This window comes from Faecalibacterium sp. Marseille-Q4137, assembly GCF_017377535.1.
Classification (GTDB): Bacteria; Bacillota; Clostridia; order Oscillospirales; family Ruminococcaceae; genus Faecalibacterium; species Faecalibacterium duncaniae.
Window position 1 is genome coordinate 56260 of the sequence record NZ_JAFREK010000003.1, and the last position, 54021, is coordinate 110280.

At 57.1% G+C, this 54021-nt stretch carries 72 protein-coding genes and 1 riboswitch (1 of these 73 only partly in view); of the genes, 53 read left to right on the forward strand and 19 right to left on the reverse strand.

From position 1 onward, the window contains the following. Window positions 1-42: 42 nt before the first annotated feature. The 7 genes from thiI to J3353_RS02085 all read left to right on the forward strand — a co-directional run bounded on the left by thiI (window position 43) and on the right by J3353_RS02085 (window position 8431). The gene (gene thiI, locus J3353_RS02055) at window positions 43-1242 is read left to right on the forward strand and encodes a tRNA uracil 4-sulfurtransferase ThiI (RefSeq protein ID WP_207684004.1); all 1200 of its coding nucleotides are present in this window, start codon (window positions 43-45) and stop codon (window positions 1240-1242) included. A 5-nt stretch (window positions 1243-1247) separates the two neighbouring features. Then, window positions 1248-2567, forward strand: a complete 1320-nt coding sequence (locus tag J3353_RS02060) for a competence/damage-inducible protein A (protein ID WP_207684005.1) — start codon at window positions 1248-1250, stop codon at window positions 2565-2567. 19 nt (window positions 2568-2586) lie between these two features. Then, window positions 2587-3486 (forward strand): CinA family protein, encoded by a 900-nt coding sequence (locus J3353_RS02065; RefSeq protein ID WP_207684006.1) that lies wholly within the window; start codon window positions 2587-2589, stop codon window positions 3484-3486. 202 nt (window positions 3487-3688) lie between these two features. Then, window positions 3689-6529 (forward strand): preprotein translocase subunit SecA, encoded by a 2841-nt coding sequence (secA, locus tag J3353_RS02070; protein ID WP_207684007.1) that lies wholly within the window; start codon window positions 3689-3691, stop codon window positions 6527-6529. Between the two features lie 63 nt (window positions 6530-6592). After that, complete coding sequence (locus tag J3353_RS02075; RefSeq protein ID WP_097770846.1) at window positions 6593-6847, forward strand: type II toxin-antitoxin system HicA family toxin; 255 nt, start codon at window positions 6593-6595, stop codon at window positions 6845-6847. Beyond that, a complete protein-coding gene (locus tag J3353_RS02080) occupies window positions 6844-7182 on the forward strand; it encodes a type II toxin-antitoxin system HicB family antitoxin (RefSeq protein WP_097770847.1) in 339 nt (112 codons plus the stop codon). Before J3353_RS02075 ends, J3353_RS02080 begins: the two co-directional genes overlap by 4 nt. 28 nt (window positions 7183-7210) lie before the next feature. Then, window positions 7211-8431, forward strand: a complete 1221-nt coding sequence (locus J3353_RS02085; protein WP_207684008.1) for a M20 family metallopeptidase — start codon at window positions 7211-7213, stop codon at window positions 8429-8431. A gap of 120 nt (window positions 8432-8551) precedes the next feature. Here J3353_RS02085 and J3353_RS02090 read toward each other — a convergent pair whose 3' ends face one another. The 4 genes from J3353_RS02090 to J3353_RS02105 all read right to left on the reverse strand — a co-directional run bounded on the left by J3353_RS02090 (window position 8552) and on the right by J3353_RS02105 (window position 11533). After that, a complete protein-coding gene (locus tag J3353_RS02090) occupies window positions 8552-9079 on the reverse strand; it encodes a QueT transporter family protein (protein ID WP_035394114.1) in 528 nt (175 codons plus the stop codon). A gap of 7 nt (window positions 9080-9086) precedes the next feature. Continuing rightward, a riboswitch (PreQ1-III riboswitch) is annotated at window positions 9087-9187 on the reverse strand. 114 nt (window positions 9188-9301) lie between these two features. Then, window positions 9302-10189 carry a DegV family protein gene (locus tag J3353_RS02095; RefSeq protein ID WP_207684009.1) on the reverse strand — a complete coding sequence of 296 codons (888 nt, stop codon included), beginning with the start codon at window positions 10187-10189 and terminating at the stop codon, window positions 9302-9304. After that, window positions 10180-10686, reverse strand: a complete 507-nt coding sequence (locus tag J3353_RS02100; protein WP_035394116.1) for a tRNA (cytidine(34)-2'-O)-methyltransferase — start codon at window positions 10684-10686, stop codon at window positions 10180-10182. Before J3353_RS02100 ends, J3353_RS02095 begins: the two co-directional genes overlap by 10 nt. Window positions 10687-10696: 10 nt before the next feature. Then, window positions 10697-11533: a bifunctional hydroxymethylpyrimidine kinase/phosphomethylpyrimidine kinase gene (locus J3353_RS02105; protein WP_223453672.1), complete on the reverse strand. Its 837-nt coding sequence runs from the start codon at window positions 11531-11533 to the stop codon at window positions 10697-10699. Window positions 11534-11699: 166 nt separating this feature from the next. Between J3353_RS02105 and J3353_RS02110 the strand changes: the two genes are divergently transcribed. Further along, window positions 11700-11912: a hypothetical protein gene (locus J3353_RS02110; RefSeq protein WP_005932932.1), complete on the forward strand. Its 213-nt coding sequence runs from the start codon at window positions 11700-11702 to the stop codon at window positions 11910-11912. Window positions 11913-11961: 49 nt separating this feature from the next. On the opposite strand, the gene J3353_RS02115 is transcribed toward J3353_RS02110, so the two are convergent. The 3 genes from J3353_RS02115 to mtaB all read right to left on the reverse strand — a co-directional run bounded on the left by J3353_RS02115 (window position 11962) and on the right by mtaB (window position 15783). Continuing rightward, on the reverse strand, window positions 11962-12438 hold the full coding sequence (locus J3353_RS02115) for a pilin (protein WP_117505748.1): 477 nt from the start codon (window positions 12436-12438) through the stop codon (window positions 11962-11964). Between the two features lie 266 nt (window positions 12439-12704). Continuing rightward, a complete protein-coding gene (locus J3353_RS02120; protein ID WP_207684010.1) occupies window positions 12705-14258 on the reverse strand; it encodes a 4Fe-4S dicluster domain-containing protein in 1554 nt (517 codons plus the stop codon). Window positions 14259-14487: 229 nt separating this feature from the next. Then, the gene (gene mtaB, locus J3353_RS02125; protein WP_207684011.1) at window positions 14488-15783 is read right to left on the reverse strand and encodes a tRNA (N(6)-L-threonylcarbamoyladenosine(37)-C(2))-methylthiotransferase MtaB; all 1296 of its coding nucleotides are present in this window, start codon (window positions 15781-15783) and stop codon (window positions 14488-14490) included. Between the two features lie 281 nt (window positions 15784-16064). Between mtaB and J3353_RS02130 the strand changes: the two genes are divergently transcribed. The 38 genes from J3353_RS02130 (at window position 16065) to J3353_RS02315 (ending at window position 38856) form a co-directional block, all read left to right on the forward strand. Then, on the forward strand, window positions 16065-17303 hold the full coding sequence (locus J3353_RS02130; protein WP_207684012.1) for a D-alanyl-D-alanine carboxypeptidase family protein: 1239 nt from the start codon (window positions 16065-16067) through the stop codon (window positions 17301-17303). Between the two features lie 220 nt (window positions 17304-17523). Then, complete coding sequence (locus tag J3353_RS02135) at window positions 17524-18855, forward strand: glucose-6-phosphate isomerase (protein ID WP_156059688.1); 1332 nt, start codon at window positions 17524-17526, stop codon at window positions 18853-18855. A gap of 59 nt (window positions 18856-18914) precedes the next feature. Then, the gene (locus J3353_RS02140; RefSeq protein ID WP_035394124.1) at window positions 18915-19319 is read left to right on the forward strand and encodes a hypothetical protein; all 405 of its coding nucleotides are present in this window, start codon (window positions 18915-18917) and stop codon (window positions 19317-19319) included. A gap of 134 nt (window positions 19320-19453) precedes the next feature. Continuing rightward, window positions 19454-19954: a DUF177 domain-containing protein gene (locus J3353_RS02145; RefSeq protein WP_097770854.1), complete on the forward strand. Its 501-nt coding sequence runs from the start codon at window positions 19454-19456 to the stop codon at window positions 19952-19954. A gap of 26 nt (window positions 19955-19980) precedes the next feature. Beyond that, window positions 19981-20160, forward strand: a complete 180-nt coding sequence (gene rpmF / locus J3353_RS02150; RefSeq protein ID WP_005920250.1) for a 50S ribosomal protein L32 — start codon at window positions 19981-19983, stop codon at window positions 20158-20160. 91 nt (window positions 20161-20251) lie between these two features. After that, window positions 20252-21583: a DUF512 domain-containing protein gene (locus tag J3353_RS02155; RefSeq protein WP_207684013.1), complete on the forward strand. Its 1332-nt coding sequence runs from the start codon at window positions 20252-20254 to the stop codon at window positions 21581-21583. A gap of 18 nt (window positions 21584-21601) precedes the next feature. Further along, the gene (der, locus tag J3353_RS02160; RefSeq protein WP_117476275.1) at window positions 21602-22945 is read left to right on the forward strand and encodes a ribosome biogenesis GTPase Der; all 1344 of its coding nucleotides are present in this window, start codon (window positions 21602-21604) and stop codon (window positions 22943-22945) included. Window positions 22946-22963: 18 nt separating this feature from the next. Then, window positions 22964-23623: a glycerol-3-phosphate 1-O-acyltransferase PlsY gene (gene plsY / locus J3353_RS02165; protein ID WP_207684014.1), complete on the forward strand. Its 660-nt coding sequence runs from the start codon at window positions 22964-22966 to the stop codon at window positions 23621-23623. A gap of 216 nt (window positions 23624-23839) precedes the next feature. After that, window positions 23840-24103 carry a helix-turn-helix domain-containing protein gene (locus J3353_RS02170; protein WP_120020040.1) on the forward strand — a complete coding sequence of 88 codons (264 nt, stop codon included), beginning with the start codon at window positions 23840-23842 and terminating at the stop codon, window positions 24101-24103. Further along, entirely contained in the window at window positions 24090-24398 is a 309-nt protein-coding gene (locus J3353_RS02175) for a hypothetical protein (protein ID WP_207684073.1), read from the forward strand. Before J3353_RS02170 ends, J3353_RS02175 begins: the two co-directional genes overlap by 14 nt. 64 nt (window positions 24399-24462) lie before the next feature. After that, window positions 24463-24777 carry a hypothetical protein gene (locus J3353_RS02180; RefSeq protein WP_207684015.1) on the forward strand — a complete coding sequence of 105 codons (315 nt, stop codon included), beginning with the start codon at window positions 24463-24465 and terminating at the stop codon, window positions 24775-24777. Between the two features lie 248 nt (window positions 24778-25025). Next, window positions 25026-26219 (forward strand): hypothetical protein, encoded by a 1194-nt coding sequence (locus tag J3353_RS02185; RefSeq protein WP_207684016.1) that lies wholly within the window; start codon window positions 25026-25028, stop codon window positions 26217-26219. 48 nt (window positions 26220-26267) lie between these two features. Further along, the gene (locus J3353_RS02190) at window positions 26268-26444 is read left to right on the forward strand and encodes a hypothetical protein (RefSeq protein WP_207684017.1); all 177 of its coding nucleotides are present in this window, start codon (window positions 26268-26270) and stop codon (window positions 26442-26444) included. A 292-nt stretch (window positions 26445-26736) separates the two neighbouring features. Continuing rightward, the gene (locus J3353_RS02195; protein WP_207684018.1) at window positions 26737-27138 is read left to right on the forward strand and encodes a hypothetical protein; all 402 of its coding nucleotides are present in this window, start codon (window positions 26737-26739) and stop codon (window positions 27136-27138) included. A 612-nt stretch (window positions 27139-27750) separates the two neighbouring features. Then, window positions 27751-27930, forward strand: a complete 180-nt coding sequence (locus J3353_RS02200; protein ID WP_120020044.1) for a hypothetical protein — start codon at window positions 27751-27753, stop codon at window positions 27928-27930. A 12-nt stretch (window positions 27931-27942) separates the two neighbouring features. Beyond that, window positions 27943-28143 (forward strand): hypothetical protein, encoded by a 201-nt coding sequence (locus J3353_RS02205; protein ID WP_207684019.1) that lies wholly within the window; start codon window positions 27943-27945, stop codon window positions 28141-28143. After that, window positions 28140-28676, forward strand: coding sequence for a 3D domain-containing protein (locus tag J3353_RS02210; protein ID WP_207684020.1), 537 nt, complete (start codon window positions 28140-28142; stop codon window positions 28674-28676). Before J3353_RS02205 ends, J3353_RS02210 begins: the two co-directional genes overlap by 4 nt. Continuing rightward, entirely contained in the window at window positions 28673-28960 is a 288-nt protein-coding gene (locus J3353_RS02215) for a hypothetical protein (protein WP_207684021.1), read from the forward strand. Before J3353_RS02210 ends, J3353_RS02215 begins: the two co-directional genes overlap by 4 nt. A 180-nt stretch (window positions 28961-29140) precedes the next feature. Further along, entirely contained in the window at window positions 29141-29623 is a 483-nt protein-coding gene (locus J3353_RS02220) for a DNA cytosine methyltransferase (RefSeq protein WP_242700818.1), read from the forward strand. Between the two features lie 11 nt (window positions 29624-29634). Then, the gene (locus J3353_RS02225; protein WP_207684022.1) at window positions 29635-29886 is read left to right on the forward strand and encodes a hypothetical protein; all 252 of its coding nucleotides are present in this window, start codon (window positions 29635-29637) and stop codon (window positions 29884-29886) included. Between the two features lie 12 nt (window positions 29887-29898). Continuing rightward, window positions 29899-30273, forward strand: coding sequence for a hypothetical protein (locus J3353_RS02230; RefSeq protein ID WP_242700819.1), 375 nt, complete (start codon window positions 29899-29901; stop codon window positions 30271-30273). Beyond that, window positions 30254-31174, forward strand: a complete 921-nt coding sequence (locus J3353_RS02235; protein WP_207684023.1) for a hypothetical protein — start codon at window positions 30254-30256, stop codon at window positions 31172-31174. The genes J3353_RS02230 and J3353_RS02235 overlap by 20 nt, the downstream gene beginning before the upstream one ends. A gap of 1 nt (window position 31175) precedes the next feature. After that, window positions 31176-31445: a hypothetical protein gene (locus tag J3353_RS02240; RefSeq protein WP_207684024.1), complete on the forward strand. Its 270-nt coding sequence runs from the start codon at window positions 31176-31178 to the stop codon at window positions 31443-31445. A 94-nt stretch (window positions 31446-31539) separates the two neighbouring features. Continuing rightward, on the forward strand, window positions 31540-32451 hold the full coding sequence (locus J3353_RS02245; protein WP_207684025.1) for an SPFH domain-containing protein: 912 nt from the start codon (window positions 31540-31542) through the stop codon (window positions 32449-32451). A gap of 110 nt (window positions 32452-32561) precedes the next feature. After that, window positions 32562-32771: a hypothetical protein gene (locus J3353_RS02250; protein ID WP_156074301.1), complete on the forward strand. Its 210-nt coding sequence runs from the start codon at window positions 32562-32564 to the stop codon at window positions 32769-32771. Beyond that, on the forward strand, window positions 32768-32950 hold the full coding sequence (locus tag J3353_RS02255; protein ID WP_207684026.1) for a hypothetical protein: 183 nt from the start codon (window positions 32768-32770) through the stop codon (window positions 32948-32950). The genes J3353_RS02250 and J3353_RS02255 overlap by 4 nt, the downstream gene beginning before the upstream one ends. 2 nt (window positions 32951-32952) lie before the next feature. Continuing rightward, entirely contained in the window at window positions 32953-33603 is a 651-nt protein-coding gene (locus J3353_RS02260) for a hypothetical protein (RefSeq protein ID WP_207684027.1), read from the forward strand. Continuing rightward, the gene (locus J3353_RS02265) at window positions 33590-33835 is read left to right on the forward strand and encodes a hypothetical protein (RefSeq protein ID WP_207684028.1); all 246 of its coding nucleotides are present in this window, start codon (window positions 33590-33592) and stop codon (window positions 33833-33835) included. Before J3353_RS02260 ends, J3353_RS02265 begins: the two co-directional genes overlap by 14 nt. Then, window positions 33832-34179, forward strand: a complete 348-nt coding sequence (locus J3353_RS02270; RefSeq protein WP_207684029.1) for a hypothetical protein — start codon at window positions 33832-33834, stop codon at window positions 34177-34179. The genes J3353_RS02265 and J3353_RS02270 overlap by 4 nt, the downstream gene beginning before the upstream one ends. A 176-nt stretch (window positions 34180-34355) precedes the next feature. Then, window positions 34356-34784 (forward strand): hypothetical protein, encoded by a 429-nt coding sequence (locus J3353_RS02275; RefSeq protein WP_207684030.1) that lies wholly within the window; start codon window positions 34356-34358, stop codon window positions 34782-34784. Then, window positions 34693-35178, forward strand: coding sequence for a hypothetical protein (locus J3353_RS02280; protein ID WP_207684031.1), 486 nt, complete (start codon window positions 34693-34695; stop codon window positions 35176-35178). Before J3353_RS02275 ends, J3353_RS02280 begins: the two co-directional genes overlap by 92 nt. After that, window positions 35171-35377 (forward strand): hypothetical protein, encoded by a 207-nt coding sequence (locus J3353_RS02285; RefSeq protein WP_207684032.1) that lies wholly within the window; start codon window positions 35171-35173, stop codon window positions 35375-35377. The genes J3353_RS02280 and J3353_RS02285 overlap by 8 nt, the downstream gene beginning before the upstream one ends. 1 nt (window position 35378) lies before the next feature. Continuing rightward, window positions 35379-35768: a hypothetical protein gene (locus J3353_RS02290; protein ID WP_156060131.1), complete on the forward strand. Its 390-nt coding sequence runs from the start codon at window positions 35379-35381 to the stop codon at window positions 35766-35768. Window positions 35769-35900: 132 nt separating this feature from the next. After that, window positions 35901-36038, forward strand: a complete 138-nt coding sequence (locus J3353_RS02295) for a hypothetical protein (RefSeq protein ID WP_156060132.1) — start codon at window positions 35901-35903, stop codon at window positions 36036-36038. A 320-nt stretch (window positions 36039-36358) separates the two neighbouring features. Continuing rightward, window positions 36359-37189: a hypothetical protein gene (locus J3353_RS02300; protein ID WP_120020065.1), complete on the forward strand. Its 831-nt coding sequence runs from the start codon at window positions 36359-36361 to the stop codon at window positions 37187-37189. Further along, complete coding sequence (locus J3353_RS02305) at window positions 37186-37698, forward strand: DUF1064 domain-containing protein (RefSeq protein ID WP_207684033.1); 513 nt, start codon at window positions 37186-37188, stop codon at window positions 37696-37698. The genes J3353_RS02300 and J3353_RS02305 overlap by 4 nt, the downstream gene beginning before the upstream one ends. A 5-nt stretch (window positions 37699-37703) precedes the next feature. Further along, window positions 37704-38327, forward strand: coding sequence for a hypothetical protein (locus tag J3353_RS02310; protein ID WP_242700820.1), 624 nt, complete (start codon window positions 37704-37706; stop codon window positions 38325-38327). Window positions 38328-38355: 28 nt separating this feature from the next. Further along, on the forward strand, window positions 38356-38856 hold the full coding sequence (locus J3353_RS02315; protein WP_156074323.1) for a hypothetical protein: 501 nt from the start codon (window positions 38356-38358) through the stop codon (window positions 38854-38856). A 253-nt stretch (window positions 38857-39109) separates the two neighbouring features. Here the strand turns inward: J3353_RS02315 and J3353_RS02320 are convergent, their stop codons facing one another. The 12 genes from J3353_RS02320 to J3353_RS02375 form a co-directional block, all read right to left on the reverse strand. Further along, entirely contained in the window at window positions 39110-39880 is a 771-nt protein-coding gene (locus J3353_RS02320; RefSeq protein ID WP_207684034.1) for a hypothetical protein, read from the reverse strand. Between the two features lie 169 nt (window positions 39881-40049). Further along, a complete protein-coding gene (locus J3353_RS02325; protein WP_207684035.1) occupies window positions 40050-40316 on the reverse strand; it encodes a hypothetical protein in 267 nt (88 codons plus the stop codon). Next, window positions 40313-40693: a hypothetical protein gene (locus J3353_RS02330; RefSeq protein ID WP_242700821.1), complete on the reverse strand. Its 381-nt coding sequence runs from the start codon at window positions 40691-40693 to the stop codon at window positions 40313-40315. Before J3353_RS02330 ends, J3353_RS02325 begins: the two co-directional genes overlap by 4 nt. A gap of 120 nt (window positions 40694-40813) precedes the next feature. Continuing rightward, window positions 40814-41293: a hypothetical protein gene (locus J3353_RS02335; protein WP_207684036.1), complete on the reverse strand. Its 480-nt coding sequence runs from the start codon at window positions 41291-41293 to the stop codon at window positions 40814-40816. Window positions 41294-41377: 84 nt separating this feature from the next. Continuing rightward, the gene (locus J3353_RS02340; protein ID WP_207684037.1) at window positions 41378-43000 is read right to left on the reverse strand and encodes a DUF4942 domain-containing protein; all 1623 of its coding nucleotides are present in this window, start codon (window positions 42998-43000) and stop codon (window positions 41378-41380) included. An 87-nt stretch (window positions 43001-43087) separates the two neighbouring features. After that, window positions 43088-43612, reverse strand: a complete 525-nt coding sequence (locus tag J3353_RS02345; RefSeq protein WP_207684038.1) for a hypothetical protein — start codon at window positions 43610-43612, stop codon at window positions 43088-43090. A 94-nt stretch (window positions 43613-43706) separates the two neighbouring features. Beyond that, entirely contained in the window at window positions 43707-44831 is a 1125-nt protein-coding gene (locus J3353_RS02350) for an ArdC-like ssDNA-binding domain-containing protein (RefSeq protein WP_207684039.1), read from the reverse strand. A gap of 110 nt (window positions 44832-44941) precedes the next feature. Then, the gene (locus J3353_RS02355) at window positions 44942-45283 is read right to left on the reverse strand and encodes a hypothetical protein (protein ID WP_207684040.1); all 342 of its coding nucleotides are present in this window, start codon (window positions 45281-45283) and stop codon (window positions 44942-44944) included. Window positions 45284-45402: 119 nt separating this feature from the next. Further along, the gene (locus J3353_RS02360; RefSeq protein WP_207684041.1) at window positions 45403-45807 is read right to left on the reverse strand and encodes a hypothetical protein; all 405 of its coding nucleotides are present in this window, start codon (window positions 45805-45807) and stop codon (window positions 45403-45405) included. Window positions 45808-46170: 363 nt separating this feature from the next. After that, complete coding sequence (locus tag J3353_RS02365; RefSeq protein ID WP_207684042.1) at window positions 46171-46368, reverse strand: hypothetical protein; 198 nt, start codon at window positions 46366-46368, stop codon at window positions 46171-46173. 335 nt (window positions 46369-46703) lie between these two features. Further along, the gene (locus tag J3353_RS02370; protein ID WP_207684043.1) at window positions 46704-47009 is read right to left on the reverse strand and encodes a hypothetical protein; all 306 of its coding nucleotides are present in this window, start codon (window positions 47007-47009) and stop codon (window positions 46704-46706) included. Window positions 47010-47109: 100 nt separating this feature from the next. Further along, entirely contained in the window at window positions 47110-47322 is a 213-nt protein-coding gene (locus J3353_RS02375; protein WP_207684044.1) for a hypothetical protein, read from the reverse strand. A gap of 292 nt (window positions 47323-47614) precedes the next feature. Between J3353_RS02375 and terS the strand changes: the two genes are divergently transcribed. The 7 genes from terS to J3353_RS02410 all read left to right on the forward strand — a co-directional run. Further along, window positions 47615-48403 carry a phage terminase small subunit gene (terS, locus tag J3353_RS02380; protein WP_207684045.1) on the forward strand — a complete coding sequence of 263 codons (789 nt, stop codon included), beginning with the start codon at window positions 47615-47617 and terminating at the stop codon, window positions 48401-48403. Next, window positions 48357-48863, forward strand: coding sequence for a hypothetical protein (locus J3353_RS02385; RefSeq protein WP_207684046.1), 507 nt, complete (start codon window positions 48357-48359; stop codon window positions 48861-48863). The genes terS and J3353_RS02385 overlap by 47 nt, the downstream gene beginning before the upstream one ends. A 98-nt stretch (window positions 48864-48961) precedes the next feature. Further along, window positions 48962-50809 (forward strand): phage terminase large subunit family protein, encoded by a 1848-nt coding sequence (locus J3353_RS02390; RefSeq protein WP_370569147.1) that lies wholly within the window; start codon window positions 48962-48964, stop codon window positions 50807-50809. Continuing rightward, a complete protein-coding gene (locus J3353_RS02395; protein WP_120020080.1) occupies window positions 50810-51040 on the forward strand; it encodes a DUF6148 family protein in 231 nt (76 codons plus the stop codon). It abuts the gene before it with no gap. Between the two features lie 11 nt (window positions 51041-51051). Then, window positions 51052-52674, forward strand: a complete 1623-nt coding sequence (locus tag J3353_RS02400; RefSeq protein WP_207684048.1) for a phage portal protein — start codon at window positions 51052-51054, stop codon at window positions 52672-52674. Further along, window positions 52601-53833: an ATP-dependent Clp protease proteolytic subunit gene (locus J3353_RS02405; RefSeq protein ID WP_156074336.1), complete on the forward strand. Its 1233-nt coding sequence runs from the start codon at window positions 52601-52603 to the stop codon at window positions 53831-53833. Before J3353_RS02400 ends, J3353_RS02405 begins: the two co-directional genes overlap by 74 nt. 3 nt (window positions 53834-53836) lie before the next feature. After that, window positions 53837-54021, forward strand: the 5' portion of a protein-coding gene (locus J3353_RS02410) for a head decoration protein (protein WP_156074338.1). Its footprint extends 217 nt past the window's final position; 185 of the gene's 402 nt are visible here — the first part of the coding sequence; it begins with the start codon at window positions 53837-53839; its stop codon lies beyond the right edge, outside the window.

The following is a 54021-nucleotide window of genomic DNA, read 5'->3' on the forward strand; positions in this document are numbered from 1 at the left end:
GCTGACGGAGAGGGTGAGCCAGCTATAATTAAGGAGAACTCTATGCGTGAAATTATTATGGGCTATCAGGGCGAGATGTCCCTGAAGGGCCTGAACCGCAACCAGTTTGAGTCGGCCATGATGAAGATCCTGCGCTACCGGCTCAAGACCGTGGGCAAGTTCAAGGTGTACTGCACCCAGTCTACCTTTTATATGGAGCCCGAAGAAGAAGACGTGGACATGGATCTGGCCTTTGACCGGGTGCGCACCGTGTTTGGTCTGGCGGCACTGAGCCGTGCCGTGGTCTGCGAAAAGGACTTTGATACCATCTGCCGGACTGCGGAGGAGTATCTGGGCGACAGCCTGCACGGCATCAAGACCTTCAAGGTGGAGGCCCGCCGTTCGGATAAGACCTACCCCATGACCAGCCCTGAGCTGATGCGGGAGCTGGGCGCTTATCTGCTGGGGCTGCATAACTACCTGCGGGTGGATGTGAAGAACCCCCAGTTCAAGGTCATTGTGGAGATTCGCGATTACGGCGCGTATATTCATGGCCCAAAAATACCCGGAGAGGGTGGCCTGCCCGTGGGTACCTCCGGCCGTGCCCTGAATATGCTCTCCGGCGGCATCGACAGCCCGGTGGCCGCTTACCGGATGGCAAAGCGCGGTCTGGCCCTGGATCACATCCATTTTGCGTCCCCTCCGTATACTTCTGAGCGCGCAAAACTGAAAGTTAAAGCTCTGGCCCAGAAAATCACCCCCTATACCGGCAGCTCCAACCTGTTTGTGGTGCCCTACACCAAGCCGCAGGAGTATATCCGGGACAATGCCCCCGATGTGCTGTTCACGGTGCTGATGCGCCGCAGCATGATGCGCATTGCGAATATCATTGCAAAGAAGCAGGGCTGCGAAGCCCTCATCACCGGCGAGAGCTTGGCTCAGGTGGCAAGCCAGACCGTCAAGGCCCTGCAGTGCACCGATGCCGCCCAGAATCTGCCCATCCTGCGCCCGCTGATCGGCATGGACAAGACCGAGATCATCGAGACCTCCCGCCACATTGGCACCTACGAGACCAGCATCCTGCCCTATGAGGACTGCTGCACCATCTTCACCCCGCCGCACCCGAAGATCCGCCCCGAGCTGGCAGAGATCCTGGAGGCCGAAGCCGCCATGCCTGGTCTGGCAGAGCTGGAGGCCGAAGCTGCTGAGAACACCGAACGGATCCGCATCCGCATTACGGACGAGATCGAGTTTGAGGGGTGAGCGGCATGACAGCGGAGATCATCAGTGTGGGCACCGAGCTGCTGCTCGGCAACATCCTCAACACCAATGCCCAGTACCTGAGCCGGGAGCTTGCTGAGCTGGGCATTACGGTCCAGCGGGAGAGCACCATCGGCGACAATCAGGGGCGGCTGGCGGACTTTGTCAACGAGGCAAAGAACCGCTGTGACCTGCTGGTGTTCACCGGCGGTCTGGGCCCCACGGCAGACGACCTGACCAAGGAGACCGTTGCCGCCTGCTATGGCGATACGCTGGCCTTTGACGAGAGCGAGTGGGAGAAGATCACCGGTTATTTTGCCCGCTCCGGCCGGGTGACCACCCCCAACAACCGCAAGCAGGCCATGGTGCCCGTAAAAGGGCATAAGATCATCAACCATCACGGCACTGCCCCCGGTGCGTGGTTTGAGCAGGAGGGCCGCTGTGCTGTCCTGATGCCGGGCGTGCCCAGCGAGATGAAGGCCATGTGGAACGAGAGCGTCCGCCCCCTGCTGATGAAGCGCCAGAACTGCACCCTGCACTCTGTCACCCTGCGGGTGCTGGGCGGCGAGAGCAGCCTGGAATATCAGGTGCGTGATCTGCTGGAAAACGCCAACCCGACTGCCGCCATCTACTGCAAGACCGGTGAGTGCGAGATCCGTATCACCGCCCGGGCTGCTTCCGATGCGGAAGGCGAAAAAATGTGCCGGGAATATGCCAAAAAGTTCTATGATCTGCTGGGCGATGCGGTGTATGATGAGGATGTGGCCGGGCTGGAGGAGACACTGGTGCGCACCTTAAAGGAAAAGGGGCTCACCCTCTCCACCGCCGAGAGCTGCACCGGCGGGCTGATCGCACAGCGCATCACCTCGGTGCCGGGCTCCAGTGAAGTGTTCGGCTACGGCTTTGTGACCTATTGGGAGGCCGCCAAGGCCAGGCTGGTGGGCGTGGAACCGGATGTCATTGCAACGTACAATGTGGTGTCGGCCCCCGTGGCCGCCCAGATGGCGCTGGGGGCCGCACAGGCCGCCGGTGCTGAGATCGGCATCAGCGTGACCGGCGTGGCCGGGCCGACCGGTGGAGATGCCCTCCGCCCGGTGGGCACGGTGTATCTGGGCGCGGCCCGGGGCGAGACGGTGTATGTGAAAAAGCTGTCCGTCTCCCGGCCCGACCGTGCATTGGTGCGTGCCCGCGCCGCCCAGGCCGCCCTGGAGCTGGCCCTGCGGCTGGCACAGGGAAAAGTTCCCGCAGGCACAGAGCCCCTTGCCCGGGACGCACAGCACAGCGCCGAAGCGCTGGACAAGCTGAACGAGGTGTTCCTGGGCCACTAAAAGGCAGGGGGAATGCAGGGTGACACAGCAACAGGAGACCGGGTGTGTGCTGCGGCTGTTCGGTGCGCAGTCCACAGCGGTGGGCAAAACGGTGGAAAACTTTCCGCCCCAGTGGCGGGCCGCAGCCCAGTGGAAGAGCCGGGGCGCGGAAACGCTGGTGGCCCTGCAGGCGCAGAGCCCTTCCGGGCTGAAAAAGGCCGCGCAGGCCCTGCGGCAGGCGTTTTCGGCAGACCTGTACGGGGCAGGGGAGACCACTCTGCCTGCCGCCGTGGTGGAGGCGCTGGAACGGCACGATAAGCTGCTCATCTGCGCGGATGCTGCCGCCGGTGCCCTGCTGGAAGCCCGGCTCGAGAACCTGCCCGGGGCCGAGAAGGTCTTTGATTTTGGCGCGGTGAGCTATGCCAACCCCAAGACCGGCCCTCTGATCGAAAAGCGTGCCCGTGCCCGCCTGCCCAAAGACTGCACTGACCCGCTCCGGCAGGCACTGGCCCGGGCTCAGGCTGCCCACCGCGTGGTGGGGGCAGATCTCTCTGCCGCCTGTGCCGAGCGGGAAAATGATTGTGTGCTGGTGCTTAGCTGCAGGAAGGGCTGCTTTCTGCGCACCGTCCCGGCGGGGGAGAACCCCGCCCTCTGGCTGCTGGATATCATCCGGCGCACGGCGGCAAACAAGCCTCAGGCTGAGGGGACAGGCTTCCTGCCTGCCCGCAGGGCTGCAAAGAAGGATGTTCTGCCCAGCCCCCAACCCAAGCGGCATCCCCTGCGCCGGGTGTGCATGACGCTGCTGGTGCTGGCTCTGCTGGCGGCTCTTACTGCGGTGGGGGCGTGGAAATATACCAACGGCAATTTCTACGCCCTGCCGGAACAGCTGCGCGCTCTGCTGACGGAGCACGTTCCCCGCCCGGGGGCGACATTGGTATAGGACCGACCCTCTCCGTCATTGCTGCGCAATGCCGGAGAGGGTCTTTTTTTCTAAATTAACAGAAAGTTCACCCAAAAAACGGATAAAATCTATCCATCGGGTTTGACGGGTTTTCAGCTTTGGTGTATCATATAAACAGTATGTGGTTTTTTCCGCTGTTGGGCGGCCTGCCGCCCCGATTTTTGATAGATGAGGTGTAACAATGTCCCTTGCTGAAAAACTCTTTGGCAGCTTCTCTGACCGGGAGCTGAAAAAGATCAATCCCATTACCAAAAAGGTGCTGGCACTGGAAACAAAGTATCAGCCGATGTCCGATGCCGAGCTGCAGGCGCAGACCCCGGCCCTGAAAGAGCGGCTGGCAAACGGCGAGACGCTGGATGATATCCTGCCCGATGCCTTTGCTGTCTGCCGCGAAGCTGCCTGGCGTGTGCTGGGCATGAAGCACTTCCCTGTGCAGATCATGGGCGGCATTGCCCTGCACCGCGGCTCCATTGCCGAGATGCAGACCGGTGAAGGCAAGACCCTGGTGGCCACCCTGCCCGCCTACCTGAACGCCCTGACCGGCGAGGGCGTGCACATCGTCACCGTCAACGATTACCTGGCCAAGCGCGACAGCGAGTGGATGGGCAAGCTCTACCGCTGGCTGGGCCTGAGTGTCGGCCTGATCGTGCAGGGCATCGATGGCGATGCCCGCCGCCGTGCCTACAACGCCGATATCACCTACGGCACCAACAATGAGTACGGCTTCGACTACCTGCGCGACAACATGGTGACCTATAAGGACAACATGGTGCAGCGCGGCCACGCCTTTGCCATCGTCGATGAGGTGGACTCCATCCTGATCGATGAGGCCCGCACCCCTCTGATCATCTCCGGCAAGGGCGAGGATTCCTCCAGCCTGTACACCCAGGTGGACCGCTTCGTCCGCACCCTGCACAAGAGTGTGGTGGTCGAGCTGGAAGATAAGGTGGAGACCGATGAGCAGACCGACGGCGATTATGTCGTGGACGAAAAGCACAAGACCTGCACCCTGACCGCCAAGGGCATCCAGAAGGCCGAGGAATACTTCAAGGTCGAGAATCTGGCCGCTGCCGAGAACATGACCCTGGCCCACCACATCGATCAGGCCATCAAGGCTTACGGCGTGATGCAGAAGGATATCGACTATGTCGTGAAGAACGGCGAGGTCATCATTGTGGACGAGTTCACCGGCCGCCTGATGATCGGCCGCCGCTACAACGAGGGCCTGCATCAGGCCATTGAGGCCAAGGAGGGCGTGAAGATCGCCGCCGAGAGCAAGACGCTGGCGACCATCACCTTCCAGAACTACTTCCGCATGTACAAGAAGCTGTCCGGTATGACCGGTACCGCCAAGACGGAAGCCACCGAGTTCACCGAGATCTACGGCCTGAACATCGTCACCGTGCCCACCAACCGCCCCAACATCCGCAAGGATTACCCGGACGCGGTCTACAAGACCGTCAACGGCAAGTACAAGGCTGTCATCGAGCAGGTGCTGGAATGCCACAAGAACGGCCAGCCTGTTCTGGTGGGTACCGTCAGCGTGGAAAAGAGCGAGACGCTGGCCAAAATGCTGCAGAAGTACACCCGCGATTTCAATGTCCTGAACGCCAAGAACCACGAGCGCGAGGCTGAGATCGTGGCGCAGGCCGGCAAAAAGGGTGCCATCACCATTGCCACCAACATGGCAGGCCGTGGTACTGATATCATGCTGGGCGGCAACGCCGAGTTCATGGCTAAGGCCCAGATGCGCAGGGAACACTTCTGTGAGAACCTGCTCGACCCCGAAAAGCCGCAGGATGCTGACCCGAATGCGGTGGAGCTCCTGCTGACTGAAGCCGACGGCCACGGCGACACCAACGATGAAAAGATCCTGGCGGTGCGGAAACGGTTTGAGGAGCTGTATGCCCAGTACAAGCCGGCCATCAGCGCCGAGGCAGAGGAAGTGCGCAAGGCCGGTGGTCTGTTCATCATCGGTACGGAGCGGCACGAGAGCCGCCGCATTGATAACCAGCTGCGCGGCCGTGCAGGCCGTCAGGGCGACCCCGGCGCGTCCCGCTTCTACCTGAGCTTGGAAGATGACCTGATGCGCCTGTTCGGCGGTGACCGCGTTTCCAGCCTGATGGATACCCTCAAGCTGGACGAGGATACCCCCATTGAGAACCGGATGATCACCAGCACGCTGGAGAGCGCCCAGAAAAAGCTGGAGGGCCGCAACTTTGAGATCCGTAAGAACGTGCTGAAGTACGACGACGTGATGAACCAGCAGCGCGAGATCATCTATGGCCAGCGCCGCAAGGTGCTGGACGGTGAGGATATCAGCACCGAGATGCACAACATGCTGCGGGAAAACATTGATTCCAGCTGCAAGCAGTTCCTGGCCGGAGATGTGAAGGACGAGTGGGACTTTGGTGCCCTGCGCCGCCACTATCAGGGCTGGCTGACCACCGATGCCGACTTCCACTACACTGTGGCCGATTATGACAGCCTCTCCCAGAAGGGCATCGCCGATCTGCTCTACGACCGCGGAATGCAGATCCTGCAGGCCAAGGAGGTGCGGTACGGCGCACCGGTCATGCGTGAGCTGGAGCGCATCTGCCTGCTCAAGTGCGTGGACAGGATGTGGATGGATCACATCGACAACATGGACCAGCTGCGTCAGGGCATCGCCCTCCGCGGCTACGGCCAGAAGGACCCCGTGGTGGAGTACCGCATCGAGGGCTTTGACATGTTCGACCAGATGGTGGATTCCATCCGTGAGTCCAGCATCAAGATGCTGCTGACCATTGAGGTGCGGCAGGCCGGTGCAGCCCCCAAACGGGAGCAGGTGGCCAAGCCCACCGGCGAGGGCTTTGTGCCCGGCAACGGCGCGCCCGGTGTCAAGGGTGCCCCCAAGGGCCAGCCTGTCCGGGTCATCAAGATCGGCCGCAATGACCCCTGCCCCTGCGGCAGCGGCCTCAAGTGGAAAAAATGCACCTGCGCCCAGTATCACCCCGAAGGAAGCAACGGCGGGGAAAACTGAGCTTGCAACTAAAAATAGTTGCAAATAAAGAAAAACGTGCTATACTGGAAGTAGGATGAGGATATGGGGCAGAAAGAAAAGCTGATCGAGCGGCTGAAAGCCAAGCCAAAGACTTTTACCTTTGATGATGCCGAAAGCCTGCTGCGATATTTTGGGTATGAGCGCTCCAACAAGGGCCGTACCAGCGGTTCCCGCATTGTGTTCGTATCGGAACAGTATCCACCAATCTTGATGCATAAACCCCATCCCCGAAAAGAACTGCTGGAATATCAGGTCAAGCAATTGATTCAAATTCTGGAACAGGAGGGACTTCTGTGAATAACACGATGGAGTACAAGGGCTATGTTGGCAGTGTGGAGTTCTCGGAGGAAGATGGCCTGTTTTATGGCAAGGTCATGGGGATCCGGGCTCTGATCTCTTATGAGGGCAGCACCGCTGCAGAGCTGGTAAATGATTTCCACGGTGCAGTGGATGATTATCTGGCATTGTGCGAGGAAAACCATACCGAACCGGAACGTGCCTATAAGGGGAGCTTCAATGTCCGCATTTCCCCGGAATTGCACAAGCAGGCGGTCATTTTTGCAATGGCCCACAATATGAGTCTGAACAGTCTGGTGGAAAATTCCATTGAACAGGCTGTCCATGCAGGCTGAAAATCAAACAGAACGGGAGCTGACTGATATGTTGACTGCAAAAGAACTGCTGGGCCGTGCCCAGGCGCTGGAACCCCAGCTGGTGGAGTGGCGGCGCACCCTGCACCGTCACCCGGAGGTGGGCTTTGATCTGACCCAGACCAAGGCACTGGTGAAAAAGGCCCTGACCGAGATGGGCTACGAGCCCAAGGATTGCGGCAAGGCCGGTGTCATTGCGCTGGCAGGCGGCAAAAAGCCCGGCAAGACCATCCTGCTGCGGGGCGATATGGATGCCCTGCCCATTCAGGAGGAATCCGGCGTGGATTACGCTTCCGAGGTGCCGGGCAAGATGCACGGCTGCGGCCACGATATGCACACGGCAATGATGCTGGGTGCTGCCCAGCTGCTCAAGGAGCACGAGGATGAGATCGAGGGCACCGTCAAGCTGGAGTTCCAGCCCGCCGAGGAGATCTTCCAGGGCTCGCCCGATATGATCGCCAACGGCCTGTTGGAAAACCCCAACGTGGATGCAGCAGTCATGTTCCATGTGCTGGGCGGAATGCCCATTCCCGCCGGTGTGGTGCTGGTGCCTGCCTGCGGCGGCATCACCATGGCAAGCTGTGAGCAGTATCACATCATCGTCCACGGCAAGGGCGGCCACGGTTCCATGCCGGAAAAGTGCATCGACCCCATCACGGCGGCGGCACACATCCACATTGCCCTGCAGGAGATCAACAGCCGGGAGCTGGATGCCCACAGCTTTGGCGTGTTCACCACCGGCCGCTTCCAGGCCGGTGCTGCTTCCAACGTCATCCCGGATTCCGCCGAGATGTGGGGTACCATCCGCACCACCGACCCCGAGGGCGCGGTGACGGAGCTGCTGCACAAGCGGATGACCGAGATCGTGCAGGGGGTGGCCACGGCCTACCGCTGCACCGCCGAGATCGCCTTCAGTGATTACTGCCCCTGCATGGTGGTGGACAAGGAGCTTGCCGGCAACGCCCTGACCTATATGGGTGAGCTGCTGGGCAAGGGTGCAATGGATATGACCCCCATGACCGGCGGCAAGCCCGGCGGCGGCAGCGAGGATTTCGCGTTCGTCAGCCATGAGGTGCCCACCGTGAGCATGTTCCTGACGGCGGGCAACGCCAACGAGGGCTACACCTACGGCCAGCATCACCCCAAGGTGAAGTTTGATGACAGCGTCCTCTTTGAGGGCAGCGCGGCCTATGCCTATATGGCCCTGCGCTGGCTGCAGGAGCACAAGTGATCGGATAAAACAAAGACCTCCTCTGGAAACAGCCAGAGGAGGTCTTTCTATATTGTGGGCAAAAAGGCCGAGCAACGGAAAAGCCTTTGCCTTATGAATCTGTCTTGTCTGCCTGCTCGATCAGGCTTCCAGGAACACTTTGCGCAGGGAGGTGTTGGTCTCCACGATCTTCACCAGCAGCACGCCCAGCACGGTGCAGCTGATGAGCTCACCGATGCCGACGGAGATGCCGTTGGTGATGCAGGCCAGCCACAGCGGGGCAGAGGAAGAAGGATCGGGGAACATGACGGCGATCTCAATGCCGATGATGACCGCATTGAAGAGCACGGGCGGCAGGGAGGGCACGATGGCCAGACCCTTGAAGCGGACGTTCCGCAGTTTGTAAGTCACAACACAGGCCAGCAGGGTGGCCAGAGTGCCAAAGATAACATCCACGATGGTGGAGCCCAGCAGGTTTGCCAGGAAGCAGCCCAGCACTACGCCCACGATGTACTCGGCACCGAACACGGGCAGCAGGCAGAGGGCCTCGGCAACACGCACCTGCACCGCACCGTAGGAGAACGGCTGCAGCGCCATGCAGAGCACCACATAGAGAGCTGCGACCACAGCGCAGCGGGCCAGTTTGCGGACAGTGAAATTCTGATTCATAACAATACTCCGGCGGATGAATTTTGACCGCACAGGGACCGCCAGCCCTATGGGTTTGGCCCGGCATGGTTCGAGACACGCCGGGGAGCCTAAAATCCTAAGTTGCTCTTTCAGGTTGCCGCGCAAAAGCACAGCAAAAGGGAGTATAGCACAAATTGCCGCAAAATGCAACGGCCTGCAAACAAAAAAGAACTGCCGCGGCGGGCAGTTCTCAGAAAAAACTCAGCGTGCGTGGCCAACGTAGACCAGAGCAATGGTGTCGGGGCCGGTGTTGGCGGAAACAACGCCGCCCAGCGGGAAGGTGATGAGCGGGTCTTTGCCGAACGCCTTGCGGCAGGCCTTGATCAGATCATCCTTCTGGGGAATGTTGGTGTGGCCGATCATATAATCAAAGTCCTCCACACCCTCGCTGCGCTTTTTGGCCAGCTCCACCATGGCGGGCACGACCTTGTCATCGCCGCGCACCTTGGCCTCCACTTTGGTCTTTCCGTCGATCAGGGTGATGATGGGGCGGATGCCCATCAGCTCGCCCATGACAGCGGCGGCGGCAGAGATGCGGCCGCTCTTCTTCATCTGCTTCAGGCTGTAAGGTCCGAGAACGATCTCCATCTTGTCCATCTGGGTCTCGAACTCCTGAATGACGTGGCTGATCTCCGCACCATTCTGCAGCTTGCGTGCCATCTCGCAGACATACCAGCCAAAGGGCATGGAGTAGGTGTGCGGGTCCAGCAGATGGATCCGCAGGTGGTGCTCCGGGCGCTCCTCCCGCAGCATCCCCTGGGCCATCACGGCGTTGTTGTAGGTGGAGGAGCCGCTGCGGTTGATGGGTACATGGATCACATCGGTGTAGTCCTCGTCCACATACTGGCAGTACTTTTCGCAGAACTGGATGGGGGTGATGGCAGCCGTGGAGGGAATGCCCTTGGCGGCGCGCATCTTTTCGTAGAACTCCTCATTGGTGCAGCTCTCACGCTCGATATAGTCTACATCATCCAGCAGGATGTGAAAACCCATAATATCAATGCCGTACTTCTCGGCCAGCTCCTGCGGGATATCGCAGGAGGAATCGGTCAGGATCGCAATCTTGCTCATAATGTCCCTCATTTCCATTCGTATTCTCGCAGGCGGCCATGATCCAGCAGCTCCGGGAAATCCCACTGGCGCAGGACCTCATACACGCCCACAGCCACACTGTTGGAAAGGTTCAGGCTGCGGCAGGTATCCCGCATGGGCATCCGGATGCAGTGCTCCTGATTGGCCGCCAGCAGTGCCTCAGGCAGGCCGGCATCCTCCCGCCCGAACACGAGATAGGCCCCGTCCGGGTACTGGATGTCGGTGTAGCGCTGGGGCGCTTTGGTGGTAAAGTAGTAGAACGGGCCTTTGTTCCGGGCAAAGAAATCCTCCAGCCCGTCATAGTAATTGATGTCGAGGTAGTGCCAGTAGTCCAGCCCGGCATGCTTGAGCTTTTTGTCATCGATGGCAAAGCCCATGGGCCCCACCAGATGCAGGCGGCAGGCCGTGCAGGCACAGGTGCGGGCCACGTTGCCGGTGTTCTGGGGGATACGCGGCTCCACCAGAACGATGTTCAGGGTCGGTTTTTCGCTCATGGCGGCCTCCTCAGTCATTCCAGCTCACCGGGCAGAGCCGGGGCAGCAGGGGCTCGAACCAGACACCGTACCGGGTGTCCTGATCGGCGGGGGTCTGCTGAATGGCCAGCGAGACGAACTCGGCGGCGTTGTCGGCAGCGGCGCTCAGGGCGTTGCCCTGGATCAGCGAGCCAATGAGCACGGCACCGTACAGATCACCCGTGCCCGGGAAGCTGCGGCTGATGTGCAGTTTTTTGATGACGAAGCGCTCGCGGCCGGAGCCTGCGCAGCCGATGTACTTGCCCAGTGCGAGGCCGGTGACCACCGCGCTGGGAGCCAGCGTCAGCAGCTCGTCGGCCAGCGCCTGAGCGGAAGCGTCATCGAATGCGTCGGTCTGGGGCTCCCGCTCCAGCAGCAGGGCGGCCTCGGTGGCGTTGGGCAGGATCAGGTCTGCCCGGCGGCAGAGCCCGCGCATCCGGTCGATGAGAGCCGAGGTCACTGTGGAGTAGGCTTTGCCGTTGTCCCCCATCACAGGGTCCACCACCTTGCGGGCAGCAGGCCAGAGATCGAACGCCTTTTCGGCCAGCGCCACCTGCTCCTCGCCGCCTAAGTAGCCGGTGTAGATACAGTCAAACTCCACACCCAGCTCCCGGTAGTGCTTCAGAGCGGCCAGCCCGTAGGCGGCACCGTCCAGCCGTGCCGGTGTGCCCAGACCGCCCGTGTGGGTGGAGAGGACCACAGTGGGCAGGGCCACAGGCTGGCAGCCCATAACGGACAGCACCGGCAGGATGACCGCCAGGCTGCACCGGCCCATGCCGGAGAGGTCGTGAATGCAGAGAATTTTTTTCGGTTCAGTCGGTTTCAACAAAAAAGGATCCTCCTTTGCGCCATCCACGGGCCGCACAGGGCCCAGCTTCTCAGCGTATGATACAGTATACCACATTTTGCGGGACAAAAAAAGCGCATACCGGATTCTTTACAGGAAATACTAGCCACAGCGGCAAAAAATCACACAGTGGAAAGGAGAGAGCCACATGAAAAACACAAATCGTCAGCCTTCCTCCGGCAGTGTTCTGCTGGGCATGGCGGCAGGCGCGGCCCTGGGGGCCGTGGGCACCATGGCAATGGCACAGAACCAGCGGCAGGTCAAGCGCACCGCACGCAAGCTGGCCAAGGGCGCGGAACGCGCCATGAGCCAGCTGGACACCATGGTCACGGATCTCGTGGAGCGCAGGATGGACCTGTGAGGAAAAACAAAAAGGCAGGGCCCGCGGGCTCTGCCTTTTTGCTTGCCATTTACTTCTGGTTCCAGATACACATCCGGGCGCTGGTGTTGATCTCACCCAGGACCTGCAGGTCCATCTGAATGTTGCAGGTCACAAGGACGGATTTATTCACGTCGCTGCCGGTGAGCACCGAGGCGGGCAGGTTCTTGATGGTGAGCACCGCCGTGGCCTTGTTGAAATCACCGGTCAGGGTGCCGTCGTAGGTCACATCACCGATGGTCAGGCCGGACAGATAGCCGGTGACACCCAGCTTGGATACCTGCATGACCGGCAGGGTCAGGGTGTAAGTGCCGTTGGCCTGCCGGGTGAGGGTGGCGGTGCGGTTGGAATCGATGCCGCTGTTGGCCATGGATTCCTTATCGGAGCGTTCCTTCCAGAATTTCACACCGACATTCTGGCTGCTGGCGGCACCGGCACTGACAGCCAGCACCAACAGCAGTACCAGCGAGATCAGCGCTGCGCCGGAGCGTTTGAATGTATTTTTCATAAAGATCAACCTTTCCTGGCCGCGCGTGTGCGGCCTGCTCTGGTGTCCTGTTGGGGCAGAACACAGGGTTTGTCAACGCCAAAATATCACGCCAGCGATAATATGTCAATCTGCTTCGTGAGTTTTTCACAAAAAAATTTCACTTATAAAATCAAAAGTAGAAAAAATATCCGCTCCCCTGTGCGGGAAGCGGATATTGTAAAACCTCTCAGGCTCTTTGCGCCAGATCCCGTAATAGGGGAGGCAAGCCGCAGGTGACGGAGAGGTTACAGTTCAAAATTGGGGTCGTCCTTCAGAACGTGGATCTCGCTCATATAGGGGCTCTGCTCAGGGTCAGTGAAGGGAGCTTCCTTCATATACTTGTTCAGCTGGATGGCGGTGCGTGCGGGGTCGGCAATGGTGCCTGCGCCGCCGATGCAGCCGCCGGGGCAGCCCATGCCCTCCAGCAGGTAACCGTTGTACTTGCCGGCCTTGGCCAGCATCAGCAGCTTCTTGCAGTCGGCCAGACCCTGTGCGGATGCGATCTTGACCTCCATATCGGGGTGCCATTCCTTGATCTTGTTGGCAACGGCATTGGCAACGCCGCCGGACTGTGCGAAGCCGCGGCCTGCAGCAGAGGCGGAGCAGAGTGCTGCCTCGTTCTCATCCACTTCCAGCAGATCGATGTCCAGATCCTTGCCCTCGATGATACCGGCCAGCTCCTCAAAGGTCAGCACAAAGTCCACGTCAGAGCGGACCGTGCGGCGGGATGCCTCCAGCTTCTTGGCGGCACAGGGGCCGATGAAGCACATGCGGGCGGTGGGGTCTTTCTGCTTCATCATGCGGGCGGTGAACACCATGGGGGTCATGGTCATGGAGATGTTCTTGGCCAGAGCGGGGAAGGCGGTCTTTGCCATCATGCTCCATGCGGGGCAGCAGGAGGTGGCCATGAAGTCCAGCTTCCCGGGAACTTCCTCCAGGAAGTCGTGGGCCTCGTCCACGGTGCACAGGTCGGCACCAATGGCGACCTCCACCACATCGCAGAAGCCGATGGCCTTCAGGGCAGCCTTCAGCTTACCGGCAGAAGCCAGAGAGGGGAACTGGTTGACGAAGGCGGGAGCAACCAGTGCATAGATGCGGTCGCCGCGGTTGAAGCCCTGAATCAGCTGATAGATCTGGCCCTTGTCGGCAATAGCGCCGAAGGGGCAGTTCACCAGACACTGACCGCAGGAAACGCACTTGCTGTAATCGATCTCGGCACGGCCCAGCTCATCGGAATGGATCGCACCCATGCCGCAGGCAGCGGCGCAGGGACGCTCGGTCTTGACGATGGCGTTGTAGGGGCAGACAGTGGCACAGCGGCCGCACTTGATGCACTTTTCCTGATCGATGATGGAACGGCCGCTCTCCCAGGTGATGGCCTTCTTGGGGCAGACTTCCATACAGGGGTGGGCCAGACAGCCCTGGCACAGGTCAGAGACCTTGACCAGCTTCTCGGGGCAGCGGTTGCAGGCGAACTTGATCACGTTCACCAGCGGGGGATCATAGTACTTATCGGCAATGGAAGCATCCTCAAGGCCCGAGACCACACTGTTGTGCTCATCCATGCGGCGGGTGGGCAGGCCCATGGCCAGACGGACGCGCTCCTCGACGATGGCGCGCTCCAGGAAGATGTCCTTGCGCAGCTTGCCTTCCTCACCGGGGATGATGGTGTAGGGGATCTTGCGCATCAGGTGGTTGGCCTGCTCGCCCTTGACGTTGGCGTAAGCCATGCGGGCAACCTCGGTAAACACCTGACGGCGGATCTGAATGACTGTGGTATTGATTCCTCTAAAACTCATTCCAATCTCTCCTTGTTCAGAAACAGAAAACATCCCGTCCCACACTGGACTGCGGCAGACGGAATTTGCTTTGCTCCGGGCCGGCTGGTACCGCACCGCTGCAACCGGCGCTCCGACCCAGATATCCAGATTCATTTTAACATAAACGGGCCTGCGTGAAAAGAGAAAATTTCAAATATGTTAAAGAATTAGCAAATAGTACAGGATGCACAAGAATTAACGAACTTTTTTAGCAGAGTGCTGCACGGACGCGCTCGCCATCGTACTCGCCCAGCCTGACGTGAACGATCTCGCCGCTCTTGCAGCCGGGGGCAGAGACCACCACCGGGATGTACAGCCGGGTGTAGCCTGTGAACAGCGTCTCGGAGAGAGGGGTTTCCAGCAGGACCTCGTCCTCGGAGCCGACATGAGCGGCCAGCACTTCCCGGCGGATCTCCTCGGCCAGCGCGTTCATCTCGCGGCTGCGGGCCTGCTTCTCCCGCTCGTGCACCTGAGCCGGAAAATCATAAGCGGGTGTGCCGCTGCGGCGGGAGTAGGGGAACACATGGACTTTCAGGAAGCCGATCTTTTTGAGGAAGGCACAGCTTTCCTCAAAGTCGGCCTGGGTCTCACCGGGGAAGCCGCAGATGCAGTCGGTGGTAAAGCTGACAGGGCGCTCCCCATAGGCGGCGCGGATTTGGTCCACCACCTGGGCGTACTGCTCCGCGGTGTAGACCCGGCGCATCCGGCGCAGGGTGGAGGTGCAGCCGCTCTGCAGGCTGAGGTGGAACTGAGGGCAGAGCTTTTCCACCGCTGCCAGCCGGGTGATGAACTCCGGGGTCAGCATGTCGGGGTCCAGGCTGCCCAGACGGATCCGCTGGATGCCCTCCACCTGAGCGCATTTTTCCACCAGCTCCACCAGATTGGTCCCGGTGTCCAGACCGTAGCTGGGCAGGGAAATGGCGCTGAGCACGACCTCGCGGTAGCCGGAGGCGGCCAGCTGGCGCAGCTCCTTCAGGATGCTGTCCTCGGCGCGGCTGCGCACCGGGCCGCGGGCGCGGGGGATGACGCAGTAGGCACACTGACGGTTGCAGCCGTCCTCCACCTTGATAAACGCGCGGGTGTGGGTCTCGAACCGCTCCACGGGCAGCTCCTCAAACAGCTCGCCCCGCTGGTGGGGCGTAACGGCAACGATACGCTCGTGGCCGTCCAGCAGCTTGAGCACATTGTCCAGGATGGCCTTGCGGTCTCCGTTGCCGCAGACGAGGTCAGCCTCCATGAACTGGGCAGCTTCCTCGGGGAAAGCCTGAGGATAGCAGCCGGTGAGCACGGTCACGGCACCGGGATTTTCGCGCTTGGCGCGGCGCAGCCACTTGCGGCTCTTCTGGTCACCGAAGTTGGTCACGGTGCAGCTGTTCACCACAAAAACATCCGCTTCTTCGCCCTCCGGCACGATGGTGAAGCCAGCGCCCCGGAACATCTGCTCCAGCGCGCCGGTCTCGTTCAGGTTGACCTTGCAGCCAAGGGTATAAAAACAAACTCGCATAAAGATCCTCTCAGATAAACGGCCTCACCCTCTCCGTCAGCGCTGACGCGCTGCCACCTCTCCCGAAGGGCGAGGCTTTGGCAATCCATGCAAAGTTACTGGTTTTGTCAAAAGCTCTCCCTTTGGGAGAGCTGGACGCGAAGCGGCCTGAGAGGGTGAGCCAGCTAAAGTGTTTATAAACTCTCCTATTATAGCAGATTTTCCTCCCGTAGAAAAGGGCATTGACCCCTCTTTTTTTGCATAGAATGCAACCAGAGACTTTACGCGGGGAGGTACGAGGAATGGAACGGAGAAATTTGGCCCTGCTCTGCGCGGGGGTGCTCTGCTTCTGGCTGTTTGCGCTGGCTGTGGGTACGGCACAGGGGGCCGGGCTGCGGGTGGCCATTGGGGGAACGGGACCGGCAGTGCAGGCGGATGCCCCGGCGATGCTGACGGCGGCTCCGGCCAACAGCGGGCTGCAGCTGGAATGCCGGGCGGCAATCCTCATAGAGCCGGAGACGGGCCGTGTGCTCTACGAGAAAGCACCGGATGAGCGGATGCCCATTGCTTCCATCACCAAGCTGATGACCCTGCTGCTGACCTTTGAGGCCATCCGCGGTGGAAAACTGACCCTCGATACCCCCGTGCCGGTGAGTGAGCATGCTTACCACATGGGCGGCAGTCAGATCTGGCTGGAGCCCGGGGAGCAGTTCACGCTGGATGAGATGCTGCGGGCCATCTGCGTTTCCTCGGCCAACGATGCCGCTGTGGCGGTGGCCGAGCTGGTGGGCGGCAGCGAGCCGGTGTTCGTGGAACAGATGAACGCCCGGGCAGCAGAGCTGGGAATGACCAACACCACATTCCGGAACGCCTGCGGGCTGGACACCGAGGGCCATCTCTCCACGGCGCGGGATGTTGCCGTCCTGAGCCGGTACCTTCTTAATACCTGCCCGGAGCTGCTGCACTATACCGGCATCTGGACAGACAGCCTGCGGAACGGCCAGACCCAGCTGGTGAACACCAACAAGCTTCTGCGCCGGTACAGCGGCATCACCGGGCTCAAGACCGGCACCACCAGCGGAGCGGGGGTCTGCATCAGCGCCAGCGCCACCCGGGACGGCCTGACTCTGATCGCCGTGGTGCTGGGGTCACCCTCCAGCGCCGACCGGTTCCACTCCGCCACCACCCTGCTGGACTACGGTTTTGCCAACTATGCCGCCGCCCCGCTGCCCACCCTGCCGGAGCGCCCGCTGGCGTTGGCCGTAAAGGGCAGCGCCGAGGACAGCGTGCCGCTGGATTACGCCGCCCTGCCCGAGACGATCCTGATAGAGAAGGGAACGGCCTCTGCCCTGCGGGCTGAGCTGACCCTGTCCGAGGCACTGGAGGCCCCCGTGGAAAAGGGGCAGACAGTGGGAAAGGTGAGCATTTTTCAGGATGATACCTTATTGAATGAATACGAAGTAAAAGCGGCCGCGGATGCCCCGCTGCTGACCTTTGGCGGCGCGCTGGAGCTGCTGTGGCAGTGCCTGCTGGGAGCATAGCGGGCAAAAGAAACACATCACCGAATAAAAGCGGTTAGCAGAAACAAAGCAGCGTTGGCGGGCCTGAACAAAAGATGTCAGGACAGCCAAAAGAACACTATTAAAATTGTATGAAATCCGGGGATTTTGGCCTTGACTTTGCACGATTGGAACGGTACACTTATACTAACAAAACCCTCAGGGAGCACGTCCCGTAAAAACGTTTGGAGGTTCTGATAGAATGAGCGTCGTTCTGAATACAAAGCACCTCTCCAGTTTTATCAACGAAGAGGAATATAAGGCCATTTATCCTCAGGTGGAAGCGGCTCACAACCAGCTGGAAGCCAAGAATGGCCCCGGCAATGATTTCCTGGGCTGGATGTACCTGCCCCGCGATTACGACAAGGAAGAGTTTGCCCGCATCAAGGAAGCTGCCAAGAAGATCCGTGAGGACTCCGAGGTGCTGGTGGTTGCCGGCATCGGTGGTAGCTATCTGGGTGCCCGCGCTGTGATCGAGGCCGTCAAGGGCCTGTACCACAACGAGCTGGAGGATGGCCCCAAGATCTACTTCTGCGGCAACAGCATCAGCCCCAGCTATCTGAATGATATCATTGCTCTGTGCAAGGGCAAGAAGTTCTCCATCAATGTCATCTCCAAGTCCGGTACCACCACCGAGACCAGCCTGGCGTTCCGTGTTCTGCGCAAGCTGCTGGAGGATGAGATGGGTGTTGAGGAAGCCAACAAGCGCATCTATGCCACCACTGACCGTGCCAAAGGCACCCTGAAGCAGCTGGCTGACGCGCAGGGCTGGCCCACCTTCGTGGTTCCTGACGATGTGGGCGGCCGCTACTCCGTTCTCTCCGCTGTGGGCCTGCTGCCCATCGCTGCCGCCGGAATCAGCATCGACGAGCTGATGAAGGGCGCAGCCGATGCCATGGAGCGCTTCTCCGTGCTGAGCCCGGACAACGACGCTTACAAGTATGCCGCCATCCGCAACATCCTGTACCGCAAGGGCAAGGCTGTTGAGATCCTGGAGTGCTACGAGCCCAACTTCACCCTGATGAACGAGTGGTATAAGCAGCTGTTCGGCGAGAGCGAGGGCAAGGACAACAAGGGCCTGTTCCCCGCAAGCTGCATCTTCTCCACCGACCTGCACTCCATGGGTCAGTTCATCCAGGAAGGCTCCCGCATCATGTTCGAGACCATCGTGGATGTGAAAAAGCCTGCGCAGGATCTGTTCATCGAAGAGCTGGAGGGCAACTTCGACGGCCTGAACTTCCTGGCAGACCAGAATATGAGCGTGGTCAACCGCAAGGCCATGGAGGGCACCATCCTTGCCCACACCGACGGCGGCGTGCCTGAGGTACTGATCGAGGTGGACGACCTGACTGCTTATAATGTAGGCTACCTCATCTACTTCTTCTGGCGTGCCTGTGCATGCAGCGGCTACCTGCTGAGCGTGAACCCCTTCAACCAGCCGGGTGTCGAGAGCTACAAGAAGAACATGTTCGCTCTGCTGGGCAAGCCGGGTTACGAGAACCTGACCGCCGAGCTGGAAGCAAAGTTGAAGTAAGCAGGAAACAAAAAATGATCTCCCGCCGCAAGGCGTGGAAAATACAGGAGGACAGAACTATGATTAAACTGATTGTTGGTACCAAGGGCTCCGGCAAGACCAAGGCAATGATCGACCAGATCAATGACGCGGTCAAGACCTCCAAGGGCAACGTCGTCGTCGTGGAAAAAGGCATGAAGCTGACTTACGACATCGCCCCCGCTGCACGTCTGATCGATCTGGATGAGTATAAGATCGCCGGCGGCGAGATGCTGTACGGCTTTGTTGCCGGCCTGATGGCAAGCAACTACGATATCACCGACCTGTACATTGACGGCATCCTGAAGGTGCTGGATCACGATATCAACCGTCTGGGCGCTGTGCTGGACGAGATGGCCGCCATTGCAGGCGATTCCGTCAAGGTCACTGTTACTGTCAGTGCTGACGAGGCTGCTCTGCCCCACGACGTGAAAAAGTACCTGTAATTTTCTGAACTGAGCGCATTCCAACGGGCAGGAAACCGGAAAATCAAAATTTTTTCGGTTTTCTGCCTGTTTTGGTGTTGACAAAGGTTGGCTTTGGCGCTATACTAACAAAGCAGCCTTTTATGAGGTGTACTATGCAATTTGACCTGAGAAAGTTTATCGCAACCGGCACACAGCCTTACCATGCAGAGTTTCCCTGTGATTTGTCTGCACGGGACTTTGCCGGTGCAAGGATCGAACAGCCCGTGACCGCCAGCTTTACCGCTGAGCCGGACGGCGATGAGGTCCGGATGACACTGCGGGCAAAAGCATTGGTGCACGGAGAGTGCGCCCGCTGTCTGGACCCGGTTGAGCGGGAAGAGACAGTTGAAGCGGAGTGGACAGCAAAGGAGCGGGATCTGGATGACCCGGATTTCGAGCTTCCGCTGGACGAAAAAGGACATCTGGATGTGGATGAATGGCTTGCCCAGGAGTTTATGTTCCAGATCCCCACGGTGTTGCTTTGCAGCGCCGACTGCCCGGGGTTATGCCCCCGGTGCGGCAAGAAGAGGGCAGATTGTACCTGCCCGCCGGAGGAAGACAAAGCCGCTCCTGTTGACGCAAGGCTCGCGATCCTCAAATCACTGCTGAACTGAGAAACCCATCAAGGAGGTGCAAAAATATGGCAGTACCTAAGAGACATCTTTCCAAGGCCCGCCGCGACAAGCGTCGCAGCAATGTTTGGAAGCTGGAGGCCCCCGCACTGGTCAAGTGCAGCAACTGCGGCTCTCTGAAGCTCCCCCACCAGGCATGTGGCAACTGCGGTTACTACAAGGGCGAGGAAGTCATCAAGAAGGCCTAATTTGCGCAAAATTGGTGGCACATTGGTGTTATGTTGAGAAGGGGATGGCGCAATGCCTTCCCCTTCTTTCTTTGTCTGGAGGTGAAATGCAATGGCGATCAAGATCGACCGCATCGACGCGGGCAGCGAAGCCGAGGCGCTGGGCCTGCAGCCCGGCGATGAGCTGTTGAGCGTGGATGAAAATGAGCTGAACGATACGCTGGACTATGATTTTTATACCGACAGCAGCAGCTTTCACCTGAAGGCAAAGGTTGCCGACGGCATCCGGGAGTGGGATGTCCGGCGCGCGGAGCGCGGCCCCTTTGGCTGCGATTTCTCCACCTATCTGGGCGACCAGAAGCATTCCTGCTCCAACCACTGCATGTTCTGCTTCATCGACCAGCTGCCCCCCGGTATGCGCGAGAGCCTGTATTTCAAGGATGATGACGAGCGGCTGAGCTTTCTGTTCGGCAACTACATCACCATGACAAATATGCAGGATCACGAGATCGACCGCATCATCAAGATGCACATCTCGCCCATCAACATCTCGGTGCACACCACCAACCCCCAGCTCCGTGTCCGGATGCTGGCCAACAAGCGGGGCGGCGAGGTGCTCAAGTACCTGCCCCGTCTGGTGGAGGGCGGCATCGCCGTCAACTGTCAGCTGGTGCTCTGCCGGGGCATCAACGATGGCGAAGAGCTTCGCCGCACCCTGGGCGACCTGCTGGAGCTGACCCCTATGGTGCAGAGCATTGCCGCTGTGCCCTGTGGTGTGACGGATTACCGCCAGAATCTGTTCAAGCAGACCCCCTATGATGCAGAGACCAGCGCCGCTGTCATCGACATCATGGAGGAGTTTGGCGATGAGTGCAAGCGCCGCCACGGCAAGCGCATCATCTACCCCAGCGATGAGTGGTACCTCAAGGCGGGGCGGCCCATCCCCCCGGCGGAGTTCTATGAGGACTTTGATCAGCTGGAAAACGGCGTGGGCATGATGCGCCTGTTCGAGGATGAATTCCGGGCGGAGCTGGACAGGCCCCACCGCATCTACGGCACCAAACAGATCGATGTGGTCACCGGCACGATGGCAGGCCCCCTCATCACAGAGATGATGAACGAGCTCCACCGCCAGTACCCCATGATCGATGTGAAAGTTCACGTTGTCAAGAATAATTTCTTTGGCGGCAACGTGGGCGTGGCGGGGCTTGTCACCGCCACCGATATCATTGCCCAGTGTGAGGGAAAGCTGGAAAGCGGCACCCTGGGCATCCCCGCTGTCATGCTGCGGGAAGAAAAAGATACGTTCCTCGATGATGTGACCATTGCCCAGTTGGGTGAACGGCTGGGGGTCAAGGTCGAGGTGCTGCCGGTGGGCGGCGGCGATGAGGCAAAAGCCCTGCTCCGCACCGGCCTGCATATTTCGAGAAGAAGAAGAGCATAACGAAAGGAGGAACCCCCTATGAGCAAACCCATCGTAGCAGTGGTCGGCCGCCCCAATGTGGGCAAGTCCACCCTGTTCAATAAGCTCTGCGGCCAGCGGCTGGCCATCGTGGAGGATACCCCGGGCATCACCCGCGACCGCATTTTTGCAAACTGCGAGTGGAGCGGCCACGAGTTCATGCTGGTGGACACCGGCGGCATCGAGCCCAAGGCGACCGAGGGTATTCTGGCCCACATGCGTGAGCAGGCAGAGATCGCCATTGACACCGCTGACTGCATCATCATGGTGGTGGATGTCCGCGACGGCCTGACCGCCGCCGACGAGGAAGTGGCCCACATGCTGCGCCGCAGCCATAAACCCATCATCCTGGCTGTCAACAAGTGCGATAAGACCGGCGAGGCCCCCATGGAGCTCTACGAGTTCTATAACCTGGGCTTTGACGAGGTGATGCCCATCTCGTCCGTGCATGGTCACGGCACCGGCGACCTGCTGGACGCTGTCTGCGCCCACCTCGATTTCAGCGAGACCGTGGTGGAGGAGGATCGCATCCCCGTTGCCATCATCGGCCGCCCCAACGTGGGCAAATCCAGCCTGACCAACCGCATCCTGGGTGAGAACCGGATGATCGTTGCCAACGAGGCTGGTACCACCCGTGATGCCATTGACACCCCTGTGGATAACGCTTACGGCAAGTTCATCTTTACCGATACCGCCGGTCTGCGCAAGCGCAGCAACATCTCTGACGGCCTCGAGCGCTATATGGTTGTGCGCGCGCTGGCCGCTGTGGAGCGCAGCCGCGTGGCCCTGATCCTGGTGGATGCCACCGTTGGCTTTACCGAGCAGGACAGCAAGGTGGCCGGTTATGCCCACGAGCAGGGCAAGGCCTGCATCATCGTTGTCAACAAGTGGGATGCTGTGGAGGGCAAGGAGACCAACACCATGGAGCATCAGCGCCGGGATTACGCCGATTGCTTCAGCTTCATGGGGTATGCGCCCATCATCTTTATTTCGGCCCAGACCGGCTATAACGTGAACAAGCTGATGCAGCTGATCCGTGACGTGGATGCCCAGAACGGTGCCCGCGTGCCCACCGGTGTCCTGAACGAGATGCTGGCCCGCGCTACCGCCCGGATGCAGCCGCCCAGTGACAAGGGCCGCCGCCTGAAGATCTTCTACCTGACCCAGGCTTCCACCCGTCCCCCGACGTTTGTGGCCTTCGTCAACTCCAAGCAGCTGTTCCATTTCAGCTATCAGCGGTATCTGATCAACCAGATCCGGGAGAACTTTGGTCTGGAACACACGCCCATCCGCCTGGTGATCCGTGAGCGCGGCACCGGCAGCGTCGGCGCAAAAGATGTGTAACAGGGGAGGCGGCTGTTGATGATGACCTTCTTCATCGTTCTGGCTGCCGCTGCGCAGGCTTACCTGCTGGGCAGCGTGGACACCGGCATCCTGGTCAGCAAGTACCTGTACCATGATGATGTCCGCAATCACGGCAGCGGTGCAGCCGGTATGACCAACATGCTGCGCACCTTTGGCAAAAAGGCAGCGGCGTTCACCGCCGCAGGCGATGTGCTGAAAGGCGTTGCCGCTGTCTGCATCGGCCGCTGGCTCTTCGGGTTCCTGCCCGCAGATGCCGCCGTTTCGCCCTATCTGGGCGTGTATCTGACTGCCATTCTGGCCGTGGTGGGCCACACCAAGCCCATCTATTTCGGCTTCAAGGGCGGCAAGGGCGTGCTGGTGGCGGGAGGGGCCATCCTGGCGATCCAGCCCATCCTCCTGCCGGTGCTGACCGTCGTCTTTCTGCTCTGCCTTGTCCCCACCGGCATGGTGTCGCTGGGCAGCATTGCAATGGCGGCATCCTATCCGGTGCTGACCCTCATCTACGGCCTGCTCAAGGGCTTTGCCGCTGACGACCTCATCGTCTGCGTGGTGGGAGCTGCCATCATGGGCGGCATGGTCATCTGGATGCACCGGGCCAATATCCAGCGCATCCGTGAGGGCAAAGAGTACCGCTTTGGTTCCAGGCACAAGCAGTAACCGGAACAAAAATAACAGCGCATCCTTCGGGCAGAGCCTGCCTGCGGGATGCGCTGTTTTGCGTGGAGGGGGCTGTGCCCGGTCGATGTGCCTGCACGGTTCAGTTTACTGAAAAATCTTACTGAATAGTTAAAATAAACTCGAAAGAAATCGACACGGTTTCTTCCGGGTTTATTTTTTTGCGCATTTTTAGGAAACAAGGGGGCTGAGAGAGCTTTGGGCGGCAGACATTTGACGATTGAGGATCGTCGGGAGCTGGAAAAATATTACCTCGATAGGATCAGCGTGGAGAGCATCGCGGAAACTTTGAGGGTTCACCGCTCCACTATTTATAACGAGCTTCGCCGCGGGGACACCGGGCGGGTAGACAAGAACGGGAACTGTGAGTACAGCGCAGAGCTGGCACAGAAAAGAATCTGCGATGCCCGCCGCAGCATCCATCATAAGAAGCAGGAGGACACCGCCAATGCCGATGTTTAAGACCTGCACGGCCTGTAAGGAAACATTCATTGCGGAGTCACCGTTCATCAAACTGTGTCCGATCTGCAATGCAAAGAGCCAGACCACCCCGGCGGAACGTGCGCAGCGCAAAACTCGCATTACCCCGGATCGGCTGATGCTGGATGTTCGACAGGCGGATGCAGCGGGTAAATCCTATGGCCGGTGGCGGTACGAAGAAACCGAACGCCGCCGCAAAGAGGAAGAAGAGGAACGTCGCAAGTTTGAGGAACGCCAGAAACGGCGAGAGAAGATGAAAGCGGCAAAGGATGTATAGAGAAATCAAGCTCTTGCACCCGGAGTATCAGATCATCGCAAGGAAAGTGGGAGGTGAAGAGAGCGTGACACTGAAACCTGAACACATTGTAGAAGAACTGAACAGAACGCCGAAGTTGAAGCGTGACCTTATCATGAAAATGGTGGAGGTTATGCTGGATAGCGAAGCGTTTCTGGAAGCGTACCCGCGTTTGTACGATCCTCGGATTGCGGACGTTGACCTTGAATACAGGGAAAAGACCTGCGAAGAAATGGCCCAGATCATTGTACGGCTGTTCCGCAAAAATAAAGTACGCCCGGACGATGCCGAAAAGACATTGAACCGGGCGAGGGAGTGTTATCTGGGACTGGAAACGTGCGTCCACTCTGACAAGTCATGAGGAAGCTCTTTTAGATTTGAAGCAGCGGTGCAGCCGGTAGCGCGGCAATACACATTGTCGGCTTCAATCTGCGGAGTGGGACAGGCTTCCCAGATAACACCGTCGTACTGGAACCCGTACTGACCATCATTCAGCCGGACAATGTACAACGGGCCAATAGGCGAATCGTAGACCCACATATTTACATACCTCCTTTCCGAATTGATTATATCACGGCGGAAAGTACAAGCGCAACAAGGAGAACGAACATGGCGAAAGTGAAACTTGACTACATGAGCCTGAGTATGAGGGCAGAGGGCAACGACGACATGGTGCGGGAGCTGTCCGGCAGGTTCCTTGACATGGCGGACAAGTATGCCGCACCCGGCTTTTACTTCAACGTACCGCCCTCTGTTTTCGAGGACGGTTGCCGTGACTCGGAAGAACTGAACACGGAAGATGTGAAGCCGCTGACCACGCCGAAAGAAGTTGCACCCGGCGCAGACTGGGACGTGGTGGCAATCTATGACGATGCGGGCATTCCGTCCATCATGCACCGCTTCCGCCGCATGAGCAATAAGGAACTGTTCGGCGGCAGCGATAAGCCGCACCCGGCGTTCATCATCGGCGGCGAGGTATACGACGAAATCTATATTTCCGTGTACCCTAATGTGATGATTGACGGCAAGCCGTACAGCCTGCCGTTCCAGAAACCGGCGGACAATCTCACGCTGGACGACTTCTCCAAAGCCTGTTTCAGCAAGGGTGAGGGCTGGCATCCCATGACGGCAGCAGAGTGGGGGTTCCTTGCAAACCTCAGCCTGAAACTGGGAACCCTGCCCCACGGGAATACAGACTACGGCGCATGGCATAGCGACCACAAAGAGCACGGCCAGAAAGCACCGAACAGCAATCGAACGCTCACCGGAACCGGCCCGGAAACATGGACGCACGATCACACAAAAACCGGTGTCCACGATCTGTGCGGCAATATCTGGGAGCTGCTGGCCGGTCTGCGGATCAAAAACGGTGTGCTGATGGTGGCAGAGGGCAACGATGCAGCACTCCCGGAAACCGACCTGACCAAATGTGGCGACGACTGGAAGCTGCTGACGGACGACAAGGGCGCGCCGGTGTACGTTTCTGCATCCGGCAGCGAGATCGTGTTTACCACCGACCACGATGAAGCGGGCGGCTTGGGTAGCTGCGAATGGGGCAAGGTCAAGACGGAATGTAAGAGCGAAATGCTCAAAGAGTACGCGCTGTTCTCTGGGGAGAAAGAAGCCTACTGTTGCATTGATGCAACTGAGGGCGAATACATTCCGATCCGCGGCGGCACGTGGAGCAATGGCGAGGGTGCCGGTGTGTTCTACTTGAACCTCAGCAGTCCGCGCTCTTATTCGTGGGCGAGCAGCGGGGGCCGTTCCGCTTTCTTCAAGAAAAAGCAGAAAGCTGAACGCTGAAAAGCTGATGGGCTGCGCGGCAGCGCAGGCCAAGGCGGAGAAACGAAAATGGTACTTATCATTCTTTGTGTTGTACTTTTGATCCTGTTCTTGCTGGCAATCGGCATAACGCTGTTGATTTGCTTTTTTGCAGGAGAAGCATTTAGCTGGGGGATTGTCGCGTTGGTGTGGCTGTTCCTGCTGATTGCAACCGTTGCCGTTGGCGGCGGGAATGGCTGGGAATAAAGCCAAGCCACGGTCTGGGCGTACCGAAACACGCCTGCCACATGACCGGGCACTTAGGGAGCGCACCGGTCAGCCGGTTTCCGCAAGACCGGCATCTTACCTACCGGGGATGAAAAGAACACGGTAGGGCGACCCGCACGGGCAGGAGCGGAAGCATTGCGCTGTACGACACCGCTCCTTTCTATGGCGCAGCCAGTGCAAGCGGGGAATTTACACCGCCCCGCCGCCCAGTGCTGACTCTGGGATGCGCCGCCACTTCCGAATATTCATCAAACAAAGAAAGGAAAAAATTATGGCACGAGCTGAAATCCATGCAGAAACCAAGGGCGAGGGCGCGATGATCCGGGTACAGGGCAAGCCCATTGAGGTTATCAATCTCGCAATTCAGATCACTGGTAGCGTTATCGCAGATATGCCGAAGCTGATGCAGCCGTACATTATCGGATGCGTTCAGAAATCTATCCCGCTTGCGGTAGAAAATGACGCGGTGGCGGAACGCCGGAACAGCGAGGACGAAGAATGGCAGAAACCGGAACCTGCCGAAACGAAAAAGCCGGAGCCGGAGAAGAACGAAGAAAAGCACACCGCACACACCGCGGGCTTCTTCATGGCAAAGGAAGTCGCAAAGGCAGACCCGGAGTTTAGGCGGTTCCTCCGTGACATTCTGGCCGATCTCGACAAGGAAGAGGGCTAAATAAATATGACGAACAGGAACCGAAGCCCTCCCAGCAAGGAAGCTCGCAAGAGCGAACAGTGCCGACACACGTTCAGAATCACGGCTGCGAAGTGCGCACCGTGCGATGGGTACAACCTGAACTGTGAGCATTACGAGAAAACCAACAAGGGTGCTGCTGATACAAAACATCTTTCGAGGTAAACAAGCCGCCCTGCGCCGCGTCAGCGGGGCGGCTTTTGTATGTGGTGCGGGGCGGTTGGGTGCGCGACCGACCACCGCAAGCGGGGCCGAACCCCGTCCGCACCTGCTTTGCTTGAAATCATGGAAGCCGGACTGCACCGGCAGGCGCAAAGCGTCAAGCCATACCTGCATGACAACGACGGAGGTTGAAAGGTATGCCCGCGGCATGAGCGCAGAAATGCCTTGTCCGATCCACCCAAGCCAAAGGTGGTAGGGCTGATTTGGTAGATCGGCCCGCCCCGCCGCCCTGTCTTTCTTAGAGTTCAGCAGGACGGCGGGCATCTATTATGCGGATGCGCAATGGAGAAGAACAGCTCTCCCATTACCTCCGAGCTGTAAGGCCGGTTCGATCCCGACCATCCGCACAAGAAATATGAACGGAGAAAGCCGATGCAGAGATACAAAGTGGTTGTCGTCTGCTGCACCGCTGACGAAACGGATGTGCATACAATCCGCGTCAACGGCTGGGGCGAGAGCGAAGCCGAGTACAACGCCCGCCGCAAAATCCAAAAGTTCCACCGTCACGAGTATGAAAAGATAACCGTGACGAGGATAGAAAAAATCAAATAGGAGGTCAAGAACGTGCTGTACGTTGATGCAATCAGGGTTCTGGAAAAGGTGGCACGGGCAAGGTTTGATCTTGCGTCGATGCCGAAGAAAGAGGAAATCGAAGAAGCAATTCCGATTGTGGCAAGCATGGTAACGGTTCAGGCTTGCCCGAAGTATGCACTTCACGCCGCGCTGTGGTGGCTGGCGGTCAAATCCAAAGAGGTGGAGCAGTGACAAGAAGAGATAAAGCAATTCTGGCTCTGGTCTGTGCCGCTGAAATCATCAACTGCGCAAAGGCTGGTGCGCTGAAAAGCCGGATCGCTGACCTTGAAACGCAGCGAGACATTTACGCAAGCCGGGCGCAACACTGGATCGACCGAGCGTTAGAGGACGAAGAGGTTATAGATTCTATGCAGATTCGTCTTGATGCTCTGGCCGATGGGAAAGTCGAGCTGGAAGATGCAGGAGTGTTTTTCTGCACGGCTTACTGCACCGAGCAATACCCGCATATCTGCGGAGAGGGCCATGGAATCACCGCAAGCGGCCAGCCGGTACAGGCGGGTGTGACCGTGGCGGCAGACCAGACGATCTTTCCGTATGGAACGGTTCTGTACGTTGAGGATGTGGGCATCCGCATTGTGCAGGACAAGGGTGCGGGAGTGCAGGGAGCGCACCTTGATGTTGCTGTTGATACCCACGAGAACGCTTTGGCATGGAGCGGGTACGGCGAGCATCGAGTATGGATCATCCGAGAGGTGAACAAGTGAACGGCCTTGAAGAAATTCTTGAAGACATTCTCAAACAATATCGGCGTATAGGCTATCAAACGCAAGTTTTGAGGTCAGAAAATACCGGGGAAGTGCTTGTTTCGCTGAGAATGGGGCGAGTTATAGCCAATATGAAAATCTCAATGGGCGATCAAATTGAGCTTCGCAGGCTACGCGATTCACAGAAACAAAAAGAATGGCTAGAAAGCATGATGACGCAACTGGAATGCGAGATTACAGGATATTATGCGAGCAGCGTCGAGATACGCCATGTGCCGATATAGGAGGGTGAGCGATGAAAATTCTCATAGCCTGCGAGGAAAGTCAAGAAGTGTGCAAGGCTTTTCGGCGCAGGGGGCATGAAGCATACTCATGCGATATTCAAGAGCCGTCCGGCGGACACCCGGAGTGGCACATTCTGGGCGATGCCGTAACAGCTCTGCGGGGGGGGGCAAATCGTCACAATGAACGACAAGGGACATTATATTGATGCGTGGGATTTGCTCATTGCACACCCGCCTTGTACATACCTGAGCAACGCAGGGGCAAGACACCTTTGGAAAGGCCATGTGCTTCAAGCAGAGCGTGTCATGAAAGGAATTGAGGGCCGTGATCTTTTTATGCACTTTTGGTGGGCGGACGTTCCGCAGATTTGCATAGAGAACCCAATCCCAAGTCGCGTTTTCTGCCTGCCGCAGTACACACAAACTATACAGCCGTATGAGTATGGACACCCGTACAGTAAAAAGACCTGCCTTTGGCTGAAAAATTTGCCGCCGCTGTTTCCAACAGACATTGTGACACCGGTTGCAACATGGTGTCCGTCTGGTTCTTACAGCAAAAGACATGGACAACAGCACAAAGGGATGTTTACGACTGACCGGGCCAAGAACAGAGCAAAAACATTTACGGGCGTTGCAAATGCAATGTCTGAACAATGGGGATAGGAGGATAGAGAATGAAAGACGAAGATTTTGCAAAAATGATCCTCGGTATGATGGAAGCGCGTGAAAAAGAAAAAGTGCTGGGAGTGAGCATTCTGGTGGCCGCGCATAATGCCTACAAATTTCAGGGCCGTGCGCAACTCTACCGCAATTACCTGCCGCAGCACATCGCGATCCATGTTCGGAGACAATATCTCGAAGAAAAAAGGAAAAGAACGGAAACACCGCTTTTCACGATCACAGAACATAGGCCACCAGAAAAATAAAGGAGAGCAACGATGCAGAGAGCCATTGCGATTGATTTTGACGGGTGCATTTGCCAAAGCAAATACCCGGAAATTGGAGAACCCAACTGGCACGTTATCGAGGAAGCTAAGAAAGAACAGACAGCGGGTGCTGGACTGATCCTGTGGACGTGCAGAGCGGGCAAGGAACTGGACGCGGCTATTGCAGCCTGCAAAGAGTGGGGTCTGAACTTTGATGCCGTGAACCAGAGCTTGCCGGAGTGGATCGAAGCGTGGGGCAGCGATTCCCGCAAAGTTGGAGCAGATGAATACTGGGACGACAAAGCAGTGATCGCAGATATGACCTGCATTTTGCGGAGTGAAACCTGCGTCAAAACGGGGCAGCGCAATGAAAATAGGACTAATTGATGTGGATGGACACAATTTCCCAAATCTCGCCTTAATGAGAATTTCTGCATACCACAAGGCAAAGGGCGATGATGTGGAGTGGTGGTGGAGCGACTTTATCCATTACGACATTGTGTACATGAGCAAGATATTTTCCAACACATACAGCCCGGATATTCCAGAACCTTTGAACGCGGATCGAGTTATAAAGGGCGGGACTGGGTATGCGATACAGACCATTGACGGGAAAGAAGTCTTTGATAAATCAAAAGACATTGACCTGCCGAAAGAAGTAGAAAAAGCGTTCCCGGACTATTCGATTTACCCACAGTTTGATTTTGCGGTGAGCATGACAAGCCGCGGATGCCCGCGAGGGTGTGCCTTTTGCCATGTGGCCGCAAAAGAGGGCCGCTGCTCAGTCAAGGTTGCAAATGTGAGCGACTTCTGGAATGGCCAAAAAGAAATACGGGTTCTTGATCCGAACATTACAGCTTGCAGAGAAAAGCGAGAACTTATGAGCCAGTACAAGGAAACCGGAGCGCAGATTGTGTTCACGCAAGGGCTTGATATTCGGCTGATAAACGATGCGGACATTGCAGACATAAATGAAATGAGGGTTAAGAACATCCATTTTGCGTGGGACAATCCGGCAGATAACCTAGAAGAAAAATTTAGGCAATATACAAGGCTGGCTTGTCACAAGCCGCACGGAAGATTCGGGACGGTATATGTGCTGACAAACTACAACAGCACAATGGAAGAAAACCTGTATCGGATATACGCCCTGCGCAACATGGGATATGACCCGTATGTGATGGTATACGATAAGCCAAATGCCCCAAGAGAGATACGACGGCTTCAACGATGGTGCAATAGCCCGATGATCTTTAGGAGTTGCCCAAAGTTTGAGGACTACAAATAAGGTGAACAAGATGAAAAACGAGGGAACGAAATGTAAAGCCTGCCCGGTCTGCGGCGGACAAATTGTTGTGTCAGATCATTGGACATTCTCTTACGATCAGTTGCTTGGAAAAAGAGGAAAACTCCTGAAGAAAAGAACCAAAAGCTCTTCTGGGCCGGTTGGATGCCAGACGGCATATTGCTTGGATTGCAAGGAATCGTGGAATGCTGATGAATTTGCGATAGATGAAAAGGAGTGCTTTATAGACTTCAAGAAAAGAAAGGACGAGTAACATGAGAGGAAGATGGTGGAAACCGAACCTCCCACGGTCAGACCCCACCGTAGCTTTCGCCCGTACATAAGCACATGAGCGAAAGCGAGGAAATATGATCTTTTTCATCATCGGAGTGCTGGCCGCGCTGGTTGCGCTGGCCGTCCTGCTCCTGTCCAAAGAGGGCAAGGCCGCAGCATTTATTCCCAGCGTGGTCGCCGTTATCCTGATCGGTGTGTCCTGTGTGTCCTACGTTCCCACCGGCTACACCGGCATTGTGACTACGTTCGGCAAAGTCGAAGATGGCACAAAGGACGCTGGTGTGGTGTTCAAATCACCGTGGCAGTCTATCGTCAAGATGGATAACCGTGTTCAGGAAATGAGCATGGATTTATCGGCGTTCAGTTCTGACATTCAGGAAGTCGCCACGAGCGTTGCCGTTGGCTACCGGATCAATCAGGCGAACGCCATGACGATTTACAAGTCGGTCGGCAAGAAGTACGAGGACACTCTGATTACTCCCCGTGTGCAGGAAACGGTCAAGGCCGTGGTCGCCCACTACGATGCAAGCAGCCTGATCTCGAACCGGGATGCCGTTGCATCGCAGATGGACACGAAGCTGCGGGAAGTGCTGGCAGAGTACAACATCGACTTGCAGTATATCAGTGTCACAAACTTCGACTTCACCGATACCTTTACGGATGCTGTTGAAGCCAAAGTAAAAGCCCAGCAGGAAAAGGAAAAGGCGGAAACCGATGCGGAGAAACGCCGCGTCGAAGCTCAGGCAACGGCGGACGCTGATCTGATCGCCGCCAATGCGGAAGCGGAAAAATCCAAGGTTGCAGCGGACGCGGAGCTGTACGTTGCCGAGAAAAAGGCAGAAGCAAACCGCGCACTCAACGACAGTCTGAATAGCAATCTGCTGGAATACTACCGGATCACAAACGTCGATTCTCTCTGGAACGGCGAACTGCCTACATACGTTGGCGGTGATGGCAGTATTCCCATCATCAACGGGATCAACTGATTTTCTCCTACCGGAGCCGCCCGGCGCGGCGGCTCCATTCTGTGAGCATGGGGACAGGCCCCTACCGGTTCAAGCCCGGAAATGCCCGAAAACAACAGGAGGAAAGGACAATGCCGAAATACTTAGTCATGCTGCGGTGCAGCAGAGCAAGAAGCAACGCAAACCGCCATAGGCAGGAAACACCGGCCTATCTGCCGTACCGCATAGAAGCACCGAAAGCACTTGAAGCGGCGGACAAGGCAAAAGAAGAAGCGGCCCTGTACTACCCGCAGTACCAGAAAATCGAAGTGGACAGCGTAACGGAGGTGCGGGACTTGTGAACAGGTACTACATCAGCGTTGCCGGTTGGAATGGTGCTGGCGTGACTGCGCCGTGCATCATCATCGGTCGAGAATTTGAAGCAGAAACGGAACGCACAGCCGGTGAAGCAGCGGAGAAATCCGCAGATGAACAGTTCCCCGAATATGCGCCGTTTGCGGTTATCAGAAAGGTGGTTTGAACATGAAACTTTCGGGATTGACCAAGATGGTCAAACGGCAGCTTGTCTGCAATGTTTTCTACAACGAAACGAGCGACGATTTTTACATTGGAACCGCGTCGGCAATCTACTGCGCAACTGGTTTCCCGCGTCCGTTGAACCGCAGCCAGATGGGTGCGCTGCTGGGGATCGGTGAAGAAACCATGATCGACAAGGTGGCCTATAACGACTGTGACAGCTCATATAAAGATGATCTTAGCGGATTCAATCTGGACGACACGGTTAAGGGCGAAGTAGAAGTAAAGAAAATGGCCGTCGGCATTTACTACATGGGAGAAATCCTTATCCCGGTCACAACGGAAGATAAACACATGGTCGGCCTTATCTGCTGGTCGCAGCTTGCACCGGTTGAGGACGAAATCAAGAACAACGGGTTTATCCGCTACTATCAAAGAAAACGCGCTGACGGAAGAACGTACTATGTGGTAAAAAATGGTATGAGAGTACGCGCTGCTGTCACGTCTTATTCTCTGAACGAATATGCGGAAGCAACGCTGCAAGAGTTGGTCGCTATGCTGGCTGAAAAGCACACTGGCGAACAGGAAGAGAGCGGATACACATTCGATGATCTGCCGGATGAAGCGGAGGACGAAGCAGACGATGAAAAGGCTTGACGCTATGTACAAGTGCCGCTTGTGCGGAAAAGAGTATGTGGAGTGCTCCACCGGCGGAGAGAAAGGAAACCAGCAGTTTGTAACGGGCATAATGTATCGGGCTGTCCGCCAGAAAAAGCCGGAAGAGGTAATGGAACCGACGCTCTACGAATGTCATTCCTGCGGTGGTGGAAATTATGGCGTTGCTGATTTTCTGGGGTTCAAATTCAACGACAAGGAGGACACAGAATGAGCAATAGACCCGGAATCTATGTCAGAGTTATGTGTCCGCCGTATACCGCCGAAGATGCTGAATTTTTGGCCGAGAGAAATAAAGCTCTTGAAGAAGCTGTGAACAGACTAGCGGCTGAAAATTTTGAATTACGGGAGGATAACCGGAATCTCAAAGCAAGTTATGGGTATCTAAGCACAATAAGAATCGAGGAAAAGAAGAAGTTAAAGGAGCAAAGCGAAAAATCAATTCTGAACAGAACTACGGTCGGCGTTACGCAATGGGTAATTTACTGGCTGAACGCTGCTGTAAAGGCGGGAAACTGGCTGATCGGTAGTCTGTTGGACGGCACAGACCGATTCTAAGCAGGGGAAACAATACATTGCTGAAAAAAGTAACGCTTGAATTACTTGTTGATGTAGTAGATGAACGGTTCGACATACCGATTCGTGGAGATTTGGAGCAGGAATTGAACTGCTGTACACATTCCATAGAAATCATTGGATATGCAGAAGAACCGTTCGAGAAAGGGAAGTAGCCAATGGATGCAGTAAGAAAAGATGTTCGCCGTCTGGTAAACAAGGAGCTGGAAGCAGCAAACAAACGCTTCCCCCAGTTCGCCAGCCCGCACGAGGGACAGAATGTTGTTCGGAAAGAGCTGGAAGAAGCGGAACGGGCGATTGTGCCGCTGAAACTCTACATCGAAACCCGGATGTGGAATGCAGTCAAGGCAAACCAGACCGTGCCGAAAGATGATTTCAGGGCGATCCGGGAAGCGGCTATCAATCTGGCCGTTGAAGCTATTCAGGTGGCAGCAATGGCGAAGAAGTTTGAACACGGCCAGCGGAACAACTGGCCCGGCGCAAGGGAGGATAGTCATGGAGAAGAAAAAGAAAACCGTGCCGGAAGTGGAAACAGTGACAATCACCATGAGCCGACCGGTGGCAGAAGCGGTAAAGACAGCCTGTGAGTGGTATCTGAGATTGCACATGGGTCAGTTCTGGGATATGGCGGACGATCTGTGCTTGGCAAAATTTCTCTCAGATGAAGAAAACGGAGCGTTCAAAACGAACGAGCAGCGAGCAAATGCTTTTGATGTTGCCCTGCATCGACGGGATACCATGCGGGAGGAAATGGAAAAGCTGTATAACCGTTGCGTTCTCCCTGCTCCAATTTCGGATGTGATGAAAATTCCGTACAGAGCAGAAATTGTTTGGCTGGTCATTCGCCACGCGCTGTCATGGCACGACAACCCGGACGGCGTTGCAGGGTGCGTAAGCTATTACGCACCGTTGAACCGCAGCGACCAGCCGCAGCCGAAAATAGAGCTGAAACTGAAAGGCAAAGGTAAAGATCATGGGTAGTGTCTTACAGGCAATCGGCATGATGCCGCTGAAAAAGAACATCCAGCACCCGCGGGCGGCAGACTGGAAACTGAAAACTTGCCCGGAGTGTGGCCGGGAGTGCTGGTATCAGACCAACAACGCGAAGCTGGTTTTGCAGGTCAACCCGGACATGAAGTTTGTTTGCACGGAATGTGCGCTGAAAGCTGGGAGGAGTTGAGATGGAACAGTTTACCAACACGGAAGAGCTGCTTCGGAGAATCCGGGAGAACGTGCCTGAAATTTTGGGCGGCGAAAGCAACCCGGATATGGAAGATGAAGTAGAACAGATTATGTGCGTGGTTGAGAACGCACCGAGGATCGCCCCGGAGGGGGTGCGCCCGGTGGCGCACATAGCATGGAGAAAACGGCCCAAGCAGTTTGTCGTATACGATCCCGTTCCGACAAACGAGTGTTTGTACGATGGAAAGCCGGTTTATACACAGCGGGTTTTGAAACTCGAAGAATACACAGTGCCGTTTTGTTCTAACTGCGATCACCGTTTGGACGATTGTGCCGGGAGTTTTTGTCCAGTGTGCGGTTCGATTATAGAAGAAAGGCGCAGAACATGAAAAAAGAATGCTCCACCTGTGCATGGCATGACAGCTATACATGGGTGTGCTTCAACGGAAATTCTGAGTACCGGGCGGACTTCACCGACCCGGAAAGCACCTGCCCTGAATGGGAAGAAAGGAAAGAACGAAATGAGAAAACTTGACCCGGCGGAAATCCGCAAACTGGCCGCAATCGCTCTCTGGTGGCTGTGTGTCGGCATTGTGTTGTCGAACCTGCTGGCGGTGCTGCTGCAAAACCTGACGGAGTGGATCATGTCGCTGGCATGATCTGCCCGCCAAAGCCCCTATCTATATTATATATAGGAAACCCGTCGTTAAATTGCCGCCCTGACGAGGCGGCAAGGGGCTTGTATACCGTAGATAAACTAAGGGACACACAGAGAGAAGAGAGCGGAGAGATGCGCTTACCCCCGGCGGGGAAAGGGAGTGCAGAGGGAAAACGAGGGCAGCGTTCCAGCAGCCTATCGGAATAGAGAACGAAAGGAACGCGGCCCGGTGTTTCCCCTTTGCATCGTTCCCCCTCTCGTGTTTGTGGTCCATGATTGAGAAAATTCCATGACGTTTGCGGAAAGGAGGACGTGGAGAATATGACCGGCGGCTTTCGGGTTCGGGAACAGAAATTTATCTGCGGTATGAATTATGCCACGGCCCCCTCTATGCAGGTGGACTTCTTCGAGGTGACAGAGCAGCAGCACAAGGCCAGCACCCGGAAAAAGAAAGAGCTTGCCACCAGCATTGCCAAGGAATCGTATAATCTGCGCAAGAGTGGTCGGTATCTGGAACTGCTGGCAAACCGGAACTTCCGACCCGGCGACTACTCCGTTACATACACCTACAACGAAGAACACCACCCCGCGCCCGGTGATCTCCAACGTGCTGACCGGGATTTTTCCAACGCCATCAAAGCATTGTACCGTATCTGCGATAAAAACGGAATCGAACACCCGAAGTGGATCGTGGTTTCGGAGTATTGCACGATGGACGGGGACAAGCCGCTGGGCCGTCACCATCATCATGTTATCATGTCCCACCCGGCGGGGTTGACCCGTGAAATGGTTGAAAAGGCATGGGGCAAGCGCGGCAGATCGCGGTGCGAGCCGTTGGAGTTTGACCACAACAGCATTGAATCCCTCGCAAAGTACATCACCAAGAACGTGCGCTGCAAACGTCACTGGCGGCAGAGCCGCGGACTGAAACCGCCGAAGATGCCGCGCCCCAATGACGGAAAAATGAGCCGCACCCGGCTGAAAGACGTTTGCGAGAACCGTCTGGAAGATCGGGACTACTGGGAGCGGATGTACCCCGGCTATACCCTGCACCGGTGCGAGTGCATCATAACTGGCAACGCCACCCGCCACCTGATTGTGCGCCTGTACCGAAAGCCGGAACAGCGGAGGAATAGGAGGAATCAGCCTTGAACCGTTTGACGCTGGACGACCTGCCGCCCAGATACCGGGCGCAGGCAGAAGCACAGATCGCGGCCAGAAGCCGGGGAAAGTGCGCCTTGCCGCAGTCTGCCCCCGCCGCAGTTGCCACCGCTGAAAAAATCGGCATGGATTTTGACAGCCGGGGCGAGTACGAGTATTACATGGGGACGATTCTGCCCAAAGTGCAGACCGGGAAGATCGTGAAAGTGGAGCTGCACCGCACGTTCTTGCTTCTGCCCGCAAAGGAGTATGACGCGGTGAAGCTCCCGGCGGTGCATTATACCCCGGATTTTGTGCTGACCTATGCAGACGGCACGGTGGAAGCCGTCGAAGTGAAATCGAAGTTTGTCCGGCGGCAGCAGCGTGACTACATACACCGCCGCAGGATGTTTATTGACCTTGTGGCCGAGCCGCGGGGCTGGCGGTTTATTGAGCATATCACCGCTGACACGGCAGCAGAGGTCAAAGCGTGGAAGAACCTTGCAAAACAGAAAGGATGAAGAGTATGGGAAAATCTATGCCGCCCAGAGAAGTGCGGAAGATGATGTACGAAAAGGCTGTCAACCGCTGCGTGGTCGCAAAGGGCGACACCGTGAAGAACATGAAGCTCAACCGGGCCGCTGTGGGGCAGGTGGTGACGTACTGCGCCATCATCGCCGCACAAAACCTTTTCGACCTTGACCGGAACGGGGTGGAACGCTGGCAGGCAGAGCTTATCCGGCGGAGTGAGGTATACACGCTGGAAACCAACGTGTACGGCACACCGAAAGCACGGGAAAATCTGCGCAAGCGCACGGCCCCCAAGATGAAAGAGGACTTCACCCTGCCGGTCGAGAAGTGGCCGCGCAAGGAGTGGGAGAGAGTGCAGCTCTACGAACGCCGCGGCGCGGGTGATCTTGTGACCCGTTTCTTTGTCGAGGTCATGGACGGTCTGGGCTACACCCCGGAAGAGATCGACACCGCCCTGAAAGAGATACAGGGCAACTTCCGGCAGTTCCTTGAATGGTCGAAAGACGGCGAGTATGTGGCCTACTACAAAATGGCCCAGTGCTATGAACAGGCAACGGGCATTGAAGCGGCGATAGACGAAGAACCCGGAACGAAGCCGATCTTCGGGAAAGAAATCTGAGAGCTGACAGGCAGGAGGATAAACGCGGATGCAGAAAAAGGACACCGAACAGATTTTGCTCTACTATGGCAAGATCGAGAAGCAGCTTGATAGTGTCAACATGGAGCTGGCAGAGCTGCAAGACCGATACAGCCCGATCAAGGGCCTTGCGATGGACGGGATGCCGCACGGCAGCACTCCCGGCGACAGCACCGCGTCCCTTGCCGTCAAGCTGGCCGACAACGAAGCATACCAGAACCGGGAAAATGAGCTGATCGTCCGGCGGGTCGTATTGAAGTCGGATTTACAGGAAATCCGGCAGAAATTAGACAGGCTGAACGATGATTACAAAACAATCCTGAAAGGGCGGTATGTCTACGCCGACCGGTCGTTACAAAAAACGTGGGAAAGCATTGCTATTTCCATCGGGAAAAAGAAGATCACCGCGCAGAGGTGGAAAGACGCGGCTCTGGTCGTTCTGGGTGGGATGTTCGATGAAATTCCCATGATCGAAGAAATCCTCTCCCGCGCGTATGACGCGCGCGATTAAAAGAGCCGGTCTGCTGGGTATGCCGGGAAAGTGATAGAAAATCTATCAGAATCGACAGAAACAACAGCCCAGACCGCGGGCAAGGGAACAGCCCGGAAACCTGTCTATAAAGGCAAGTTGGTAAAGTTCTATGCGCGTGTGCAATGAACCGCTTCCGCAAATCCTCCGAACCGCTCAGAAAAACAAACTTGCGAATACGCCAAAATAGAACGCCCCCGGCGGGTAATTCCGTCGAGGGCGTTAGTTTATATTCTCACTCGCCAAAACGCACTGTGAAGCCGTCCAGCGGGTCACAGTGATGCTTTTGGAGCATGGAGTTGATCTTTCTGTCCTGTTCGGTGCGATCCGGTGCGGTCACGGTGTAAGGGTGGCCGGGATCATCCTCGTCATAGACGGCGGTGCAGCCGTGCGGAACAGAAAATGTGCCGCGGTTATAGGGGTCAAAGTATACGTCAAAATCGAACTTCCGGCGCAGATACTTGTCTAGCATGAAAGAACTTTTATCCAGATCGGTGCAGAGCCGATACCCGGCGGGATCGTCAATCCACAAAAGCACATTGCCGTCAACCAAAGCGCGGGCGGAGTCCACCGAAAGAGTGCCGCTGTACACCTTGCCGTTGAACAGGTTGGACAGGATGCCGAACAGCTCTTTTTGAGCCGCGGCGGGAAGCTGCTCGATGCGGTCAACAGCGGTTTCAAAATCTACGCCGTCCAGCTTGTACTTGATTTTGCTGGGATCGTGGATGAAATCACCGGGCATAAGGCCAAGCTCCATTGCAAGGCGGTACTGGTGCTTGCAAGGCCGGGTGTGGCTACCGCAAACACAGCCGTTCGGCACGTCCAGCGTGACAACGTAGTTGCCGTGTCTGCTGCTGAAATAGCCGGTCTGACCGTCAATGCAGGTCGGTGTCATGTCGGCTTTGAGGGCGGCAAGGTAGCTTTTGAGCAGCGGACCGTCCGAAACGGTGGGAATGTGGTTCACCCATTCGGGAGCCTTAAAATCGTCGGGGGGGGGGGGTAACATTACGACACATATTTTCACCTCGTTATGCTCTTTTTTGCGTGTGGCCGGGGCGTTCCCGGCTGGCGCAAAATCTCCACTTCAATGATAGCGCAAAACGCGAATAAAAGCAACAAAACGAGAAAAGAAAATCCCCGGCGGGATGCCCGCAGGGGATGGAAGAAATTCGTGTTCAATTCGTGGGAATCGTGAACGTGCTGACCGGGATTCGTTCGGTGACGGTGAATGTGTATGTGTCGGGGCTAGTTTCGTTGGCGGAAACATCGACGTTCTCCGGCGCAAGGTGATGAACGGTGCAGAGCCGCATTTTTGCATCCGCTTCCAGCACCTTTAACCGTTCGGTGGAAGTCGTGCTTTCCTGCTTGAAGTATTCTTTGGTCATTTCTTCCTGCATCTGGTTCAAGAGCTGGCGGACAAATTCGTTGGTTTCGCTGGTCATGTTTCGTTGTCCCCTTTCGGTTCGTTCTTCTTGAAGATGATCTTCGGAACGGTGGGCGGCTCACCCTGCTGTTTCATGTATTCGCTGATCTCGTTCGGCAGACCGACCGGAAAACCGTTTTCATCCAGCGGGCCGTCATAGCCGGAGAAATCCACCACATGAACCGTGGGCGGCTGGTGGAGCGTCTTGTAATACTGGCCGTCGGTGTAGTTCACATCGGTCACATGGTCCCACCACGCAATGTCGCCGTGCTCTTCCGTGGCGGCTTCCATCGCGGCGCGGGCCTGTTCTTCGGTGAATCCGTCAAAGGTAAGGCGGGAATCGTCGGAAAATTCGGCAACGACGCGCCAAGGTGCGAAAAACTGGGCTTCGTTCACAAAAAGACCTCCTTTTTACGCATTTTGCGATTTGAGTTCAACTTTTCGTGCTGAAAAAGTTAAACTTCGTTGATGAAAGTATAACACAAAAAGCCCCGGCGGGGAACCGGGAGCGAAGATTCAGCGGGCCGGTCGCCGCTGAAAAGTAAAGCCGGGGTTTCGTTCGGTCATTCGCACAACAACCTTGTCTGCCTGATCTTTCGTGAACCGGGGCGCAAAAACCTTGTTCATGCCGCGCCTGCCGCCCAGCGGGTCGCAGAGGGTGAAATGCTGATCTCCGGGGCCTTTGCAGTAGATGAAGTAGTAAATCGTGCTGGCCGCAGGCATATCGGGGTATCTGCGGGGCGTGGAACGTGCGGCAACATCGACAGAGAACGCGGACAGATTCGCACACCCGAAAAGATGGGTGCAGCAGTTCGTTTTGCGGTCGAAAATCGCGGCTCCGTCCAGATTGCGCCCGTCTGTGGCATATTCTTTGACCAGATAGGAAATTCGTGTGCGGGCTTCGGCAACGGTGCGAAAACTCATATCTTCATCGGTGAAATCGGCAGAAGCGCAGGTGATAACCTGATACCGATGGTTCGGATCGTATTCACGCATGGTTTGTATCTCCTTTTCGTTTCGTGGTAGCCTTGCGGCTGGGGCTGGGCTGCTTTACGGTGCAACCCGGCTAGAGTATCCGTTTTATGCGTTGAGCTGTAAAAGCGTGGCTTTCGTGGGGATCAGATGCCGTGCAAGGGTGTCTGTGTAACTCGCTTCGCCCTCGTAGCTGTCCACGATCTTCTGCTCTGCCTTGCTCATGTCGTGATAGGCTTTCTTGCCGTAGGACGGCGGCAACCATCCCTTTTTCTGGCTGGCGAACAGGTTGAACGACTTCAAAACGTCGTCATTCGTGAATGTGATGTGGCAAGTGCCTTTTTTGTAGAAAGTGGCGGTGAAGTAGCGGAACTGCACGTTCTGGCTCTGTCCGGCTTCCCCGGCAGCTTTCAGCGTGGCCCGGAGATCATCACCGTTGTACTTCTTGCCGTTCGTGTCCAGATAGTGCAAGGTGCGTTCAATTCGTGACAGGCAGCTTTCCGCGTTCCAACTGGGTTCAAACCGCCCAGACCAATCACTGAACGCTTGACACCGGAAAATCACTTTCTTGCCGACTTTGTACGCTTCGTTTGTACACCAGCCGTTGTAGTAGTGGACGTTCTTCGAGTATTCGGAATTGTAGTGCAAATTCGTCCAGTCGTTGAACAGCTCCACGATCTCGCTTTCGATGCCCTGCACGATGTTGGCGGACATTTCTTCCCGGATCGTGAGGATGTTGTAAGGGCTGAAATCGTAGTCAACCAGTTCAGAAACGCGGTTGTGATATTCGTCCTGCATCGCTCTGGTTAAGTTGTCCCGGATTTGCGGCAGGTCAAAGAGCTTTTGCCAGTACAGGCCGCGCAAGCTGCGGATCGCTTCGTTATAGCTCTTGTTGAAGTTCAGCACTTCGGTTTCCTTGTCGTCTGCGGTGGCAGAGGAAAACAGGCTCTTGATTCCGTTGTACTCTTCGTAGATGCGGCGGATGCCCTCGGCGGCGGCGTTGTACCGTTCCACCGCGGCGGCGATGGGATCAGCAGACACCAGCGCGGCAAGCTGCGGATCGGCTTTCATGTGGTCGGTCATTTCGTTGTTGAGTTCCAGCCGGATTTTGCTTACTGGCTCCTTGTCGGGAATGTCAACGGAGATCAACGCCACTTCAACGCGGGCGGCGCGGCGGGCGTTCTTGAAAGCGTCCGGGATGTATTTGATCTGGGCGTTGAGTTCGTTTAGCTTCTGCGCCAGCTCTTTCCGCTCGTTCGTGTAGGGATTGCGGATCGTTTCGGCGTTAAGCAGACAGCGGATTTTGCCGCCGTCTTTCATGATCTCTAAAGCCTTGAGCAAGTGAGCAGCACCGGCGGAAAAAGGCGGGTTCATGATGATCGCCGCGTATTTCTTCGCGGGGCGGAACGTCAAGAAGTCGTCATGCACCACGCGGAAACCGTCTTTCTTCAATTTGGCGCGGAAGTCGCTGGAAAGCTCGATGCAATCCAAATCAAACTCTTTTGCCTTGCTTTCGTCGTAACGGTCAATCTTTCCCGTTTTGGGATCGTGCCGAATATCTGCGACGGCGTGAATCTGGCGGGCCAGTGCGCCGTCACCGGCAGAGGGTTCAAGGATGGGCTGCGGTAGGTGCTTCCAGCCGTATTTTGTGCTTTGCAGACTGTAAGCCATTTCCCACGCGAGATTGTCCGGGGTGGGGTAAAAGTCCCGGCTATCGTTCGGGGTCGTCATGGTTCGTTCTCCTTTTCGTGTTGGATTCACCCCGGCGGGGTGTGGGATCGGGTCGCTTTTGCGGTGCGGCCCGTCAAGGTATCCGTTTCACTGCTGGGCTAAAATCGTGCTCAACCATGTGGAAGAATCAGCGCAATCAACCATCTTCACAAAATAGCGGCCTGTTACCCGCTGGAAAGCGTATTGTGTGGTATAAGTGCCGCTGTACATTTCCCGGCTGCAAAACTCTTCGATGTTGTTCCGGGTGTGCCAGTTGCGCGGCGGCAACACGTTCAGCGCGTCCTCATAGTCCTGTTTCGTGATCTCGACCATTTCCGGGGTGAGCAGCTTTTTCCGCTCAAAGTCCAGCCATTCGCCGTAGGTCATGACGGCATAAGAGCGGGCTTTTTCTTGTGCAAGGCGGCTTTCCCAATATTCCCGGTCGCTTTCGTAGTCGCCGGATTCAAGAATCTGGGTGATCCGCTGGATGCTTTCGGCGTTGCTCTTCCGGGCGGCGTTCAGCACCTCTTCGGCGGTGCGGGGCGTGGGCCAGCCGGACACGGTGAAAGCGTAGATATGGACGTTGGAAACATCCACAACAACAAGTTCGTTCTTCTCTTCGTTGGCGGTCATGGTGCAATCTCCTTTTCGTTTTCGTGATTCACCCCGGCGGGGTGTGGGATCGGGTCGCTTTACGGTGCGGCCCGTCAAGGTGTCCGCGCTGGGGTCATGCCAGCACACCGGCGGCGATGCTTGCAAAGTCGAGCTGTTGGACGCTGGGAACCATTTCGGGGATCGTGTCCTTTTCCAGTTCATCAAGGGCCATCACAAACGCGGCGGCTTCGCGGTCGCTGCTGATTAGATCGCTGGTGTATTCGTTAAACTTCTGGACAGTGGCGGTAAACTGGGGATCGTTGCCGCTCAGTTCGTCGAACCGATCCACCGCGTCAAGGTATTCGCCGCTTTCGTGGTCGTCGTGGGTGTGGTACAGGCGGGAATAGTGTTTCGTGAAAGCGGCTTGCAGCTTCTTCATGTCCACGGTGACGGCGGGGGCTTCGTCTGCTGCTTTTTCGGCAGCTTTCCGGGTGGCGGTCGCCTTGCGCCATGCTTCCAGCGTGGCAGCTTGTCCGGCGCGGTCGGTTTCGGGAACGGCCATAAATTCGTGCATTGCCTTGCGTTCTGCCTTTTTGAGTTCGGCAACGTCGGCGGCGGGCTTCTTCGTGGTGCGGGGCTTCTTCGGGGCCGGTTTCGTGGGAAGCGGTTCGACGTGAACCAGTTCGGGAAGTTCGTGGTGCTCTTCAACGATGATCGGCGCGGGGCGGACGGTTTCGGCTGCTGCTTTTTCGGCGGCTTCCTTTGCGGCTTTCGCGGCCTTGCGTTCGGCGGCAAGCTGCTTGTTGTAAGCGATAATCTCCGCCGTGGACTTGAACCGGGCTTGCGGGGCGGGCTTGCTGCTTTCAACCTGTAAGCAACTGAAAAGATGGGACTTCGTGGGGTAGTAATGCGGATCGGGTGCGGCTTCCTTGCCCTCTGCCGCGGCCTTTTCGCGCTGCTCTTTGCTGGGCTTCGTGGTGTACTTCCACAAATAGCACTCAGTCAACGCCTTTTCGCCTTTCTTGACGCTCTTGCCCTCTTTCTTCCAATGGTCGAACGTGTGCAACTCGTCCGCTGCAAACATGATCTCAACGTCCGCGATGGTGGCGGGCTGTTCGTTGCCGTCCTTGTCAACGATCTTGCAAGATGCAGCAACGGCGGCGATCTCTTCCGGGGTGTGGTGCGCGGCGGCGATCTGGTGCAGCGTGGCCGGGTCGAGACGTTCAGCGGCGGCGCGGATGATCTGTTTATTCGTCATGGTAAATACTTCCTTTCGTGTTTCGTTTTGTGGATCGTCCCGGCAGTGCGCCGGGGGAATGGGATCGGGTCGCTTTTCGTGGTGCGGCCCGTCAAGGTATCCAGCGGGGTTCAATCTTCGGCTTCGTCGCAATCGTGGCAGAAAAAGCAATCTTCCACGGTGTCGTCTGTGAAGTCGTCCGGGGTTTCGTGAGCGTCGATCAGCAGATTCACCCGGTCATTGATCCGCAATTCGGTTTCGTTGTCCACCAGAAAATACCAGTCGTCGCCGTCCAGCGCGTCGCTGCACCAGACTTCAATCTGGTTTTCGTTGGTGGCGGTCATGCCTTGCACAATGGCCGGGGCGATGTACCGCCCCAAAGGGCCGACTTTGTAGGGACAGGCGGCAGCGGCGCGGGGTGCGCTGGACAGCAGCGCGGCGGCAAGTGCGGCGGCGGTCAAAACTCGTTTCATGGTTGCTTCTCCTTTTCGTTTTCGTGGTGTGGCTTTTCGTGCTTTTCCCCGGCTATTGTCGGGGCGTGGGATCGGGTCGCTTTTCGTGGTGCGGCCCGTCAAGGTATCCGGCCCGGCGTTCATGCCGGAATGCTGTAAAGTTCGCTGAAAATGTCCAGCGCGTCAAGATCGGCGGCTTTCTGCCGGGCTGCATCCACCGCGCCGCGGTCGTCGTGGCCGTTGAAGTGGTACGCTTCTATAAAGGCGTTGCGGATTGCTTCGACGGTGCGCTGGTGCTTTTGCAGCTCTTCCCATTCGGCTTGATCCCGGATCAAGATGGTGCAAGTCCATGCGTAGGGGCTGAAAACTTGCATCACGTCAACATGAAGAGACTTGCACCGGCTCAAAATAGCGGTGATCCGGTCGCGCTCTTTGCGATCCATCGGAACGATGGAATAAGCGGGGATATGCCAATCAGCAGCGGGCGAAATGTTCCAGCGGTGGCGGGCTGCAAGCCCATTCACCTTTTTATCGAATGCGGTCATGTTCTCGATCTCCTTTTGATTTTTTGATTCACCCCGGCGGGGCGGTGGCATAGGGTTGCTTTTGCGGTAGCGGTGCAGCCCTTGAAAGTGTCCGCTTGACTTTACCGGCGAAAGCTGGTAAAATCATTGCAAGATCGGAACTCGAAAACCTATCTTGCAAGCCTGTCACCCTTTACCGGGTGGCGGGCTTTTTCTTTTGCCATTCGGCAAGAAGAGCGGCCCAAATTGCCCGCTTGAGATCATCGGGCAGCTTGAAGAAATCGGCGTACATCCTTTTCACCTCTTTTCTGGTTTGATTCACCCCGGCGGGGTGTTGGGATCGGGTCGCTTTCAGCGGTGCGGCCCGTCAAGGTGTCCGGCGGTTCATGCGGTGTAGTGGTTCGCGGCGGCGAAAGTGTCCAGATCATCGGGGCTGTCAATCGCGCCCATCGGCTCACCGTTGCGATAAACAACGTAGTACGGGCCATAATCGGCGGCTTTCATGATCGACCCGGCGGGGGTCGTCCATGTCACGGCGTATTCGCCGGACTCAACAGCGGCGATTTTTTCGGAAAGTTTCATGCGGTTTACCTCTTTTCTGTTTTGCGGTGTTTCGCTTGCTGTGGCTATATCTTAGCATGAATCATGCACACTGTCAAGCATGAATCATGCAATTTTACGAAATGCACAAAAAAGCATGATTCATTCCGTCAATTTTTGCATGGTGCATTCCGAAAAAATTTGATATAATGGAAACTGGCAGAAAGTGAGGTGACAAAAATGCCGCTCACAGACAAGAAAAGAATAACGAACGACCGTTATTTGTCGAAGTTTGCGACAAAATCAATTAGAATCCCGAAAGAGATTGAAGAGAATTTGAATGCCGCCGCCGCTCACAGCGGGGAAAGCGTGGCGGGCTACATTTTGACAGCCACGCGGGAAAGAATGGCCCGCGATGGATTCACGCCGCCCGACGGCGACGACAGCAGCCCCGGCGAATAGTCCAGCACCCGCCCCGGAAGATTGACGCGAAAAAAGAGGTAGACACGGCCCGCCGCCGCGCCTACCTCTTTTTTTGTTGCCTTTTTTCCGTGGGGCGTTTTTTGTGGCGGCGTTTTCCGTGGGCGGCTTTTCCGTGGATCACACACCGGCCCCGCCGCCGGTGGGAAGATCGCACCCCGCCGCCGCTGCTGTCTGGACACGCCGCCGCGCCGATGATCCACGCCGCCGATCTTCACCCCGCGCCGCCCCGATGAGGACGACAGAATCCCCACCGCGCCCCGCTACATAGTTATATAGGACACCAGCCCCGCCCCGGCCCGCTCAACAGCCCGCCGCGGCGGGGCTTTTTCTTTTGCCATTTTTCCGCCGGTCGCCGCCCGCCCCGCGATACCTTAAAGGATGCCCGCCGCCGGTGTTTTGCCGCCCTTTTTCCGTCATTTTGACGGCTTTTCGGCCTGTTTTGGCGGGATTTTTCCGGGATTTTTGGCTATTTTGACGACTGAAAAAGTCCAATTTTTCGGCCTTTTCTACCATATTCTACCATTTTCCGGGCCACCGGCAAGGTACTGGGGAGGAAATTCTTTCCGTTCACGGGTCCGAAAGCCCGAAAATTTTCTAGGTATAGGGGCTTTTTTGCACTTCCCCGGAGGGGGGTCTGAAAAAGTTAGGGGGGATTTTTTCGAGAAAATTTTGCAAATGATACACTGTGATACACTTTTCCGGGTATAATGGGTACAGTGAAAAGTAAGCGAAGCTCCACGGCGTTATGTCGTGGGGCTTTTTCTTTTGCGCGGATTCGAGAAACGGGGTGCAGGAGTGATGCAGGATGCCGAAGCGGAACGACAAGCGCGACACCGCCAAGGCTGAGTACGTCAAGCGGCGGCGGTCGGGCGAGAAGATCAACCTCAAAGAGTTTGCGGCCACGCTGGGCGTGACCTATGGCACGGTTCGCAACTGGAAGAAGATCGACCAGTGGGAGGATGCCATAGAGCGCAAGCGCGGCGGGCAACCCGGCAACAAGAACAGCCGGGGCAAGAAGAACGCCAAGGGCAACCACGGCGGCGGTGCGCCGGACGGCAACACCAACGCCGAGAAAGACGGCGCGTATAGCACCATCCACCTTGACAAGCTGACCGAAGAGGAACGGGCATGGCTGGACGCGATACCCACCGGGGCCAGCGCGAACAACGCCTATGAGTTGAAGCTGCTGCGGATTCAGCAGCGGCACATCATGGAGAAGATCGCGGAGTACGAGAAGTGCAGCCCGGAAGAACTATTCACGGCCACCATCACCGATATGCGCAAACCCGGCCCGGATGCCGAGGGCAAGACGGCGGACAGTGCCGTGCAGAAGATGGCGATGGTCAACAAGGACAGTGCCTTTGTCCGGGTGACGCAACTGCGGGAAGCTCTGAACAAGGTTTCCGGCAGAATCATTTCCCTTACGACCCAGATTCGCCAGCAAGAAGAATTTGAGAAGCGGTACGCGCTGGAACTGGCCCGCCTTGACATTGCAAAGATGCGGGCGACCGGTGAGGTGGATATAGACCCGGAGGGGGACGAAGAGGATGAAGAAGAAGCTCCACACGACAAAGATAGTGGCGCAGTATCTTGACCTGTCCGAACGCCGGGTGCGCCAGCTCCGGGACGAGGGTGTGCTGGAAGAGAAAGCCCCCGGCCTGTACGATCTGCGTTCCAGCGTCCGGCGGTACATCAACTACCTGCGGGGCGATGAGGGCGGCAAGGCTGATCTCAACGAGGAACGGGCAAAGCTGACAAAGGAAAAGAGAATCGCTGCTGAAACCGAGAACAAGGTGCGCAACGGGGAACTTTACCGCAAGTCGGATATTATGACCGGCATGACCACCATCGTCATGAACCTGCGTTCGAGATTGCTTGCCTTGCCGAACAAGCTGGCGGCGAACATCGCCAAGCTGGACGGCGACGAGGACAAAATCATGGACTTACTGCAAAGCTCCCTCCATGAAATCATGGAAGAGTTTTCAAATTATCAGGTCGCATTGGAGCGGTCAAAGGATGATGAAGATGAACAAGACGGAGAAAAAACCGGATAAGCCCGGAAGCCAGTGCAAGGGCTGTCCGTGGGGTAAGCGCATTCATCAGCGGCTTATCCTGTGTATGTTCCCGGAATGCGTCAGGGGTGAGCCGAAACGTGAAGAAGAAACGGATCGTAAAACTTGAACCGCAGACCGTGGAACTCTTCGCGGAGGTTTTGAGCAAGCTCCGCCCGCCCCCACCGCTGACCGTCAGCCAGTGGGCGGACAAGTACCGGGTGTTGTCCGCTGAGTCCAGCGCAGAGCCGGGACGGTGGCACACCGAGAAAGCCCCCTACCAGCGGGCTATCATGGATGCCATTGGTGATCCTCATGTCCGGTCGGTCGTCGTCATGTCGGCGGCGCAGATCGGAAAGACGGACGCTTTTATCCTCAACCCGTTGGGCTACTACATGGACTATGCACCCTGCCCGGTGATGTGTATGCAGCCTACCCTTGATATGGGGCAAACGCTCTCGAAAGACCGCATTGCTCCCATGATCCGGGACACGCCCCGGCTTACCGGCCTTGTAGATACCAAGAGCCGGTACGCGGGCAACACCGTCATGAAGAAAAATTTTCCCGGCGGACACATCACCATTGTGGGTGCAAACAGTCCGTCCAGCCTTGCCAGCCGACCCATCAAGGTGCTGCTGGCGGACGAGATCGACCGTTACCCCAAGAGCGCGGGAACTGAGGGCGACCCTCTTGATCTGGCGAAGAAACGCCAGACGACCTTTTGGGACTACAAGACCGTCATGGTCAGCACTCCCACCATCAAGGGGGACAGCCGCATTGAGGATGCCTACTTGCTTTCTACGCAAGAGGAATGGAACGTACCCTGCCCGGAGTGCGGGGCATACCAGCCGTTCCTCTGGGAGAACGTCAAGTTCGACCCGGACGATCTCGACAAGGGCGTGAACTACGTCTGCCGGGAGTGTGGCTGCATCGCCAATGAATACCGGTGGAAAGAGCAGGGCGTTCACGGCAAGTACGTTGCCGCCAACCCCGGCGCAGAATCCAGAGGGTTCCACCTGAACACGTTGGCTTCAACCTTTGTTGGCTGGAAAGAGGTCGTGCAGAAGTTTATAGAAGCCAAGATTGCCCTTGACCACGGCAACCCCGAACAGATGAAAGTTTGGGTAAACACCGAGCTGGGCGAAACGTGGGAAGAACGTGGAATCCAGTTGGAGGACACCGAGCTGTTCAACCGCCGCGAAATCTACGCCGCAGAAGTGCCGGACGATGTTCTGTATCTTACTGCCGGTGTTGACGTGCAGGACGACCGCTTTGAAGTTGAGGTGGTCGGCTGGGGCGAGGGCGTGGAGAGCTGGGGCGTTCGATACCAAAAAATCTACGGCGATATGCTGTCGGATCAGGTGTGGGACGACCTTGACAACTTTCTGCTCCAAACGTGGCGCAAGGCGGACGGCACGGCCTACCCGCTGCTGGCTACCTGCATCGACTCCGGCGGACACCACACCGATGCGGTGTACCGCTTCGCCAAGGAACGGCTCAACCGCCGTATCTTTGCGATCAAAGGCATGGGCGGCAGCGGTGTCCCGTTCATCCGCAACCCGTCCAAGAACAACCGCGTCAAGGCGGATTTGTTCATTCTGGGCGTTGACGCTGGCAAGACGACCATCTACCAGCGGTTGGAGGTCAAGGCCCCCGGCCCGAACTACTGCCACTTCCCGTCGAACCCGGAAGCGGGGTACACGGAGGAATACTTCAAAGGCTTAACAGCCGAGAAGAAAGTGGTGCGGTTTGTAAAGGGCCGCTTGAAAGAATACTGGGAAATCAAAGATAAAGAGCACAAACGAAACGAGCCGTTGGATCTGCGCAATTACGCGACCGCGGCTCTTGCCATTTCTCGCCCTGTGCTGAAAAAGCCGGATGCAGACGGAACGCCTGTCCAGCCGGTCAAGAAAGCACGGGGCCGTCGTCAACTTTCGGGAGGTATCTAAATGGCAGGAATTACGCTGGAAACAGCACAACGGATGCTGGACGTTTGGGTAGCCGCCGAAGAGAGCGTATCGCACGGCCAGAGCTACCAAATCGGAAACCGGTCGCTGACCAAAGCCGACCTGACGCAGATCGGCAAACGAATCGAATACTGGTCGAACAAGGTGACGGAACTTTCCCGTCAGCGGAACGGCAGGAATCGCATGGGGCATTTTGTCCCCCGTGACCTGTAAGGAGGGCTGGCATGGGAATGTTTGATAGCCTGCTCACGGCGATTGCCCCGGAGCGGGCGGTAAAACGTGCTGCTGCTCAGTCAGCAATACGGGCAATCAATTCCGGCTACTCCAACTATGGAGCCAGCCTGCACAAGAAATCTATGCGGGGCTGGACGTGGCACGGTGGAAGCCCGAAAGAGGACATCGAGGATAATCTTCGCGTCCTGCGGGAAAGAAGTCGCGATGCCTTTATGGGCGTTCCTCTGGCGACCGGCGCGATCAAGACGATGCGCACCAACGTGGTGTGCGGCGGCTTGACCCCGACACCGCAGATTGACAACGCATTTCTGGGTATCTCCGACGAGGAAGCCCAGAAGATCAACGCCCAGATCGCACGGGAGTTCTCCCTGTGGGCGAACAAACCGACCTGCGATGCAGACCGGCTCGATAACTTCTATATGCTCCAACAGCTCATGTTCACGGGCTTCCTGCTGAACGGCGACGCTGTGGCGGTGCTGCAAAACAAGAAGTCGCCCGGTGTGCTGTATGACCTGCGGCTGCGGATCATCGAAGCCGACCGGCTGTGTTCGCCCAGCTTCATGGACGTGCTTTCGCCCTGCGAGATCAACGGTCGCCATGTTGAAAAGATCGTGCAAGGTGTTGAAACCGATGCCGAGGGCATGGTCGTTGCGTACTGGATTTGTGACCGTCACCCGCTGGCAAGCACGGTGGCGGCTGGCCTGTCTGCATCGCACTGGACACGGGTGGAAGCCTACGGCGCAAAGACCGGGCGGCAAAACATCCTATGTCTGATGCAGCGTGACCGGGCAGGTCAGGTACGCGGTGTGCCGCTGCTGGCTCCTGTGCTGGAAAGTTTGAAGCAGCTGGGACGCTTTACAGACGCGGAATTGACCGCAGCTGTGGTGTCGGCAATGTTCACGGTGTTCATCAAGAAAACGGATCAGTCCGACGAGGTTCCGTTTGGCGAGGTGATTCCACCGGAAGTTCAGGTGGATGCCCCGGACAAGACCAGCGTGGAGCTGGCCCCCGGCGCGTTTATCGACCTGAACCCCGGCGAAGATGTACAGTTTGCAGACCCAAAACATCCGACCACGGGCTTTGAAGCGTTCATGAACGCTATCGTAAAGCAGATGGCGGCAGCGTTGGAAATCCCGTCCGAGGTGCTTTACAAACAGTTCAGCACCAGTTATTCGGCGGCGCGGGGCGCACTCAACGAGTTCTGGCGCACAACCGGGATGCACCGTGACTGGTTTGCAGATTATTTCTGCCAGCCGGTCTACGAAGCATGGTTCCGGGAAGCTGTGTGCAAGGGCAGGATCAAGGCCCCCGGCTTTCTGGTTGACCCGGCTGTGGCCGCGGCCTACATGAGCTGCACATGGAACGGCCCCGCGAGAACCAACCTCAACCCCAAGGACGAAGCCGAAGCAGCCCAGATGCGGGTGAACAGCGGTTTCTCTACGGCGGCGCAGGAAACCGCCCAAATGACGGGCGGCAGTTACGAAGCAAATATGCGGCAGCGGAAATCCGAAGCCGCACTGAAACGGGAGGTGGACGACATTGCAGGAGTGCAAGCACAACAGCAAACCGCTGTTCCTCAACGGAGCGGCGGCGACCCCGGCAAAAACGAATAACAAGAAGTTCTGGGAGTTCCGCAATGCAGCCGATACCGGCGGCACGGCGGAACTTCTGCTTTATGGCTACATCAGCGAAACGAGCTGGATGGGCGATGAAGTAACCCCGAAAGAGTTCGCAGCTGACCTTGCGACGATCCCGGCAACGGAGGATTTGACGGTGCGCATTTGCAGCGGCGGCGGTGACGTTTGGGCTGCACAGGCCATCGGTGCGCTGCTGGAAAACCGGATCGGCACAGTCACGGCGCAGATCGAGGGCATTTGCGCCAGTGCTGCAACCATCGTGGCAAGTCATTGCAAGGTGGTCAAGGCGGCGGAGGATGCAACCTACATGATCCATCCCATCCGGGTGAATCCGAACGGGTTTGTGGACATGGCGGGCTTGCAGCAGCTTATGGATGCGCTGACCGTGATGCGTACCAACGTGCTGAACCAGTACGCCAAAAAGACCGGCCACACCGTCGAGGAAGTGGCGGCGTGGATGGATGCTACGTCGTGGTGGTCTGCAAGCGAAGCCAAAGAGCACGGCTTTGTGGATGAAGTCACGACCGGCAACCAAACCAAGGCACAGGTCGAAAACCGCAACGGTGCGCTGTTCATCAACAGCGTTGCCGTGCCGGGTGCTTTCGACGATGCCCCTGAATTTGTACGAAACCGCGCTGTGGTGGCCCCTGCCGCAGAGGGCGGTTTTGTAAATACCACCGACAACAGCAACCCGGCGGAAGAGCCGGACAACGACAACGGAGGAACCGAAATGGAGTTCAAGAACAAAGAAGAGCTTCGGGCGGGCTGTCCTGATCTGGTCAATGAGATCGTGAACGATGCCCGTGCAGAAGCACAGAAGCAGGAACGTGACCGTCTTGCCGCCATTGACGAGATCGCAGACACCATCCCGTCCGAGCTGGTGGCAGAAGCCAAGTATGGCGCAAAGGCTTGCACCGCACAGGAGCTTACATACCGCGCCGCTCTGGATGCCAAGAAGAAAGGCCACAAGCTGCTGGACGATGTGCAGGACGACGCACAGGCCAGCGGCGCAAATGCCGTGGGCGGTGCAACCGCTGGCGGTGTGGGCGGTACTGGCGTGACCAACACCAAGCCGACCGATGCCGAGAAGCGGGCCGCTTTCAAGAACCTGCTGCACCCCAAAAAGGAGGACTGACCTATGGCAACTAAGATGCTGAGTGAAAAGCTGGGCGAGGTCGAATACGACAACCTGATCGTGGGCCTGACCCCGCCCAAGCGCGTCGGTGCTGGCAAGATCGCCAGCGTCGGCAGCAAAGAAGCGACCTATACCCGCGGTACTGTGTTCGCCAAGAGCGCAAAGGACGGCAAGCTGTACATTCTGGG

Bases quoted from the DNA above. Each gene is read 5' to 3' on its own strand.
- thiI (WP_207684004.1), top strand. From the start codon at position 43: ATGCGTGAAATTATTATGGGCTATCAGGGCGAGATGTCCCTGAAGGGC.
- J3353_RS02060 (WP_207684005.1), top strand. From the start codon at position 1,248: ATGACAGCGGAGATCATCAGTGTGGGCACCGAGCTGCTGCTCGGCAAC.
- secA (WP_207684007.1), top strand. From the start codon at position 3,689: ATGTCCCTTGCTGAAAAACTCTTTGGCAGCTTCTCTGACCGGGAGCTG.
- J3353_RS02075 (WP_097770846.1), top strand. From the start codon at position 6,593: ATGGGGCAGAAAGAAAAGCTGATCGAGCGGCTGAAAGCCAAGCCAAAG.
- J3353_RS02085 (WP_207684008.1), top strand. From the start codon at position 7,211: ATGTTGACTGCAAAAGAACTGCTGGGCCGTGCCCAGGCGCTGGAACCC.
- J3353_RS02090 (WP_035394114.1), bottom strand. From the start codon at position 9,079: ATGAATCAGAATTTCACTGTCCGCAAACTGGCCCGCTGCGCTGTGGTC.
- J3353_RS02095 (WP_207684009.1), bottom strand. From the start codon at position 10,189: ATGGAAATGAGGGACATTATGAGCAAGATTGCGATCCTGACCGATTCC.
- J3353_RS02100 (WP_035394116.1), bottom strand. From the start codon at position 10,686: ATGAGCGAAAAACCGACCCTGAACATCGTTCTGGTGGAGCCGCGTATC.
- J3353_RS02110 (WP_005932932.1), top strand. From the start codon at position 11,700: ATGAAAAACACAAATCGTCAGCCTTCCTCCGGCAGTGTTCTGCTGGGC.
- J3353_RS02115 (WP_117505748.1), bottom strand. From the start codon at position 12,438: ATGAAAAATACATTCAAACGCTCCGGCGCAGCGCTGATCTCGCTGGTA.
- J3353_RS02120 (WP_207684010.1), bottom strand. From the start codon at position 14,258: ATGAGTTTTAGAGGAATCAATACCACAGTCATTCAGATCCGCCGTCAG.
- mtaB (WP_207684011.1), bottom strand. From the start codon at position 15,783: ATGCGAGTTTGTTTTTATACCCTTGGCTGCAAGGTCAACCTGAACGAG.
- J3353_RS02130 (WP_207684012.1), top strand. From the start codon at position 16,065: ATGGAACGGAGAAATTTGGCCCTGCTCTGCGCGGGGGTGCTCTGCTTC.
- J3353_RS02135 (WP_156059688.1), top strand. From the start codon at position 17,524: ATGAGCGTCGTTCTGAATACAAAGCACCTCTCCAGTTTTATCAACGAA.
- J3353_RS02140 (WP_035394124.1), top strand. From the start codon at position 18,915: ATGATTAAACTGATTGTTGGTACCAAGGGCTCCGGCAAGACCAAGGCA.
- J3353_RS02145 (WP_097770854.1), top strand. From the start codon at position 19,454: ATGCAATTTGACCTGAGAAAGTTTATCGCAACCGGCACACAGCCTTAC.
- rpmF (WP_005920250.1), top strand. From the start codon at position 19,981: ATGGCAGTACCTAAGAGACATCTTTCCAAGGCCCGCCGCGACAAGCGT.
- J3353_RS02155 (WP_207684013.1), top strand. From the start codon at position 20,252: ATGGCGATCAAGATCGACCGCATCGACGCGGGCAGCGAAGCCGAGGCG.
- der (WP_117476275.1), top strand. From the start codon at position 21,602: ATGAGCAAACCCATCGTAGCAGTGGTCGGCCGCCCCAATGTGGGCAAG.
- plsY (WP_207684014.1), top strand. From the start codon at position 22,964: ATGATGACCTTCTTCATCGTTCTGGCTGCCGCTGCGCAGGCTTACCTG.
- J3353_RS02175 (WP_207684073.1), top strand. From the start codon at position 24,090: ATGCCGATGTTTAAGACCTGCACGGCCTGTAAGGAAACATTCATTGCG.
- J3353_RS02185 (WP_207684016.1), top strand. From the start codon at position 25,026: ATGGCGAAAGTGAAACTTGACTACATGAGCCTGAGTATGAGGGCAGAG.
- J3353_RS02190 (WP_207684017.1), top strand. From the start codon at position 26,268: ATGGTACTTATCATTCTTTGTGTTGTACTTTTGATCCTGTTCTTGCTG.
- J3353_RS02195 (WP_207684018.1), top strand. From the start codon at position 26,737: ATGGCACGAGCTGAAATCCATGCAGAAACCAAGGGCGAGGGCGCGATG.
- J3353_RS02200 (WP_120020044.1), top strand. From the start codon at position 27,751: ATGCAGAGATACAAAGTGGTTGTCGTCTGCTGCACCGCTGACGAAACG.
- J3353_RS02220 (WP_242700818.1), top strand. From the start codon at position 29,141: ATGAACGACAAGGGACATTATATTGATGCGTGGGATTTGCTCATTGCA.
- J3353_RS02225 (WP_207684022.1), top strand. From the start codon at position 29,635: ATGAAAGACGAAGATTTTGCAAAAATGATCCTCGGTATGATGGAAGCG.
- J3353_RS02230 (WP_242700819.1), top strand. From the start codon at position 29,899: ATGCAGAGAGCCATTGCGATTGATTTTGACGGGTGCATTTGCCAAAGC.
- J3353_RS02235 (WP_207684023.1), top strand. From the start codon at position 30,254: ATGAAAATAGGACTAATTGATGTGGATGGACACAATTTCCCAAATCTC.
- J3353_RS02245 (WP_207684025.1), top strand. From the start codon at position 31,540: ATGATCTTTTTCATCATCGGAGTGCTGGCCGCGCTGGTTGCGCTGGCC.
- J3353_RS02250 (WP_156074301.1), top strand. From the start codon at position 32,562: ATGCCGAAATACTTAGTCATGCTGCGGTGCAGCAGAGCAAGAAGCAAC.
- J3353_RS02260 (WP_207684027.1), top strand. From the start codon at position 32,953: ATGAAACTTTCGGGATTGACCAAGATGGTCAAACGGCAGCTTGTCTGC.
- J3353_RS02265 (WP_207684028.1), top strand. From the start codon at position 33,590: ATGAAAAGGCTTGACGCTATGTACAAGTGCCGCTTGTGCGGAAAAGAG.
- J3353_RS02270 (WP_207684029.1), top strand. From the start codon at position 33,832: ATGAGCAATAGACCCGGAATCTATGTCAGAGTTATGTGTCCGCCGTAT.
- J3353_RS02275 (WP_207684030.1), top strand. From the start codon at position 34,356: ATGGATGCAGTAAGAAAAGATGTTCGCCGTCTGGTAAACAAGGAGCTG.
- J3353_RS02280 (WP_207684031.1), top strand. From the start codon at position 34,693: ATGGAGAAGAAAAAGAAAACCGTGCCGGAAGTGGAAACAGTGACAATC.
- J3353_RS02285 (WP_207684032.1), top strand. From the start codon at position 35,171: ATGGGTAGTGTCTTACAGGCAATCGGCATGATGCCGCTGAAAAAGAAC.
- J3353_RS02290 (WP_156060131.1), top strand. From the start codon at position 35,379: ATGGAACAGTTTACCAACACGGAAGAGCTGCTTCGGAGAATCCGGGAG.
- J3353_RS02295 (WP_156060132.1), top strand. From the start codon at position 35,901: ATGAGAAAACTTGACCCGGCGGAAATCCGCAAACTGGCCGCAATCGCT.
- J3353_RS02300 (WP_120020065.1), top strand. From the start codon at position 36,359: ATGACCGGCGGCTTTCGGGTTCGGGAACAGAAATTTATCTGCGGTATG.
- J3353_RS02310 (WP_242700820.1), top strand. From the start codon at position 37,704: ATGGGAAAATCTATGCCGCCCAGAGAAGTGCGGAAGATGATGTACGAA.
- J3353_RS02315 (WP_156074323.1), top strand. From the start codon at position 38,356: ATGCAGAAAAAGGACACCGAACAGATTTTGCTCTACTATGGCAAGATC.
- J3353_RS02320 (WP_207684034.1), bottom strand. From the start codon at position 39,880: ATGTTACCCCCCCCCCCCGACGATTTTAAGGCTCCCGAATGGGTGAAC.
- J3353_RS02325 (WP_207684035.1), bottom strand. From the start codon at position 40,316: ATGACCAGCGAAACCAACGAATTTGTCCGCCAGCTCTTGAACCAGATG.
- J3353_RS02335 (WP_207684036.1), bottom strand. From the start codon at position 41,293: ATGCGTGAATACGATCCGAACCATCGGTATCAGGTTATCACCTGCGCT.
- J3353_RS02340 (WP_207684037.1), bottom strand. From the start codon at position 43,000: ATGACGACCCCGAACGATAGCCGGGACTTTTACCCCACCCCGGACAAT.
- J3353_RS02345 (WP_207684038.1), bottom strand. From the start codon at position 43,612: ATGACCGCCAACGAAGAGAAGAACGAACTTGTTGTTGTGGATGTTTCC.
- J3353_RS02350 (WP_207684039.1), bottom strand. From the start codon at position 44,831: ATGACGAATAAACAGATCATCCGCGCCGCCGCTGAACGTCTCGACCCG.
- J3353_RS02355 (WP_207684040.1), bottom strand. From the start codon at position 45,283: ATGAAACGAGTTTTGACCGCCGCCGCACTTGCCGCCGCGCTGCTGTCC.
- J3353_RS02360 (WP_207684041.1), bottom strand. From the start codon at position 45,807: ATGACCGCATTCGATAAAAAGGTGAATGGGCTTGCAGCCCGCCACCGC.
- J3353_RS02365 (WP_207684042.1), bottom strand. From the start codon at position 46,368: ATGAAACTTTCCGAAAAAATCGCCGCTGTTGAGTCCGGCGAATACGCC.
- J3353_RS02375 (WP_207684044.1), bottom strand. From the start codon at position 47,322: ATGGTAGAAAAGGCCGAAAAATTGGACTTTTTCAGTCGTCAAAATAGC.
- terS (WP_207684045.1), top strand. From the start codon at position 47,615: ATGCCGAAGCGGAACGACAAGCGCGACACCGCCAAGGCTGAGTACGTC.
- J3353_RS02385 (WP_207684046.1), top strand. From the start codon at position 48,357: ATGAAGAAGAAGCTCCACACGACAAAGATAGTGGCGCAGTATCTTGAC.
- J3353_RS02395 (WP_120020080.1), top strand. From the start codon at position 50,810: ATGGCAGGAATTACGCTGGAAACAGCACAACGGATGCTGGACGTTTGG.
- J3353_RS02400 (WP_207684048.1), top strand. From the start codon at position 51,052: ATGGGAATGTTTGATAGCCTGCTCACGGCGATTGCCCCGGAGCGGGCG.